Genomic DNA, 41,716 nt, shown 5'->3' with positions numbered 1-41,716 from the left:
TGGGGGTCGCCTTTTCTTGGCCCACCTTCTTTTGGCGACGCAAAAGAAGGTGGGTGCGCCGCCGGGCGCACATCCCGCCCCCCGCCCTCAACACAGGCACACCACCAGCACAACAACCACGAGGCAACAAAGAAAAATGGCCGCAAAACCCCAAAGGCCGCGACCACTCTTCAGCACCTACCAGCAGTGATTACTTGGGCAGCAGCACCTTGTCGACCACGTGAATCACCCCATTGGACTGGTACACATCCGCAATCGTCACATTCGCCGTACCGCCCTTTTCATCGGTCAGCATGATGGTCTTGCCACTGGCCTTGGCCGTGAGCGTGCCCCCCGCCACCGTCTTGATGCTGGCCATGCCCTTGCCATCGGCAATCATCTTCGACAAGGCCGCCGCATCCCACTTGCCCGCCACCACGTGGTAGGTCAGCACCGTGGTCAGCGTGGCCTTGTTCTCGGGCTTGAGCAAGGTGTCCACGGTACCTGCGGGCAGCGCAGCAAACGCGGCATTGGTGGGCGCGAACACGGTGAACGGGCCTGGGCCCTTCAGGGTGTCGACCAGGCCGGCGGCCTTGACCGCAGCCACCAGCGTGGTGTGGTCCTTGGAGTTCACGGCGTTGTCGATGATGTCCTTGCTTGCCAGCATGGGCGCACCGCCCACCATGACGTCGGCAGCCAGGGCCGGGGTGGCTGCGGCAGCAACCAGGGCGGCGGCCAGGCCGATGGAAGCGAGGCGGGCATTGAAGCGGATACGGGTCATGAGAATCTCCTGAATCGATGGATGGACGGAGCAACTGAATGAACAAATGTCTGTCGGTGACCGCGTGAGAAATGCCACGCGGCTGTCAATCAATACGGGAGCGGCAGCGCATCGGATGCAGCGGCAGGACAAAAACCGCAAATAATAAAAAAGCCCCGCAGGCCTGGGCCTCGGGGCGATGGGGCTGCGCAAGTTGGTGCGCAGCGGTCGGTGTTGCCAGGCCCGGCTGCCACACAGCCTGGGCCTGTACACAGGGTTACTAGACCTTGCGGCCGAAAGGCCCGTCGGAGCCCACCTGCACCAGGTTCTTGGCCGTGGCCAGGGGCTTGGGGTTCTTCTTTGCGGGCTTGTCGGCCGGCACTTCCTCGGCCACGCAGTCGGCGTAGTAGCGCACGTGGCCGTTCTCGTCCTCCACCTCGACCAGGCCGTGGATATCGGTCTCGAAGCCCGGGCACAGCTTGGCGAATTCGCGGGCGAACTTGAGGTAATCCACGATCTTCTTGTTGAACACCTCGCCCGGGATCAACAGCGGAATGCCCGGTGGGTATGGCGTGACCAGGCCCACGGTGATGCGGCCTTCCAGCTGGTCGATCTCCACGCGGTCGGTCTTGCGGTGCGCGATGTGGGCATATGCGTCCGAAGGCTTCATGGCGGGCGTCAGGTCCGACAGGTACATCTCGGTCGTCAGTCGCGCAATGTCGTACTTGGCGTACATCTCGTGCACGTGCTGGCACAGGTCCTGCAGGCCCATGCGCTCGTAGCGCTTGTGCTGCTGGCAGAACTCGGGAAGGATGCGCCACATGGGCTGGTTCTTCTCGTAGTCGTCCTTGAACTGCTGCAGCGCGGTGAGCAGCGTGTTCCAGCGGCCCTTGGTGATGCCGATGGTGAACATCACGAAGAAGCTGTACAGGCCGGTCTTCTCGACCACCACGCCGTGCTCGGCCAGGTACTTGGTGACGATGGATGCGGGGATGCCCTTCTTGTCGAACTTGCCATCCAGGTTCAGGCCCGGCGTGACGATGGTGGACTTGATCGGGTCCAGCATGTTGAAGCCATCGGCCAGCTGGCCGAAGCCATGCCACTTGGTGCCGGCCTTCTTGCCCTTGGCGTCGCTGCGGATGATCCAGTCCTCGGCGCGGCCGATGCCTTCGTCCACCAGCTTGTCCGGGCCCCAGACCTTGAACCACCAGTCGTTCTTGCCGAAATCGTCTTCGATCTGGCGCATGGCGCGGCGGAAGTCCAGCGCCTCCAGGATGCTCTCTTCCACCAGCGCGGTGCCGCCGGGCGGCTCCATCATCGCGGCGGCCACGTCGCAGCTGGCGATGATGCTGTACTGCGGGCTGGTGCTGGTGTGCATCAGGTAGGCCTCGTTGAAGAGGTGGCGGTCCAGCTTGGCGGTCTGCGAGTCCTGCACCAGCACGTGGCTGGCCTGGCTGATGCCGGCCAGCAGCTTGTGGATGGACTGCGTGGCGTAGGTCACCGAGTGCTTGGGGCGCGTGCGCTTCTTGCCCATGGCGTGGTAGGTGCCATAGAAGGGGTGGAAGGCGGCGTGCGGCAGCCAGGCCTCGTCGAAGTGCAGATTGTCCACGTAGCCATCGAGCATGCCCTTGATGGTCTCGGTGTTGTAGAGCACGCCGTCGTAGGTCGATTGCGTGAGCGTCAGCACGCGCGGCTTGACCTTCTTGGCGTCCACGCCCTTGAGCAGCGGGTTGGCGCGGATCTTGGCCTGGATGGCCTCGGGCTCGAACTCGCTTTGCGGGATCGGGCCGATGATGCCGAAGTGGTTGCGCGTGGGCTTCATGAACACCGGGATGGCCCCGGTCATGATGATGCTGTGCAGGATGGACTTGTGGCAGTTGCGGTCCACCACCACCACGTCGCCCGGGGCCACGGTGTGGTGCCAGACCATCTTGTTCGACGTGCTGGTGCCGTTGGTCACGAAGAAGCAGTGGTCGGCATTGAAGATGCGTGCGGCGTTGCGCTCGCTCTCGCCGATGGCGCCGTTGTGGTCCAGCAGCTGGCCGAGTTCCTCGACCGCGTTGCAGACGTCGGCGCGCAGCATGTTCTCGCCGTAGAACTGGTGGTACATCTGGCCCACGGGGCTTTTCAGGAAGGCCACGCCGCCCGAGTGCCCTGGGCAGTGCCAGCTGTAGGAGCCGTCTTCGGCGTAGTCCAGCAGCGCCTTGAAGAACGGCGGCTGCACGCTCTCCAGGTAGCTCTTGGCCTCGCGGATGATGTGGCGCGCCACGAATTCGGGGGTGTCCTCGAACATGTGGATGAAGCCGTGCAGCTCGCGCAGGATGTCGTTGGGCAGGTGACGGCTGGTCTTGGTCTCGCCGTGCACGTAGATCGGCACCTCGGTGTTCTTGCGACGCACCTCGCCGATGAAGTTGCGCAGGCTCAGCACGATGGGGTCAAGCCCCTCGCCCACGGTGAATTCCTCGTCGTCGATGGACAGGATGAACGCGCTGGCGCGGCTTTGCTGCTGCGCGAACTGCGACAGATCACCGTAGCTGGTGACGCCCACCACCTCGAAACCCTCGGCCTCGATGGCCTGCGCCAGGGCGCGGATGCCCAGGCCCGAGGTATTCTCGGAACGATAGTCCTCGTCGATGATGATGATGGGAAAACGAAACTTCATGCGCAGCCTCCGTGAAACCGTGCCCTGCCGGCCAAAAAACGAAATAGGCGCGAAGTGTAAGGAATAACCTTGTCGGGCCTTTGAACTGGGGGTCTTTTGACCCAGAATGTGGTGGATTAAGAACAACCGACACACAGGTTGTCTAGGATCCGAACAACAAACAACATGAGGAGGAGTCGGTATGGAGGAATCCACCATCTGGTGGCTGGCGGCGGGGATCGTGGTGGTGGCAGAAATGCTCACGGGCACGTTCTACCTGCTCATGATGGCGGTGGGCCTGGTGGCCGCAGCCCTGGCGGCCCACATGGGTGCGTCCTCGGCCCTGCAGATCATCGTCGCCGCGCTGGTCGGCGGCGGGGCCGTGGTGGCCTGGCACTTTGTCCGGCGCAAGCGCCCGGGCGACCCCTCGCCACGCGCCGACCGCAGTGTGAACCTGGACGTCGGTGAAACCATCCTCATCGAGGGCTGGAATGCCGACGGCACCACCACCGTGAAGTACCGCGGTGCCACGTGGACGGCCATCCATCGCCCGGGCGTCACGCCCTCCACGGGCATGCACCGGGTCGCCGAGCTGGTGGGCAACCGCCTGCTGGTCGATCCCATGTAACTCCCAACGTACGTGCAAGAACACTGAAAGTCGTCCATGGACAAAACCTACATCGCGCTCGTCATCATCGTCATCGTGGCGGTGTTCATCATCCGCAGCTTCAAGCAGGTGCCCCAGCAGAACGCCTGGGTGGTGGAGCGGCTGGGCAAGTACCACAGCACGCTGGCCCCGGGGCTCAAGCTGATCATTCCCTTCATCGACAAGGTGGCCTACAAGCACAGCCTCAAGGAAATCCCGCTCGACGTGCCCAGCCAGGTCTGCATCACGCGCGACAACACCCAGCTGCAGGTGGACGGCATCCTGTACTTCCAGGTGACCGACCCCATGCGCGCCAGCTATGGCTCGTCCAACTACATCATGGCCGTGACGCAACTGGCCCAGACCTCGCTGCGCTCGGTGATCGGCAAGCTCGAGCTGGACAAGACTTTTGAAGAGCGCGACATCATCAACGCCCAGGTGGTCCAGGCCATCGACGAGGCGGCCCTGAACTGGGGCGTGAAGGTGCTGCGCTATGAGATCAAGGACCTGACGCCCCCGGCCGAAATCCTGCGCTCCATGCAGGCCCAGATCACCGCCGAGCGCGAGAAGCGCGCGCTGATCGCCGCCTCCGAAGGCCGCCGCCAGGAGCAGATCAACATCGCCACCGGTGAGCGCGAGGCCTTCATCGCCCGCTCCGAGGGCGAGAAGCAGGCCCAGATCAACAATGCCCAGGGCGAGGCCGCTGCCATCATGGCCGTGGCCGAAGCCACCGCCCAGGCCATCGAGCGCGTGGCCGCCGCCATCCGCCAGCCCGGCGGCGAGCAGGCCGTGCAGCTCAAGGTGGCCGAAAAGGCCGTGGAGGCCTACGGCAAGGTGGCCGCCGATGCCACCACCACCCTCATCGTGCCCAGCAACATGACCGAGGTCTCGGCCCTGATCGGCTCGGCCATGAAGATGGTACAGACGACACAACGCACTGTATAACGGCATCCATCCGATGAGGGAGCGGGCAGCCAATGCAGCGTTTTTTTGGCCCGCCCTGCCCCAACTTCCAAAAACAGCCCAAACCTGTGGCTATAATCGAGGGCTTCGGAGAGGTGGATGAGCGGTTTAAGTCGCACGCCTGGAAAGCGTGTGTGGGCTAATCCCCACCGCGGGTTCGAATCCCGCCCTCTCCGCCAAAGATACAACCCCAAGTGGCTCACGCCGCTTGGGGTTTTTTCTTGGTTGCGCGGCCTTGCCCAGGCCGCATGCACCGGCCCCGGCAGCGACCTCCGGGGCCCTGCGTCTTCCCCGAGTCAGCCAAGCAAAGTCAGCCCGGCTGCGCCTTGGACCGCGCGCGCCATTCGGGCACGGTCAGACCGCCGACGCCCCAGTTGTCGAGATCGACCTCGTCGATGACCACGAAGGTGGAATCGTGCGGCTTGCCCATGACCTCGTACAGGAGGTCGGAGACGCCCTGGATGAGGGCGCGCTTCTGTTCTGCGGTGGTGGCGCTGGCGCCGGGCGCCGTGCCCTCGCGCGTGACCTTGATGTTGACGTAGGGCATGGTCGTCGCCTCCTCTCTCACCAGCGGCCGGCGTGCTGGCCGCCGTCGACGTTGAGGGTCTCGCCCGTGACGAAGGCGGCGTTCTCCAGGTACATCACGGCATCGGCCACCTCGGAGACCTCGCCCATGCGCCCCATGGGGTGCATGCCGGCCAGCACGGCGTGCGCCGCCGGGTCGTGCATGGGCGTCTTGATGATGCCGGGGGCGACCGCGTTCACGCGCACGCCGGTCTGCGCGTACTCGATGGCCAGGCCGCGGGTCACCGCGTCCAGCCCGCCCTTGGTCAGCAGGGCCAGGCCCGAGGGCGCGCCGGCAATCGCCTGGTGCACCAGCGTGGTGGTGATCTGCACGATGTGGCCGCGGCCCTGGCGCAGCATGTGCGGCAGCACGAGCTGCGTGGTGTGGAAGAAGCCGGCCAGGTTCACGTCCACCACGCGCTCAAACTCTTCGGCGGTGTACTCGGTGAACGGCTTGCCCAGGAAAATGCCGGCGTTGTTGACCAGCGTGTCGATGCGGCCAAAGCGCTCCAGCGCGGCGGCCACCAGGCGCTCGGCGGCCGATCGATCGCGCACATCGCCTGCCACGGCAAGCACATCCGGGTCCGTGGAGGGTTGAATACTGCGCGAGGTGGCGACCACGGCGTAGCCGTGTTGGCGGTAGGCGGCAGCGATGGCTGCGCCGATGCCTTGCGATGCGCCGGTGACGATGGCGACTCTTTTCTCACTCATGAATGGCTCCTTGGGGGTGGTGTCGATAGCGACTGCGAAGGGAGATCCGACGCTCTCCGTAGAGTAGGGACGCACCCCCTGGAGCGGTAGCCGTTATCCTCGCGCAATGGCTGATAGAAAACGCACAGAGGTCGACTGGCAGGACGTGCGCGTCTTCCTGGCATTGGGGCGCTACCGCAGCCTGTCGGCCGCGGCCCGGGCGCTGCAGGTGAACCACGCGACCATTGCCCGGCGCATCCAGTCGCTGGAACACAGCATGGGCGAAAAGCTCGTGGAGCGCCGCCCCGACGGCTATGTGCTGACCCCGGCCGGCGAGGTGGCATTGCAGGCGGCCACCGGCATGGAAGCGGCGGCGCAGACGCTGACCCGGGCCGCGCATGGCGAAGGCGAGGACCTGCGCGGGCTGGTGCGCATCAACGCACCGCCGGCGCTGGCCCATGCCTTCCTGGCGGCGCAGCTGGCCAAGGTCACCGTGGCCCATCCGGGGCTGGACATCGACCTGGCGACGGACCTGCATTCCATCAGCCTGAGCCGGCGCCAGGCCGACATTGCCGTGCGCCTGGGCCGGCCCGGCGACGGCGATCTGATCGCCAGGCCTGCGGGCAAGATGGCCTTCGGCTTCTATGGCACACGCCAGCACTGCGCGGACGTCGAACAGGGCCTGCTGCCGGTGTTCATCAGCTTCGACGAGCAGCATGCGGGCATGCCGGAGTCGAACTGGCTGGTGCAGCAGTTCCCCCGCGCGCGCTTTGCCTTCCGGGCCGAGAACCAGGTGCTGCAGGCCACCGCTGCGCGGGCCGGGGCCGGCATTGCGCTGCTGCCGCACTACATCGGCCGGCAGGTGCCCGAGCTGCAGCCCTGCCCGCTGGCACCGCTGCCGCCGGCGCGCGAGATCTTCGTGCTGATCCGCGGGCAGGACCGGCATGCGGCCCCGATCCGCGCCGTGGTGCAGCACCTGCTCGATGTGTTCGGTGAGAACCGGGCCCTGTTTGCCGCCTGACCCTGTGCCGGCATGCCCTTGCGACCATCTCTTTCAGAGATACGAAGCTCGCCAATCCATATGAATTTTGCGTAGTAACCCCCGGCGGTGCAGGCCCGCACCGGTGCAACCATCTCGCCACACCAACAACGAAAGCGAGACCGCCATGGGTTCCCCCGCAATGACGCCGCCGTACGAGGGCCGCTTCGACGACACAGCGGATGCAGCCGACGCAACCTACCGCAAGGTCGGCTGGCGCCTGCTGCCGCTGCTCTTCCTGTGCTACATCGTGGCCTACCTGGACCGCGTGAACGTGGGCTTCGCCAAGCTGCAGATGCAGGGCGACCTGCAGTTCAGCGAGGCGGTCTACGGCCTGGGCGCGGGCATCTTCTTCCTGGGCTACTTTCTCTTCGAGGTGCCCAGCAACGTGGTGCTGCACCGCGTGGGCGCGCGCCGCTGGATCGCGCGCATCATGGTCACCTGGGGCCTGCTGTCGGCGGGCACCATGTTCGTCAGCTCGCCCACCTCGTTCTACGTGGTCCGCTTCCTGCTGGGTGCTGCCGAGGCGGGCTTCTTCCCGGGCATCATCCTGTACCTCACCTACTGGTACCCCGCGGCGCGCCGCGGCAAGGCGACCTCGCTGTTCCTGGCCGCCATCCCGTTCGCGGGCATCCTGGGCGGCCCGATCTCGGGCTGGATCCTGCAGGGCATGGGCGGCACCAACGGCTGGGCCGGGTGGCAGTGGCTGTTTTTGCTGCAGGGCCTGCCCACCGTGGCGCTGGGCCTGGTGGTGTGGCGCTACCTCGACGACCGCGTGAAGGACGCGCGCTGGCTCACCCCGGCCGAACGCGCGCTGATCGCCCGCGAGATTGCGGCCGAGGATGCCGGCAAGCCCGAGCCGAAGATCCTGGCCGTGCTGTCCAATCCCCGCGTCTGGCTGCTGGCGCTGGTGTACTTCGCCTTCGTCTCGGGGCTGTACGGCATCTCGTTCTGGCTGCCCAGCATCATCAAGGCCATGGGCGTCCAGGGCGCACTGGATATCGGCCTGGTCAGCGCCATCCCCTGGACCTTCGGCGTGGTGGCCATGTACCTGGCGGCGCGCAGTGCGGACCGGCGGCTCGAATACCGCTGGCACAGCGCCACCGCCGCCGTGGTCGGCGCGCTCGGACTGGTACTGAGCGCGGCCTTCCATGGCAACGCCGTGTGGGCCATGGCCGGCATCACGCTGGCCACCATGGGCATCATGGCTACCCTGCCCGTCTTCTGGGGCATGCCCACGGCCTTTCTGGGCGGTGCGGCGGCTGCGGCGGGCATTGCCTTCATCAATTCCTTCGGCAACCTCTCGGGCTTTTCCGCGCCCTACCTGATCGGCGTGATCAAGGACGCGACCCAGAGCACCGACGCGGGCCTGCACATGCTGGCCGCCCTGCTGGTGGTGGGCGCAGTGCTGGTGCTGTTCGCCAGGCCCGAGAAGCCCACCCCCACGCGCTGACCCTGCGGCGCTGCCTGCAGCGCCCCCCCTTTGTTCAGAAAGAGACTTCCCATGCTTGCGGAACTGAGTCCCCCTGCGCGCACGCAACGCCGCGCGCCCTCCCCCGACTTGATCGCGCGCCTGCGCCAGCGCTTCGGTGAGCGCTGCTGCACCAGCCAGGCCGTCCTGCTGCAGCACGGCACGGACGAGTCGGCCTACCTGCCGCAGCCGCCCGATGCCGTGGTCTACGTGCACAGCAGCGAGGAGGTGGCCTTCGTCGTGCGGGCCTGCGCGCACGAGCGCGTGCCGATCATCGGCTTCGGCGTGGGCTCCTCGGTGGAGGGGCACCTGCTGGCCGTCGAGGGCGGCGTCTGCGTGGACTTTTCGCAGATGAACCAGGTGCTCGCCATCCGCCCCGGCGATCTCACGGCCACGGTGCAGGCGGGCGTGACGCGCGGGCAGCTCAATGCCGCGCTGGCGGGCACCGGCTTCTTCTTTTCGGTGGACCCGGGGGCCGATGCCTCCATCGGTGGCATGGTGGCCACAGCAGCCTCGGGCACCAACACCGTGCGCTACGGCACCATGCGCGACAACCTGGTGAGCCTGACGGTGGTCACCGCCAGCGGCGAGGTGGTGCGCACCGCCTCACGCGCACGCAAGAGCGCGGCGGGCTACAACCTCACGCAGCTGTACTGCGGGTCGGAGGGCACGCTGGGCCTGATCACCGAGGCCACGGTGCGCCTGCACCCGCACCCCGAGGCCTGCGCCGCAGCGGTGGTGCACTTCCCCAGCGTGCGGGCCGCGGTGGACTGCGTGATCGAGTCGATCCAGATGGGCGTGCCGCTGGCGCGCGCCGAGATGCTCGATGCGCTGACCCTGCGCGCCGTGAACGCCCACAGCCGCACCACGCTGAGCGAGAACCCCACGCTGTTCCTGGAGTTCTGCGGCAGCCAGGCGCAGATCGCCGAGCAGTCGGACACTGTGCGCGAGATCGCCGCCAGCCATGGTGGGGGTGCCTTCGAGTGGGCGCACCTGCCCGAGGAGCGCTCGCGCCTGTGGACACCGCGCCACCATGCCTACTTCGCCTGCCTGCAACTCAAGCCCGGCAGCCGCAGCCTGACCACCGACGCCTGCGTGCCCCTGTCCGCGCTGGCGCAGTGCATGGAAGAGACCCAGGCCGACCTGACAGAGCACGGCCTGCTCGCGCCGGTGTTCGGCCACGTGGGGGACGGCAATTTCCACTGCCTGGTGCTGGTGGACCCGGCCAGCGCCGAGGAGAACGCCGCCGCCGAAGCCTTCAGCCACCGCCTGGTGCAGCGCGCGCTGCGCCATGGCGGCACCTGCACCGGCGAGCACGGCGTGGGCCTGCACAAGCAGCACTACCTGGCCGAGGAACACGGTGCCGAGGGCGTGGCGCTGATGCGCGCCGTGAAGCAGGCGCTGGACCCGCACAACATCTTCAACCCCGGCAAGGTCGTCGCGGCGGCCGGCCCGGACCGCCACCCCCACTGAGGAGAACCACCATGACGAAACTGATGCAATGGTTGCTGCTGCCTGCGGCCGCACTCGCCACCCTGGCCGGCTGCGGCGGAGACGGCGCGCCTGCCATGCCGCTGGCCGAGAAATGCGCCACCCTGCAGGGCAAGACCCTGGCCAACGGCAGCGTGGTGATCGACGACGCCAAGCTGGCCGCCGCGGCGCCGCCCCAGCCCGAGTACTGCGTGGTGACGGCCCGCTTCAAGGACTCGGCCCTGCGCTTCGAGGCCCGGTTGCCCACCACGGGCTGGAACGGCAAGCTCGCCTTCCTGGGCGGCGGCGGTTTCGACGGCGCCATGCCCACGGCCGCCGCGGCGCAGTTCAGCGAATCCATCTTCACCGAGCGCTACGCGACCATCGGCACCAATGGCGGCTACGACTACCCGCCGCCGCGCGACCTGAACTACTTCAAGGGCGAGTTCGCGCTCGATGCCGCCAAGCTGCTCGACTTCGCGCAGCAATCCGAGCACCGCGCCCTGCCGCCCGGCAAGGAGGTGGTGGCCCAGTTCTTCGGCACGCCGCCCGCGCGCAGCTACTTCGAAGGCTGCTCCATGGGCGGGCACGATGCGCTCATGCAGGCCCAGCGCTTTCCCGAGGACTTCGACGGCATCGTCGCGCGGGCGCCGGCCGGCAACGTGATGGGGCTGTTCGTGCAGTTCAACCGCATCGCCCGGCAGGTCAAGGGCCCCGGCGGCGCGCTCAACCCCGCCAAGCAGACCCTGCTGGCCAATGCGGTACTGGCGCAGTGCGACGGGCTCGACGGCCTGGCCGACGGCATCATCGCCCGGCCCGCCGCCTGCCAGTTCGACGCCAAGGCACTGCGCTGCACGGGCGGCGCCGATACCGGCGACAGCTGCCTGTCGGACGCGCAGATCGCCACGGTGCAGGCCGTCACCTCGCCGGTGGCGACCGGCAATGGTGCCTGGTCGCACCCGGGTTATCCGTTCGGCGGCGAGAACTCGGCCAAGGGCTGGGGCGAGTACATCTGGCCACAAGCCAGCCTCGCCGGCGCATCGACGCAGGGCCTGTTCTCGGACGGGTTCATCCGCTCCTTCATCGCGCGCGACGCGTCCTTCAACACCGCCACCTGGAACCCCGACCAGTGGCTGGACCGCATGGCCATCGTCGGCGGCCTGTTCGGCGCGACCGACCCCAACCTGGGCCCGCTGCACGCGCGCGGCGCCAAGCTGATCCTGTGGAACGGCACGACCGACACCTCGGTGAGCGCGCGCGACACCACCCGCTACTACGACCAGGTGGTCTCCAGCCTGGGCCAGCGCAAGGCCGACGAAGCGGTCGAGCTGTTCCTGGCGCCGGGCGTGGGCCACTGCTTTGGCGGCGCAGGCCCCGACAAGGTCGACCTGCTGCAGGCCATGGCCACCTGGGTGGAGCAAGGTGTGCCCGCCTCGCAGCAAAAGCTGCTGCTGCGCAAGACCGACGCCGCCGGTGCCACCACCATGGCGCGGCCGATGTGCAAGCACCCGGCCTACCCGCGCTACAAGGGCACGGGCGACGTGAATGCGGCCGCCAGTTTCGATTGCGCGCTGGATTGACACCGGGGCGTGGCGGCCTGCCACGCCCTCCCTACAATGGCCTGCCGCCCCTGGCCTGCACGGAGGGGCGGCCGGAGATTTGCCGATGGAATTGCGCCAGTTCAAGTATTTCGTGGCCATTGTGGACTGCGGCAGCCTGTCGCGTGCGGCCCAGCAGCTCTATGTGGCGCAGTCGGCGCTGAGCAAGCAGATGACCGAGCTCGAGGGCGAGCTGGGCACCCAGCTGCTGCTGCGCGGGCGCAATGGCGTGGCCATGACCGAGGCCGGCAAGGTGTTCTACGAGTATGCCCAGGGCATCACCAAGCAGGTCCAGGACGCCAAGGCCGCCGTGCACGTGGCGGCCGATTCCGTGGTGGGCACCGTCGTGGCCGCGGTGCCGCAAAGCGTCTCGCCGATGATCGCGCTGCCGCTGATGCGCGCGGCCGCACGCCGCTACCCCGAGGTGGTGCTGCACCTCAACGAGGAGCTCACCGGCAACATGGTCGACCAGCTGCTGCGCGGCCGTGTCGACATGGCGATCTTCTCGCCCACCATGCCCGCGGAGGACACGACTTTCACGCCCCTGGTCGAAGAGGAATTCGTTTTCCTTGAATCGCCCCAGGACCCGCAGGCCCTGCCGCCGGGCGAGGTGAGCTTGGCGCAGGCCCTGGCCCGCCCGCTGGTGTGGCCCGCCAACACGCACGGCCACTGCACGCGCTGGCTGGTGGATGCGGCCCTGGGCAGCGCAGGGCACCCGGCCGCGCGCGTGGCCGCGGAGATCAATTCGGTCTACACCCTGAAGGCCGCGGTGGAGGCCGGCCTGGGGCCCACCATCATGCCGCTGGGCCTGGCCCAGCGCGAGGTCAGCGAGGGCCGCCTGCGCGCGCACCGCATCGCCTCGCCCGCCATGTACCGCACGCTCGGCCTGTGCCTGTCGGTGCACCTGCCCACCACCAATGCCAAGCGGGCGATCTTCCGGCTGATCGGGGACGTGGTGCGCGAACTGTGCACGAGCGGGGAATGGCAGGGAACGCGCCTGCCGGTGGCCCCGAAAGCCTGAACTTCGCCGCCCGGACCGAGAACTAGTTAACACCCCGGCGCGGTAAAAGGCTTGTTGCCCGGTCGCCCGGGGACTAAGCTTGGCGCACCTGGACTCGACCCATCGCCCCAGCCGGCACTCCAGGAAACCAGTGCGTGAGCGGCGGCATGCATCCGTGCCGACCCTCCTCTTCCTGTTCTTCCCATTGGAGTCGTCCCATGAAGCATGTCTGCCTGCTTGCCATCACCACCGTGGTCACCGCCTACAGCCCGCTCGCGAGCGCCCAGGCCACCCTGAGCCTGAACGATGGCGCGTTGCGCATCCCCAGCCTGACGGTGGGGTCCGACGTCTACACCAACGTGGTGCTGCGCTATGGCCCTGACGGGCGCTTCGGGCTGGAGGCGGCCACGCCACCCGCGGGCAACCCGGGCGCTGGTGGCAACGCCCAGACGCTCCAGCTGGCCTATGCGCCCCAGCCGAACACCCAGTACTGGTACACCGCGCAGGGCCGGGTCGTGGCCACCTGCTCGAACCTGCCCCAAGCGGCCATTACCCTCAAAATTCCGGCCGGTGCCACGGCCCAGGCCAAGGTGCCCCTGGTGATCAGCCTGGCGGGCTGGGCCCCGAGCGGCAATCCGCCCGCGCCCGTGGCGCAGGACGCGGCCGGGCTGGACCAGTTCAGCGCCGCCGGCATGGCAGCCGCCACCTTCGAGTACCGCGGGTGCGACAACTGGAGCAGCCCGCTGATTGTCCGCACCAACGTGAACGAGACCTTCGACATCGCCAGTTCGGACTTCGGGCTGGGCCTGGCGGCGATCAAGGCCGCCGTCGCCGAGCGCAACCTGCCCATCGACACCAGCCGCATCGTCGTGGCCGGCACCTCGTTCTCGAGCAACCTCATCTTCACGGTCGCCACCAAGCACCGGCTGCAAGGCGCCATCGCGCTCGCCGGCGGCTGCGACTACGACTGCAACGCCACCGGCACGACCTACGAACAGCCCAACGATTTCCGGGTCAACGGCGCCGCCATCCGCGTCGCAGCGGTCTCGGGCAGCGCCGACCAGCTGTTCCCGCCTGTCGGGCTGGGCAGCTCGGGCTACGGCGCGTCCGGCGCCCGGGCCCGCATCCTGACGGCCATTCCCGACGGCACCAAGAGGCCCGCAGCGTTCTATACCTACGTCGCGCCAGGCGCCGGCCACGAGGTCAATGCGGCGATGTGGGCCAAGGCGCGCACCTTCGCGCAGTGCATGACCAATGTGCGCCCGGTGGGCGACTGCGCGGCGGACGACCGCTGAGCCGAAAGGCCCTGCCGGGTCTCTTGCGGATTCACCCTCGATCGTTTCACCAGGCGGGAGCCGCAGACGATGCTGTAGCACGGCAAGGCGAACCAACCGCGTTGGACGGTTGAAGGCAGATCCGTATCAGTGCTGCAGCGCGCTGCGGCGCTCGTGCTTGGCCTGGTACATGGCCTCGTCCGCATGGCGGATGGCCGCATCGGCCGTGTTCAGCCCGGGGTCGGAGCAGACCACGCCGACACTGGCCCCCGGGTACTCCAGGGTCCGCTTGCCGGCCAACGGAATGCGGCACACCGTGGCCTGCTGCAGGCGCTGGCGCAGGCTGCGAATGGCCTCGGCAGGGTCCTGGTCGCGCTGCGGTCCCGGGCCGACGAACACGAACTCATCGCCGCCGAAACGGCTGAGGAAGTCGCTTTCGCGCATGGCAGCGCGCAGCTGGTTGGCAATGGTGCACAGCAGGGCATCGCCGGCCTCGTGGCCGTGGCTGTCGTTGACCTGTTTGAAGCTGTCGAGGTCGAGAAAAGCCACCATCACCATGCTGCCCGAGCGCCGCGAGCGCGCCTGCAGCCGCTCCAGCTCCTCGAACAGGGCGCGGCGGTTGGGCACACCCGTGAGCGGGTCCAGCAAGGCCATGCCGGTGAGCTGCTCGTTCTTGCGCTGCAGCTCCTCCAGCAATTGCTCGCGCTCGACCTGCTGGGCAATCAGGCCGGCGAACAGCTGCAGCATCTTCTCGGTCTCGGGCGGAAGCTCGGCGCGCTCGGCGCTGGCCGCGCACAGCGTGCCATAGACCGCGCCATCGGACAGCCGCACCGGCATGCTCACATAGGTCTGGATGCCCAGGGCGGCGGCGGCCTCCGAGTCGCCCCAGCAGCCCTGCACGTCGGCCGTGAACATGCGGCCCTCCTTGAGGGCGCGGTAGCACAGGGTGTCGCCCCAGGGCACGGTCAAGCCCTCGGGGATCTCCATCTTGCGCGTGTTGCGCGAGTACAGAACGTGCTGCAGCGCGCGCTGGAAGTCGATGGTGGTGAGGTAAGTGGACTCGAGCCGCGTGACCTTCTCCAGCATCTCCAGCAGCGGGCGGGTCAGTTCTTCCAGCGTCTTGGCCTGGACGACGGAGTCAGAAAGTCGGACGAGAAGCGGGTCCATGGCGGCAGCAACGATGTGGTACACGGTTGGCATGTCAGTCCACCTGCGGACGCAGCCCATGCCGGCAATGTACGCCAATTCTGGCAATTAATTTATTGCCACGTGAAGAAATGTAGGATAAAGCCGCGTTGTTCTGTCGGACTGCAGCCCTGGTCACCCCATTGCGGCCCGACAACCTGTCATGACATGCCAAGCTTTCGCGCGATCAGGTCCTTCATGATCTCGCTGGTGCCGCCATAGATGCGCTGGATGCGCGCATCGGCGTACATGCGCGCAATCGGGTACTCGACCATGTAGCCGTAACCGCCGAAGAGCTGCAGGCATTCGTCGGTCACCCTGCCCTGCTGCTCGGTGCACCACAGCTTGGCCATGTAGGCAGCCTCGTTGTCCAGGGTGCCGTCCAGCATGCGCTGGGTGCAGTCATTGACGAAAGTGCGCGCCACGTGGGCCAGCGTGGCACATTCGGCCAGCTTGAAGCGCGTGTTCTGAAAGTCGAACACGCTCTGCCCGAAGGCCTTTCGCTGCTTGGTGTACTCCACGGTGAGCTCCACCGCGCGCTCGATCACGGCGGCAGCCGGTACGCACAGCAGCATGCGCTCGTAGGGCAGCTGGCTCATGAGCTGGATGAAGCCCTCGCCTTCCCTGGCGCCGAGCAACTGGTCGGCAGGGATGCGCACGCCGTCGAAGAACAGCTCGGCCGTATCGGATGCATGCTGGCCGAGCTTTTCCAGGCGGCGGCCAACGCGAAAGCCTGGCAGGTCCTCGGTCTCCAGCACCACCAGCGACACACCGCGGCTGCCGGCCTCGCCGGTGCGCACGGCCACCACCAGCAGGTTGGCCGTGAAGCCGTTGGTGATGAAGGTCTTGGCGCCGTCGATGACGTAGTCATCCCCGTCGCGGCGGGCGCGGGTGCGCAGCGCCTTCAGGTCCGAGCCGCAGCCGGGCTCGGTCAGCGCGATGCCGGCCAGCAGCTCGCCGCTGGCCAGGCCCGGCAGCCAGCGCTGCTTTTGCGCCTCGGTGCCGTAGTCCATGAGGTAGTGGGCGGCGATGGAATGCACGGCCGTGTTCGCCGGCATCTCGGCCCGGGCCAGTTCGTCCTGCACCACCAGCTGGTAGGCCAGCGAGGCCCCCGCGCCCTGGTAGGCCTCGGCCAGCTCGGGCAGCAGAAAGCCCATACCGCCAAAGGGCTGCCAGACCTCGCGCGGAATGTAGCCCTGGCGGCGCCAGCCGTCCAGGTGCGGCACCATCTCGCCGGCGATGTAGCGGCGCACCTGGTCGCGAAAGGCCTCGATCTCGTCGTCCATCCAGCGGTGGCGGTAGAGTTGCGGCAGCATGGCTCAGATCCCCGTGAGGCCGCCGCTGCACATGAGCGTCTGGCCGCTGACGTAGTCCGACTCGGGGATGCACAGCAGGTACACGGCGCCCGCCGCCTCTTCGGGCGTTCCGCCGCGGCCCAGCGGGATGCTGCGCTCCATCATGGCCATCAGCTCGGGGTTGATGCCGACCTTGATGTCACGCCCGTCGATGTGTGCCGTGGCCTGGTCGGCCGCGCTGCTGGTCAGCCGGGTCTTGATGAAGCCGTAGGCCACGCAGTTCACGGTGACGTTCATGCGCCCCCACTCCTTGGCCAGGGTCTGGGTCATGCCCAGGATGCCGGCCTTGGCCGTGGCGTAGTTGGTCTGGCCGGCATTGCCGAACAGCCCGGCCACCGACGAGATGTTGACCACCTTGCGCACCACGCGCCGGCCAGCGTCGGTCTCGGCCTTGCCGAGCGCGCGGATCACGGGCTGCGCGGCACGCAGGATGCGAAACGGCGCCGTGAGGTGGCAGTCGATCATGGCGTACCACTGCTCGTCGGTCATCTTCTGCACCACGCTGTCCCAGGTGTAGCCGGCGTTGTTGATGAGGATGTCCAGGCCCTGGTACTCCTGCACGGCCGTGCCGACGAAGCGCTCGGCAAAGTCGGGTGCCGTCACGTTGCCCACGCAGGCCGTGGCCGTGCCGCCCGCCTGGCGGATGGCGTCGACCGTCTCCTGCGCGGGTTCGATGTCCAGGTCGTTGACGACGATGCGTGCGCCTTCGGATGCGAGCTTGAGGGCGATGGAGCGGCCGATGCCGCGGCCCGAGCCAGTGATGAGGGCGACCTTGCCTTCGAGTTTGGGTGTCATTCTGGGTTGTCCTGTCAGGTGCTTATGGCAGCGCGATGAGCGCTTCGCCAACGATCTTGGTTTGTCCGAACTGGTTGCTGCTCTGGATCTCCAGGCGCACGCAGTGCTCCCCGTTGCGTTCGAGCTTTTCCACCACGCGCGCCGTGCAGCGCATGGCGTTGCCCAGGTGCGTGATGCCCTGAAAGCGCACATCGAAGCGGCGCAACTGGCTTTGCGGTACCCAGCGCGTGAGCAGCCGGCCCAGCCAGGCCATGCCCAGCATGCCCTGGGCGAAGACGTCCGGCATGCCGGCGCGGCGCGCCACGTCGGTGTCGATGTGGATGGCGTTGTGGTCGCCCGAGGCGCCGGCGAACAGGCACAGCGTGGTGCGGTCCACGGGGGCGATCTCCAGCGCGGGCAGCTCGCTGCCCACCTCGATGGCGTCGAAGGTGATGGTGGGGGTGGTCATGGGGGCAGTCAGTGGCGGCACACCAGCACGGTGCGCATTTCGGCGACGAGCTCGCCTTGCTGGTTGGTGGCGCGCGAAGTCTTGACGACGAACTCCAGCGCGCCGTTTTTCTTGTCGTAGATGTCGGTGATCTTGGAGCGCACCGTAACGGTGTCGCCTGCGCAGGCCGGGCGGTGGTACGCGAAACCCTGCTCGCCATGGAGCAGCTTGGAAAACGGAATCCCGAGGTCTGTCAGCAGGCGGTCGGTCATGCCCGAATCGAGCTCGGCCGCGAACAGAAAGGTCGGCGGGGCGGGAATGTCCGCATAGCCCGCATCGCGCGCCGCCTGGGCGTCGGTATAGACCAGGTCCGTCTCGCCGATGGCCTTGGCGAAGAAGCGCAGACGGGTACGCTCGATGGGCAGGACCGAGGCCTGCAGCTCGTGGCCGATCCACTTCTTGTCGATCATCGTGGCTCCTTGGTCACACACGTTCATAGAGGGTCACGACGCAGGCGCCACCCAGGCCCAGGTTGTGCTGCAGCGCCAGCCGCGCGCCGTCGACCTGGCGCTTCTCGGCCGTGCCGCGCAGCTGCTGGACCAGTTCGGTGCACTGCGCCAGGCCGGTGGCGCCCAGCGGGTGCCCCTTGCTCAAGAGGCCGCCAGACGGGTTGGTGACGACCTTGCCGCCATAGGTGTTGTTGCCATCGCGCACGAACTTCTCGGCGCCGCCCTCGGGACACAGGCCCAGCGACTCGTAGCTCAGCAGTTCGTTGTGGGCAAAGCAATCGTGCAGCTCGACCACCTGCACATCCGCAGGGCCGATGCCGGCCGCCTCGTACACCTGCCGCGCGGCCTCGCGCGCCATGCTGAAGCCCACCACCTCGCGCATGTCGCGCGCCCCGAAGGTCTCGGGCCGGTCGGTGGTCATGGCCTGGGCACGGATGCGCACCGTGCGGCTGAGGCCATGGCGCTGGGCGAAGGCATCCGAGCAGACGATGGCGGCCGCCGCGCCGCAGGTGGGCGGGCAGGCCATGAGCCGGGTCATGACGCCGGGCCACATCACCGGGGTGGCCAGCACCTCATCGGCCGTGACCAGGTTGCGGAACAGCGCCAGCGGGTTGTTGGCCGCATGGCGGCTGGCCTTGGCGCGGATCTCGGCGAAGGTGGACAACTCGGTACCGTACTGCTGCATGTGGGCCAGGCCCGCGCCACCGAAGTAGCGCAGCGCCAGCGGGACGCCCGGCTGGTCGACCAACTCGTCCGTGGCCTTGTCGAAGTTCTCGAAGGGGCTGGGGCGGTCGTTGAACATGGCGCCCAAAGCGCCCGGGCTCATGTGCTCGAAGCCCAGCGCCAGCACGCAGTCCGCCGCGCCGCTGGCCACGGCCTGGCGCGCCAGGAACAGCGCGGTGGAGCCCGTGGAGCAGTTGTTGTTGACGTTGACGATGGGGATGCCCGTCATGCCCACCTCGTACAAGGCGCGCTGCCCGGCGGTCGAATCGCCATAGACATAGCCCACATAGGCCTGCTGCACCTGTTCGTACCCCAGGCCGGCATCGGCCAGGGCCCGGCGCGTGGCCTCGGCGGCCATCGCCGGGTACGGCGCGTTCGCCCCCGGCTTGGTGAAGGGGATCATGCCGACCCCGGTGACATAGACATCACGGCTCATGGTTTCTTTCCTGGTGGTGTGTTGTTTGTGGAGCTGCCGCTATGCAACCGCACGCTGGCGGTTTTTCCAGAACGGCTCGCGCAGCTGGGTCTTGAGCACCTTGCCGGCACCGGACAGGGGCAGCGCCTCGGCAAAATCGATGCTGCGCGGGCACTTGTAGCCCGCGATCAGCGCCTTGCAGTGCGCGACAAGATCGGCCACCGCCACGCTCTGGCCCGGCCGGAGCACCACCACGGCATGCACCGACTCGCCCCACTCGTCGCTGGGCACGCCGATCACGGCGCAAGTCAGCACGGCCGGGTGCTGGGCCAGCGCGTTCTCGACCTCGATGGAGTAGACGTTCTCGCCACCGGTGATGACCATGTCCTTGAGCCGGTCGGCGATGAAGATGAAGCCCTCTTCGTCCATGGTGGCGCCGTCGCCCGTGTGCATCCAGCCATTGCGGATGGCCTGGGCCGTCAGCTCGGGCTGGCGCCAGTAGCCCTGCATGACGTTGGGGCCGCGCACCACGACCTCGCCGACGGTGCCGCGCGGCACTTCCTGGTCATTGGCATCGACGATGCGCACCTCCACGCAATGGGTGGCCCGGCCGGCGGAGCGCAGCTTGCCGCGCTCCCGCCCCTCGGCCTGGTGGCACCACGCGGGGTTGATGGTGGCGATCGGCGACAGCTCGGTCATGCCATAGGCCTGCACGAACTCCACGCCCGGCAGGGCGGCCATGGCACGCTCGAGCACTGCCTCGGATATCGGCGATGCACCGTAGACGATGGTGCGCAGCGCACCCAGGTCGCGCGGCAGCTGCATCGCCGGGTGGTCCACCAGCATCTGGATCATGGTGGGCACGAGCAGCACGTGCGTGACGCGGTCGCGCTCCAGCGTGGCCAGCACCTGCTCGGGCTGGAACGAGGGCAGCACGGTGTGGGTGTTGCCCTCGATCCAGTGCGGCATGCCCATGCCGATGTCGGCCAGGTGGAACATGGGCGCCACGTGCAGGTAGGTGCCGCCCGGCGAGGCCAGGCCTTCGGACCGCGCAGCCTGCCCCACGCTGCGCAGGTTGGCATGGCTGAGCATCACGCCCTTGGGGAAGCCGGTGGTGCCGCCGGTGTAGAAGATGCCCGCCAGATCATCGCCGCGGCGCAGCGCATCAGGGGCTGGCTCTGCGGCGCCCAGGATCGCTTCGTACCCGTGCATGCCCGCGGGCACCTCCCCATCACTGCAATAGACCACTTCGCGCACCGTGGCGGCCTGGCTGCGAAAGCCCTCGGCCATGGCGCGGAACGTGTCGTCCACGAGCAGGATGGTGGACTCCGAATCGTTGAGCGCGTAGACGATCTCGGCGGCCGACCAGCGCGTGTTGCAGGGGTTGAGCACGCCGCCGCCCCAGGGCACGGCCATCTGGTACTCCAGGTAGCGGTCCGAGTTCAGCGACAGCATGGCGACCCGGTCACCTGGCTGCATGCCCAGCTTCTGCAGGGCATGCGCCAGGCGCGCCACGCGCTCGCCCAGCTCGAGGAAGGTGCGCTGGCGGCTGCCGCAGCGCAGCGCAATGCGCTCGGGGTGCTGCTGCATGGCCCGGTGCAGCGATTGTGTGAGGTACATGGGGTTTGTCTCCGTGGTGCCGGCTCTTTTTGCCGGCTTGTCTGTGGAATGGTTCATGGTACGAATCGGGGCCCTCGTGCGCGAGGGCACATCGCACCGTTCTCATGGCAAAACGCCTCAGTCGCGTCCTTGCGCCGCGCAGTCGAAGCTGGCGGCCGCATGCACGTCGCCCGTGCCCCGGTATTTGGGCCAGGTGGGGAACAGGCACAGCGGGCGCGTGCGCCCCGGCGGATTGGCGTCGGCCACGGTCTGGGGTCCGGGCGGCGTGCCGGACTCGGCCCAGCGGTCCAGCGCATCCAGGGTGGTCATGCCCATGGCGTTGAACGGCCCGGCGGCATGGCCGTAGCCCGGGATGGTGTAGAAGCGCATGAAGCCGTCCACCTGGGCCTGCCCGAAGCGGGCGACCAGGGCCTGGTAGTAGTCGACCGAGCCGCCCAGGGGAATCATGCTGTCCGACTGCCCGTGGACCAGGATCCACCTGGCCTTCTTCATGAAGGGCTGGATGTCGGTGCTGGTGGCATCGAGCAGGCTGGACATCTCCTGCACACGCGCCGCGTAGGGGCCGGGATCCAGGGGGTCGAAAGCCAGGCTGCTGGCGCGCGGGTCGCGCAGGATGAGGTGCCGCACCAGGGCATCGGCAAAGCCCGACAGGGACCCCAGGCTGGCACCCGCGGGCGGGCTGGAAATGCCGGGCGACCGGCCGAAGCCACCGGTGGACAGGTAGGCCGTGGAGACATCGAACCCCGCCTGGCTGGTAATGCCGTTCTTGAGCGCATAGGGGTAGCGGGCGCGGCTGCGCAGCATCTGCGCGGTGGCCACCTGTGCGTCCGACAGGCAGGCATCGCCCAGGTCCGCGCCACCCGCGCAGCGCAGGCTGGACGGCACGAACTGGCAGGCAGCGGTGTGGCCCACAATGCCGTCCGCCACGCCATCCAGCGCATCGCACGCGGCCAGTTCCGCCTGCTGCAGGGTCTGCAACTTGGCCGGTGCCAGAAAGCCGGCACCGCCACCCAGGTGCAGTGCGCGATTGAGCAATTGCCAGGACAGCAAGGTCGGCACCACGCTGTAGGCCGGGAACAGGGTGACCATGCCGTCATAGTCCTCGGGCCACTTCTGCATGGCCGTCATGCCCTCGTGCCCGCCCTTCGATCCGCCGATGAAATAGGTACTGGCGGGCACGCTGCCATAGCGTTCGCGCAGCAGTTGCACGGCCACGTCGCGCGTCTTCTTCACGGCATCGCCCCCGTAGTTGCGCAGCATCTCGTCGTTGAGCGTGAACTGCGCATCGAAGGGGTCGCCGCCGGCCATCTGGTGGCCGCTGTCGCTGGCGAACACGGCGTAGCCGCGGCCCAGCGGCGGCGAGGAATCGACGAAGGCGCTGGTGGTATCGGGCACCACCCCGTTCAGGCCGCCACCGCCGAAGTGCACGGCCTTGCCGTTCCACTCCGAGGGCATGGCAATGGAAAAGCCGATGGACTGCGCCTTGCCGTCGACCGGGCGGATCTCGCCCGAGACCTTGCAATACTCGCCCAGGGGCGCCGCCGCGGGGACGAGCGCCGCCCCCGTGACCAAGGCCCCCGTGGTCGCCAGGCCGATGGCGGCGCGGTCCACGGCCCGGCCCTGCAGGGCGCTGCAGGCCTGGGCCGGGGTCATCGCAGGGCCTGCGGCCGCGGTGGTGTCATCGCCGCCGTTGCCGCATGCGGACAACAGCAGCAGCAAGGGGCTGATGAGTGCGGCGGATGCGCGCCGCGATCGGGTCTTTCGGTGGTTCATGGCTTGTCTCCAGGGTGTGGCTTGTCGTTGGTTCATGCACGGTGCGGGGGGTCTTGCATGCCCCCGTTGCACCGTGGTCGGATGCTAGAAGCGCGCTCTTGCCGTGGCGATGGCACGATCACGCCAATCGAATGGCACAAGACCCCACTCTCCAGCGCCGCAAGGTCCGGCGCAGGCCCGGGCCGTGGCGCCCAAGCGCCTGCATGCGTGTTGTCCCGGGGGCCGGCGGCGCACCGCATCGCTAAGATCAAGAAGGGGCGCCCGGCGCCCTTCCCCGCCGTCCTCCTGCCCATGCTTCGACCTCCCGTCACGATTCCCATCACCTTCGTCCAGGGCATGCTGTCCGGAATGCACGCGCGTGGCGAGCCCTGCGAACCCCTGCTGCTGGAGGCAGGCATTGCGCCACCGCTGCTCGGGCAACCCGGTGCGCGCGTGACGGCGGCGCAGTACACCAGCCTGTTCAAGCGGCTCATCGACCAACTGGACGATGAGTGCCTGGGGCTGCTCACCCGCCCGATGAAGCGGGGCTGCCTGTCCCTGGTGGCGAGGGCGGCCATCAGCGCGCCCACGCTGGAGCTTGCGGTGCGCCGCGCGGCGCACACCATCCGCCTGCTGCAGGACGACGTGGTGGTGGACGTGGTGCGCGAGGGGGCACAGGTGGGCCTGGCCCTGTGCTTCACCAACCCGCAGGCCGCACGGCCCACGTTCCTGCACGAGCTGTTGCTGCGCGTGCTCTGGCGCCTGTTTGCCTGGCTGGTGGGGGGCCAGTTGCCCATCACGCGCATCGACTTCGCGTTCGAGCAGCCGGCGTATTCCGCCAGCTACGCCAAGATCTTTCCGGCACCGCTGCGCTTCGCCTGTCGGGCATCCACCCTGTGGTTCGACGACTCGCTGATGCAGGCGCCGGTGCGCCGCGACGGCGCGGCCCTGCGCAGCTTTCTGACGGATGCGCACTCGCAGATCATCGTTCCGAGGAGCGCCGAGGATTCGGTGGGTGCACGGGTGCGTGCCCAGCTGCTGCGTACCCAGCCGGCCTGGCCCGACCTCGGCGGCATGGCCCAGGCCCTGCACATGGCGCCGACCACGCTGCAGCGGCGCCTGGCTAACGAAGGCATAGCCTACCAGGCGCTCAAGGACGAGTTGCGGCGCGACACCGCGATCTGGCGGCTCAACACCAGCAGCGTCTCGCTCGCGGAACTGGCGGCCGAACTGGGCTTCAACGATGGCTCGGCGTTCCAGCGGGCCTTCAAGAACTGGACGGGCAGCCCGCCCGGGGCCTACCGGCGCTGAGGGCGGCAGCACGCCGCCCAGGGGCATTGCAGCGCACCTATCATCGCTGCGATATCCGCCGCGCCGGCGCACCCGCAACCCCTTCAAGGAATCCCATGAACAGCCATCTGGCCCCGGTCGAACTGGCCAAGGCCTACCGCCTTCTGAACCACGGCCCCACGGTGCTGGTGTCGGCCCGCCATGGCGGGGTGGACAACGTGATGTCCGCCGCCTGGGCCTGCGCGCTGGACTTTGCGCCGCCCAAGCTCACGGTGGTGCTCGACAAGGCCACGCGCACGCGCGACCTGGTCGAGCGCAGCGGCCATTTCGTGATCCAGGTGCCCACGGCCGCGCAGATGCAGCTCACGCACGACGTGGGCAACAGCAGCCTGCACCAGGACCCGGCCAAGCTGCAGCACCACGGCGTGGAGCTGTTCGGCATCGACGGCCATGACCTGCCCTTTGTGGCCGGTTGCTCGGCCTGGCTGGCCTGCCGGCTCCTCCCCGAACCGCACAACCAGCAGGCCTACGACCTGTTCATCGGCGAGGTGGTGGGCGCCTGGGCCGATACCCGCGTGTTCTCGGGCGGGCACTGGCACTTCGAGACCGCCGGCCCCGAGTGGCGCAGCCTGCACTATGTGGCGGGTGGGCAGTTCTATGCGATCGGCGAGTCGCTGGTGGCGCGCACGGACCTGAAGGGCTGAGCCTCGCCGGCCCCAGTGCGGCATGCCTGCCGCGCATCTTGGCGCGCGACCTATCCGACGGCGGCCTTGCGCTGCCCTGGTGTTCCCTGCATGCCGCTCGCGGCCAGCGCCAGCTCCGTCGTCTGCTGGAAATGCTGCTGCAGCAAGGCCGTGGCGCGCGCCACGTCGCGTGCCAGCGCAGCCTCGACGATGGCCGAGTGCTCGGCCGGGATATCGCGGGGCGCGGGCGCGGCGGCCGCGGGCGGCCCACCTGAGCGACCAGCGGCCAAGGCCGAGATGTAGCGGTAGCGCGTGAAGCGCTCGCGCAGGTTGGCGGCCAGCTCCAGCAGCACGCGCGAGCCGCAGGCCGACAGCAATGCATCGTGGAAGGCCATGTGCGCCTCGTCCCACTGGGCGGACAGGGCTGCCGGCGCCGTGGCCTCGCGCACAGCCAGGCGGCTGAGCTGGTGGTGGGCGGCCACCACGCGCGACTCCCAGGCCACGTCGCCCTGCAGCACCGACAGGCGCAGCGCTTCGGTTTCCACCAGCATCCGCGCCCCCGAGATCTCCGCCAGGTCCTGTGCGGAGGCACTCGCGACCTTGAAACCACGCTGATCCTCGGCCTGCACGAAGCCGCTGCTGGTCAGGCGCGAGAGCGCCTCGCGCATGGGAATCGGGCTGGCGCCGTAGCGCGTGCACAAATCCTTGATGAGCAGCTTGGAGCCCGGCGCGAACACGCCGCCAATGATGTCCATGCGCAGTTGCGCCACCAGCGAGGAGGTGCGGGTCGTGGGCGCGGTTGAAAGCGTGTCGGTAACTGTGGTCATGGGGGTGCCGCCGGGGTAGGCGGGTGCGTTTGGGAAATTATAGGGTTTGCACTAACATATACTTTTAATAGAAATATATATATTTCTTCCATTCACGTAACCAGGACCATCCCCATGAAGCTCTGCACATTCACCCACCAAGGTTCCCGCCGTCTCGGCCTGCTCGATGGCGAGCAGGTGCGCCCCCTGCCCGAAGGCGTGGCGCGCGACGTCGGCGATTTCGTGCGCCAGCTGGCGGCAGGCGCCAGCCGCGAGGAACTCGTTGCCGGTGCCGGCGCGCCCGTGCCGCTGGCCGAGGTGCAGTTCCTGCCCCCCGTGGTGGCACCCGACAAGATCATCTGCGTGGGCCTGAACTACCACGACCACACCAAGGAAAGCGCCTACGCCCAGCCCGACTACCCCACGCTGTTCCTGCGCCTGACCACCAGCCTGTGCGCGCACGACGCACCCATCGTGCGCCCGGCCTGCAGCGACAGCCTGGACTACGAGGGCGAGCTGGCCGTGGTGATCGGCACCGGCGGGCGCCACATTCCGCTCGACAAAGCGCTCGACCATGTGTTCGGCTACTCGGTGTTCAACGACGGCTCGGTGCGCGAATACCAGTTCAAGACCCCGCAGTGGACCGTGGGCAAGACCTTCGACACCACGGGCGGCTTCGGCCCCGCCGTGGTCACGGCCGACGAGCTGCCGCCTGGCGCGCGCGGCCTGAAGCTGGAAACGCGCCTGAACGGCCAGACCGTGCAGTTGGCCAACACCAGCGACATGGTGTTCGACGTGGCCACGCTGGTGCACGTGATCAGCGAGGCCATCACCCTTTCCCCGGGCGACGTGATCGTGGCCGGCACGCCAGCCGGCATCGGCTGGGCGCGCAACCCGCGCCTGCTGATGCGCGACGGCGACGTGTGCGAGGTGTCCATCGAGGGCATCGGCACGCTGCGCAACCCCATTGCCGACGAAGTGCTGGCCGGCGCCGTGGCCGCCTGAGCACACACCCAACCACCAGAACGACAGGAGACAACCCCCATGAACCGCTTGCTTGCCCCCCTGGCCATTGCTGCCGCAACGCTGCTGGCCTGCGCCCCCGCCCAGGCCCAGCTGGCCGGCCGCACGGTCAGCATCATCGTGCCGCAGCCCGCTGGCAACCCCACCGACGGCGTGGCCCGCAAGCTGCAGCCGCTCTTGCAAAAGGAGCTGGAGCAGACCGTGATCGTGGAAAACGCGCCCGGCGCAGGTGGCTCCATCGGTGTGCAGAAGGTGCTCAGCAGCCAGGCCAGCACCGTGCCGGTGCTGATCGCCTCGCAGACCGAGCCCATCCTCGCGCCCATCACCATCAAGGCGGCACGCTACAAGCCCGAGGACTTCCGCACCATCGCGCTGGTGGCGCGCCTGCCCTACATCCTGGTGGCGCGGCCGGGGCTGGCGGCGTCCAGCCCCAAGGAGCTGGCCGCGCTGGCCAAGAAGTCGCCCACCCCCCTGAGCCTGGGCGACATCGGCCCGGGCACCATGATCCACCTGCTGGGCGAGCAATGGGCGCGCAAGAACGGCGTCAAGCTCACCCAGATCTCCTACCGCGGCGTGCCGCCCATCAGCCAGGACCTGATGGGCGAGCAGATCGACCTGAGCTTTCTGCCGCTGGGCGGTGCCACGCTGTCGATGATCCAGTCGGGCAAGCTCAAGGCCATCGGCAACTCGGCCGCGGCCGTGCACCCGCAGCTGCCGCGCGTGGCGACGATCTCGGGTTCGGACAAGGCGCTGTCGGACTTCGTCTACGGCACCTGGATCGCGCTGCTCGTGCCCACCAAGACGCCTGCCGACGTGGTGGAGCGCCTGAACAAGGCGCTCACGGTGGCGATGAAGGACAGCGACTTCCAGAGCTACGTGACGACCAGCGGCATGGAGCTGGCCAGCGGCAACAGCCTGCGCGAGCTCGAGCGCTTCTATGCGGCGGAGATCCAGCTGTACCAGGGTCTGGCCAAGGAGATCGGCGTGACCGCCGAATGAGCGGGATGCCGCCATGACAGGAGACACACCGTGACGAATCCACAGTCCCCGAACCGCCCCGCCATCCACTCGGTCGACGAGTTCGTGTTCAGCGTGCCCGAGCTGGCCGTGGCGCACCACTTCTACACCAGCTTCGGCCTGGATGTGCGCGACGAAGGCGGCGCGCTGGCGCTCTACACCCATGGACACCCGCACCGCTGGGCACGCGTGCTGCAGGGCCAGGGCGGCCCCAAGCGGCTCGAATGGCTCAGCCTGGGCATCCATGCACAGGACCTGGCGCGCTTTGCCGCACTGCTGCGTGAGCGCTGCATCCCCACCGTGGTCGCGCCCGAGGGCGCCGACCCGTCGGGCCTGTGGTTGCAGGGCCCCGATGACCTGCCCATCCAGCTGCGCGTGTCGGCCAAGGTCTCGCCCGATGCGCCGGGCCCGCGCGATGTGCCGCCCGCGCCCGCCAACTTCGGCCGTGCACCGAGCCGCAGCACCGCCCAGGCCACACGGCCGCTGTACCTGTCGCACATCCTGCTGTTCACGGCCGATGTGCGCGAGGCCCTGGATTTCTACACCGGCGTGCTCGGGCTGCAGGTCTCGGACGAATCGGCCGGCATCATCGCCTTCCTGCACACGCCCCACGGCAGCGACCACCACCTGATCGCCTTTGCCAAGTCCCACGCCGGGGGCCTGCACCACAGCAGCTGGTGCGTGCCCTCGCTGGACGCCGTGGGCATGGGCGCGCAGCAGATGGTCGTCGCCGGCTACCCCGACGGCTGGGGCTTGGGGCGCCACGTGCTGGGCTCCAACTACTTTCGCTACGTGCGCGACCCCTGGGGCAGCTTTACCGAGTATTCGTTCGACATCGACTACGTCGCACCCCACGCCCAGTGGCCCGCAGCCGACCACCCGCCCGAGGACTCGCTCTATGTCTGGGGGCCCGCTGTGCCCGAGGACTTCATCGTGAACCACGAGGCACCGCGCGGCTGAGCCGCGCAGCCGCCGGGCCCGCGACTCAGGCCGCGGCCACCACCGAGACCCCGTGGCCCGCCAGGTCCAGGCTCACCGGTGCGCCAGGGCTCAGGGGCCGCGCCACCTCGGGCGAGACCACGAAGATCTCGCCCAGCGCGGTGCTCAGCGTGTACTCCATGACATTGCCCAGGTAGGTGCGCTTGGTCACGCGCGCGGCCAGCCCCTCGTTGCTGGCGGGGTTGATGCGCCAGGCCTCGGGCCGCACGGCGATCTTCACCGGCCCGGCCGCCATGTCGGGCGCCGTGCGTATGCGCAGCGGGGGCAGGTCGGCATAGCCCTGGCCGTTGCTCATGCCGTCGAACAGCATGGCTTCGCCCATGAAGCCGGCCACGAACTCCGAGCAGGGCGACTCGTAGAGCTCGCTGGGCGTGCCGCGCTGGGCGATGACGCCCTGGTTCATGACGATGATCTGGTCGCTCACCGCCAGCGCTTCGCTCTGGTCGTGGGTGACGTAGGCCACGGTGAGCTTCAGGCGCTGCTGCAGCGCGCGGATCTCTTCGCGCATGGAGCGGCGCAGCCGCGCATCGAGGTTGGACAGCGGCTCGTCGAACAGCAGCACCGCAGGCTCCAGCGCCAGCGCGCGGGCCAGCGCCACGCGCTGCTGCTGGCCCCCCGAGAGCTCGCTGGGCATGCGCTCGTTCAGGCCCTTGAGGCCCACCGTGTCGATCATCGCGGCCGCCCTGGCGCTGGCCTCGCGCGCGGCCAGGCCCGACATGCGCAGCCCGTAGGACACGTTGTCGATCACGTTCATGTGCGGGAACAGCGCGTAGCTCTGGAACACCAGGCTCACGTTGCGCTGGGCCGGGCCGAGCGTGGTCACGTCCTTGCCGTCGATGAAGATCTGGCCCGAGGACGGTGTCTCCAGCCCCGCGATCATGCGCAAGGTGGTGGTCTTGCCGCAGCCCGAGGGGCCCAGGATGGTGGTGAGCGTGCCCTTTTCCACCGTGAAGCTGATGCCGTTGACCACCGTGGGCGCATGGGCCGCGCTGCCGTAGCGCTTGGAGATGTTGCGAAATTCGATGCCGATCATGGGGGCTCCTTGGGTTTGCGGGGATGTGTCGGGTCGTCGCTCGGTCACTGGGCACCGCCTGCGGTGTTGCGCCGGCCGAGCTTCCTGCGGCCAACGGTCCAGTGGATGGCTGCGGTCACCACGCCCATGGCGATGATCAGCACCGTGCTGTAGGCCAGCGCCACGCCGTAGTCGCCCTGCCCCACCCGCCCGATGATGAAGGTGGTGGCCAGTTCGGTCTCGGCGGTGACGAGAAAGATCACGGCCGACACGGTGGTGACCGAGCGCACGAAGCTGTAGGTGAGCGCCGCCGCCACTGCCGGCTTGAGCAGCGGCAGCACCACCGTGCGCAGCGTGCGGGCGGTGCCTGCGCGCAGCATCACCGAGGCCTCCTCCAGCGACTGGTCCAGCTGCTTGAACGAGGCCACCCCGGCGCGCACCCCCACCGGCAGGTTGCGGAACACGAAGCACAGCACGATGACGATGCTGGTGCCGGTGAGCTCGAAGGGCGGCACGTTGAAGGCCAGGATGTAGCTCACCCCCAGCACCGTGCCCGGGATGGCAAAGGCCATGAGGGCCGAGAACTCGAACAGATTGCGCCCGCGGAACTGCACCCGGGTGAGCAGCCAGGCCACCATCAGCCCGAGCGCGGCCGTGAGCGGTGCCGAGATGGCGGCCAGCTTGAGCGTGGTGATCAGCGAGGGCCAGCCGATGCCGGCCAGCTGCAGCCCCCCGTCCCAGGCGATGTCGAAGGCCGAGCGGAAGTGCGCCAGCGTGGGCGTGTAGTCGCGCCCCCAGATCTTCACGAAGCCGCCGCAGAAGGCAAACACGTAGACGACGGCCGTGAACAGCAGCCAGGGCACCGACACCGCCAGCGCCACGCGGCGCACGGCGTCGGGCAGGCGCATGGGGATGCCGGCATCGCCCTTGCCCGAGAGGGTCGTGTAGTTCTTCTTGCCCAGCAGGCCGCGCTGCAGGGCAAAGGCCCCCAGGGCGAACAGGGTGAGCAGCCAGGCCAGCGTGGCCGCGCGGCCCTGGTCGAACTGGGCCCCCACGATGGCGAAGAACACCTCGGTGGAGAGCACCGAGAACTGCCCGCCCACGACGATGGGGTTACCGAAGTCGGCGATGCTCTCGATGAAGCCCACCAGGAAGGCATTGGCCAGGCCGGGTTTCATGAGCGGAAAGGTCACCTTCCAGAAGGTGTTCCAGCGCGAGGCGCCGAGGGTCTGCGAGGCCTCTTCCAGTGACGGGCCGATGCCCTGCACCACGCCGCGCATGATCATGAAGGCAATGGGCGTGAAGGCGAACATCTGCGCCAACGCCACGCCGAAGGCCCCGTAGAACCAGCGCGAAGGCGCGATGCCGAAGGCCCACTCCAGGAACTGGTTGACGATGCCGGCACGCCCGAACAGCAGGATCAGGCCGAGCCCGACCACGAACGGCGGGGTGACGATGGGCAGTGGCGCGAGCACGCGCAGCGCGCCGCGGATGCGCGAGTCGCTGCGGTCCTCGATCAAGGCCAGCATGGTGCCCAGCACAGTGGTCCCGGCACCGATCACGGCGCCCAGGAACAGGGTGTTCCAGGCCACGCCGCACTGCAGGTTGGAGTGCAGGCAGCCGACGCCCCAGATGCGCTCGGACCCCAGGCGCGCCAGCGCCGCGGTGACCCCCAGGCCACCGCCCTCATCGATGAAGGCCCCCGAGAGTGCACGCAGCACCGGGTAGGCGACGAAGAGCAGCAGCAGGCTGCCGGCGATCAGCACCGAAGCGGCCACGAACAGGTCGCCCTTGACGGCCCCCAGACGCGCCAGGCCGAAGGCCAGCAGCGTGAGCAAGGCCACCAGCACGATGGCGGCGCCCAGCCCGAAGCCCGGCTGCGTGGCACCCGGCCCCGCCAGCAGCGCAACGAGCCCCTGTGGACCTGACAGGCCCGCGGCGGCGGCATCCGCCGGCACCGGCGTGCCGATGGCAAAGCCCTGCACCAGCACGGCCGCCAGGCCCAGGCCTGCCGCCCAGGCCAGCAGCCGCCCCTGGCACCGCGCGGGCGCCAGGGCCGCAGCGGCCAGGCCCAGTGCCAGGGCCACCGCTGCGGCCACCAGCCAGGGGCGGCGGTGCAGCAGCACCTGCGCCAGGCCGGTGGAGGTATCGTGGCCGCCCACCAGGTCGCCCCAGCCCTGCAGGGACGACAGGCCATCGGGAATCATGTGCCAGGGCAGCAGGACGAAGGCCGCCAGGCCGAACGCCGCCCACAGGGCAATGGCGCTGTTGTGATGAGATTTCATGGGAAGGATGTTCCTCGCTTCAGCGCGACAGGGAGTTCACGTCGCGCTCCCAGCGCTCGATCAGGCGCTTGCGCTCGGCCGTCTTGCCGTATTTGGCGTAGTCGTAGTTGATGAACTTGATCTTCTTGAAATCCGGGACGTTGCTGTCCAGTGGTGTGGCCTTGTTGGACTGCAGGTGGAACTGCTTGACGGCCACCGCCAGTGCCTGGGCCGAAGGCGTCAGCGCCCATTCGTAGAACCTCTTGGCATTGTCCAGGCTGCGCGTGCCCTTGATGATGGACATGGAGCCCACCTCGGCCCCCGTGCCCTCGCAGGGCGTGCTGGTGGCCACCGGAAAGCCCTGCATCTGCTCGCCCGGCGCATCCTGCACGAAGCTGATGGACAGCATCGCCTCCCCGCGCGCCACGGCCTTGATGGGGCCGGTGCCCGAGCGGGTGTACTGGCTCACGTTGCGGTGCAGCTCCTTGAGGTAGTCAAACGCCTTGTCCTCGCCCATCAGCTGCACCAGCGTGGCGATCATGGTGTAGGCCGTGCCCGAGCTCGAGGGGTTGGCCACCTGCAGCTCGCCCTTGAAGGCCGGGTTGACCAGGTCCTTCCAGCACAGGGGGGCGGCCAGCTTCTTCTTGGCCAGCAGCTCGGTGTTGAAGCCAAAGCCCAGCGGGCCCGAGTACACCCCCACCGTGCGGTAGGTCGATTGCCGGGCCTGCTCCTGCGCCCAGCCATGCAGCTGGCCCAGGCTGGGGGACTTGTACTCCAGCGTCAGGTCCAGCTCGGCTGCCTGGATGTGCGGGTCGCCGGTGCCGCCGAACCAGACGTCGGTCTTGGGGTTACTGCGCTCGGCGATGAGCTGGGCCAGCGCCTCGCCCGACCCGCGCTTGACCATGTTGACCTTGATGCCCGTCGAGCGCGTGAAGGTGGTGGCGATCATCGAGCACCAGGCGTCCTGCACCGAGCAGATGACGTTGAGCTGGCCGCTGCCCTGCGCCTGTGCCGTGGTGGCCAGGGTGGACAGGGCCGCGAGGGCGATGGCGGCCCAGGGGTACCGGGTGGTGTGCATGGGGGGTCTCCTTGTGGATGAACGAAATGGCAGGCTGCAGTCGCCCCGCACGGGCCTGGCTGCAGGCCCGCACAAGGGACAGGAAGAACGGGAAATGGCTGCCGGGCAGCGCCGGGGTCAGGGCCCCTGACCCCAGGACACCACGGCATCGACACCGATGACCTTGCCCTGGTCGATGCGGTTGTAGATCTGGATGGTGGCGCCCATGGCCTCGGCAATCTGGCGGCAGATCGACAGCCCCAGCCCCACGCCGCCCTTGGTGGCCGTGAAGGGCTGGAACAGGCGCGGGAACACGCCGTCGTCCACGCCCGGGCCTTCGTCCCACACCAGCAGCTCGCGCGCCCCGGCGCAGTCGCGCAGCAGCATGCCCAGGGCGCCGTTGTGCGGGGTGTGGTGGATGGCATTGGCCAGCAGGTTGCGCAGCAGTTCGCCGAGCATCACGGCGTCCGCGGGCACGTCGAGCGCCGGGCCGTCGAGCGCGAAATCCAGCCGCTTGGCGGCGATCAGGGGCGACAGCTCCATCACGGCATCGCGCGCACAGGCGCGGATGTCCGTGGCCTGCAACCCGCCCGAGCGCTTGAGCTGCTCCAGCTTGGTCAGGCTCAGCAGCTGGTTGGCCAGGCCGGTGGCGCGGTCCACGGTGTGCAGCATCTGCGGCAGCACCTCGGAAGGCGCCACGGTGCCGTCGATGGCCGACTGCAACTGGGTGCGCAGCACCGCCATGGGCGTGCGCAGCTGGTGCGATGCCTCGGCCAGGAAGCGCCGCTGCTGGTCCACCCAGTCGTGCTCGCTGCGCACCAGGGCGCGCACCTGGCGCGAGAGTTCGTGCAGCTCGGCCGGATCGGTGTGTTCGGCCGGCCCGTCGGCACCCGCCAGCGGCTGGGCCAGGGTGGCGACCGAGCGCTGCAGCCAGCGCATGGCCCAGGCCACGCTCGCCCAGATCGCCAGCGACAGCACCAGCGCACCGGCGCCCAGGGCGCCCACGCCGGAAGACAGCAGGGCCCCGGCCGCGGGCCAGCGCCCGGCCAGGGGCAGCCCGACCTGCACCAGCCCATCGGCGACCGCAGGCGCGCCCGCCGCGGCTTCGGCAGGCGCCGCTGGCAGGCGGCGCACGGCGGCTGCCGAGCGCAGCAGATGGCCCTGCCACTGGCTGGTGTACAGGTCCGGCGCGCCGCCGGCGGCCAGTTGGCCGCGCCAGGGATGGACGGCCCAGTCACGGTCACCGGCCAGCCACTCGCCCTCGAGCGTGCTGATGCGCAGGCGCAGCCCGCCGTCCAGGGCGGCCGGCATGCGGCCCGTGCCGTCCATGTCGCGCACCAGTGCGGCCAGCGCGGCGTGCAGGCGGGCATCCTGCGCGCCGGCCAGCTCCCGGTGCGCGGCAAGGGTTTGCCACAGCACGGCGGCCAGCACCAGCCCCCACAGGGGCGCCAGCAGCGACAGCAGCAGCAGGCTGCGCAGCGAGCCTGGGCGCCAGCGCCGGCGCGGCGGGGCGAGATCGGGCATGCTCACCGGGCGCCCCGCTGCGCCGCCAGGCTGGCGTCGTCGCACAGCAGGTAGCCCACGCCACGCAAGGTCATGATCTCGGCATTGGTGCCGGCGATCTTCTTGCGCAGCCGGTGCACCAGCACCTCGATGGCATCGGCCTGCACGGCGTCGTCGCTACCGAAGACGGCCGCGCGCAGGTCCTCCCGGGGCACCACGCGGTCGATGCGCAGCATCAGCGTGCGCAGCAGCTCGCCTTCGCGCGGCGACAGGTCCAGCGGCACATCGGAGTGGTAGAACACGCCGGACGCCGATTCGTGCCGCAGCAGCCCGCAGCGCAACTGCCCGTTGCGGCCGATGCGCCGCGTCAGCGCATGCAGCCGCGCGGCCAGCTCTTCCAGGTCGAAGGGCTTGACCAGGTAGTCGTCGGCGCCCAGGTTCAGCCCGGCAATGCGCTCGCCCAGTGCTCCGCGCGCCGTGAGCACCAGCACCGGCGTGGTGTCGCCGCCGGCACGCAGGCGTTCGAGCAGTTCGAGGCCATCGAGGTGTGGCAGCGTGAGGTCGAGCGCGATCACATCGAAGGGTTTCTTGCGCGCAATGGCCAGGGCCTCGAGCCCATCGGAGCACACCAGCACCTCGAACCCGCGCACCCCGAGGCTGCGGCTCAGCGCGCCCGACAGATCAAAATCATCCTCGACCAGCAAAAGTTTCATGCTGCCGATGATGCGCTGCCCGGCGCCCCCGGACCAACCGGAGTTACACCACGGGCGGCTGACAGGCAATCGAAAGGTAGCAGGCACGGCCGCCCAGCCTGCAGGCAACCAGACCCATGGCGCGGGCCAGATAATCCGGCGTCGATAATCCGCACAGGGCATTTACTCGCAGGATTATTGAAAGCCAAACGAAAGAAATCCGAGACATCAGGGTTCGCACCAATTTGCGCTCCCTGCGCAAGCGCGCCTATATTCAGCGCACTGCAAATCCTGCAGTTCAAAATACCTTGCAGGGATTATCACCCCATCCATTCGGTGCATGGGGCGTTTCTCATTCCAAGGCATACAGGAGTTTCCAATGGCTGATATTCATGCGGGTCTGTGCCGCAGGCAGTGGCTTGCCGCCGTGGGCCTGGCCCTCGCGCAGCAGCAGGGGCTGGCCCTGGCATTGCCCACTGCGGGCACCGAGCGCAAGGCGCCCCTGGTTTTCGCGGTCATCACCCCGCGCGGCTCCGAAACCGCACTGGCGGCCTGGGGGCCCTTCGTCCACCGCCTGGCGCAGGAACTGGGCCACCCCATGGCCGTGAGGACATGGACCCTGTCGGACCCGCGCGCCCTGGCCCAGGCCTTCCAGAGCGGCGAGATCGACCTGGCCTGGGTGGGCAATTCTGCCGCGCTGGCCCTGGTAGAGGAAGGGGTTGGCGAGGTGTTTGCCCAGATGGTGACCGAGAGCGGGAGCACGGGCTACCAGTCCATCATCGTGGCCCACAAGGACAGCGGCCTGAATGCGCTGGACGATGCCCTGCGGCCAGGGAAAAAACTGGTCTTTGCCGATGGCGAGACCAAGAGCTTTTCGGGCCACCTGGTGCCCATGTACTACGCCTTCGTCAAGCGCGGCATCAACGACCCCGCGGCCCTGTACGCCCAGGTGCGGCGCGGCAGCCACCGCGAGAACCTGATCATGGCGGCCGAGCGCCGGGTGGATATTGCTACCGCGAACGACGAGGAACTGGCCATGTTCAGGGCCCGCAACCCGGAACTGGCCAGCCAGCTGAAAATCCTCTGGACTTCGCCCGTGATTCCCCAATCGCCGCTGGTCTGGTCCACCGCCCTGCCCCTGGATTTGCGCAAGCGGATCCAGCAGGCGATTATCTCCTTTGGCAAAAAGAACGCCGCCGATCTGGAAATACTGCGGCGGGTGAACAACCTGTCGGCGTTTCGCAAATCCCGAAACTCCCAGCTGATTACCGCGGGGGATATCGACATGTTCGTCGCCTGGCAGCAGGTGAACAACAGCGCCGGCCTGTCCGACGCGGACAAGGCCGCGCGCATACGCAGCATCAGCGAACGCGCCTCCCGGCTGGAGTTGCGCCTGAAGCTGCCGCCCAGCGTGCAATAGGCAGAAAGGGCCTCACCCTCCACTCGGCACGGTCTGCAGCGCAGCCGGGTTGCCAGGGCCCTGCGGTACCCGCACCTGCGGCAGGCAATCGGGGTACTCGCGCTGGATGAAGGTGACCAGGGCCTCGCGCACGCGGCAGCGCAGGTCGAAGGCCAGGCCCGAGGAGCGGGCCGAGACCAGCACGCGGATCTGGATGGTGCGGTCCGTCGCCTCGGTGAGCTGCAGCACGCTCACGCGCTTGTCCCACTCGGGCGCGGTATCGAGCACGCGCTTCAATTCCTCGCGCAGCGGGTCGAGCGGCAGCGCATAGTCGGCATGGAGGAACACCGTACCCAGGATCTCGGAGCTGGTGCGCGTCCAGTTCTGGAACGGGTGCTCGATGAACCATTGCAGCGGAATGATGAGCCGCCGCTCGTCCCAGATCTTGAGCACCACGTAGGTGCCGGTGATCTCTTCCACCCGGCCCCACTCGCCCTCGATGATGAGCACGTCGTCGATGCGAAAGGGCTGGGCCAGCGCGATCTGCAGGCCCGCGATCATGTTGCTGAACACCGGCCGCGCAGCGATGCCGGCAACGATGCCCACCACGCCGGCCGAGGCCAGGAGGCTCGCGCCCACCTGGCGCGCGCCCGGAAAGGTCATGAGCATCATCGCCAGGCCGGCCATCACCACCGCCGTCATGGCGGTGCGCGAGAGCACGCGCGCCTGCGTGGCGATGCGCCGCGCCGTGAGGTTGTCCTCCACGTCGGCCGGGTGCTTGGCGATCACCCCGTCGGCCAGCCCGCCGATGGCCGCGATCAGCAGCCAGCAAGTACCGGCGATGACCGCCAGGCCGTTGAAGTGCCGCACGGTGGCGATGTGGCCCAGGTCGTCGCTGGCCGCCTGCCACACCACCTGCAGTGCGATCAATGGCAGCAGGAGGCGCACCACGGGAACGCAGGCCTCGAACACCGCGCGCAGCACCGGCGCTGGCGCCGTGGCACGCCGCAGCACCACGGCTGCGATGCGGTGCACGATGGCCGCGGCCACCACGGCGGCCACGGCCACTGCGCCGGTGTGGGTCCATGAGGTCGGGTCGAACCAGGTCATCACATCCATGCGGGCACGGCAGGGTGCGCACCCTGCGTCGGCAAGGCATGGCGCCTGGGCTCTCGGGTATCCGGCATGGGCTCTCCGCTAACGATGGAGCCGCCATTGTCGAAAATTGCTGCACAGCAGCATGTCAGCCAATGCCGACAATGCACAGCTCAGCCCGTTTGCACGGCCTGGGCGGCTGCCAGCTCCTGCGCATAGCGCACGAAGAAGGCCAGGCTCTCCGGGTTGGCCATGGCATCCGTGCGTGCCACGGACTCCACCGGCGCGCCCAGCAGCAGCTTGCGCATGGGCACCTCCATCTTCTTGCCGGTGAGCGTGCGCGGCACGGCACCGACCCGCAGCACGGCGTCGGGTACATGGCGCGGCGAGGCCAGGGTGCGCACCTGCTGCAGGATGGCGGCGCGCCGCGCGTCGTCCAGCACCTGGCCCTCGTCCAGCACCACGAACAGCGGCAAAAAGGACGGGCGGCCCAGGTACTCCAGGTCCACCACCAGGCTGTCGCGCACCCAGGGCAGCAGCTCCACCGCGCGGTAGATCTCGGCCGTGCCCATGCGGATGCCATGGCGGTTGATGGTGGCGTCCGAGCGGCCATAGATCACCGAGCTGCCGCGCTCGGTGAAGCGGATCCAGTCGCCGTGGCGCCACACGCCAGGGTATGTCTCGAAGTAGCTCTCGCGGTAGCGGCTGCCATCGGGGTCGTTCCAGAAATACACGGGCATCGACGGCATGGGCCGCGTGACGACGAGTTCGCCCACCTCGCCGACCACCGCCCTGCCCTGTTCATCGAAGGCCTGCGCCGCCACGCCCAATTCGCGGCACTGGATCTCGCCGGCATGCACCGGCAGCAGCGGGCAGCAGGCGACGAAGCCCGAGGCGATGTCGGTACCGCCGCTGACCGAGGCCAGCCAGACATCGGGCTTCACGGCCGCGTAGACCCAGTGGTAGGCGGTATCGCGCAGCGGTGAGCCGGTGGACACGATGGCGCGCAGCCGTTCCAGCCGCACGAAGTCGCGCGGCCGGGTGCCGGCGTTCATCACCGCCGTGAGGTAGGCCGCGCCGCAGCCCAGGTGCGTGACCGCGAGGCCATCGAGCAGGCGCCACAGGCCCTCGGGCCCCTGGTGCTGCGGGTTGCCGTCGAACAGCACGATGGTGCCACCCGCCAGCAGGCCGCCGACCAGCAGGTTCCAGACGATCCAGCCCGGGCTGCCCAGGAACAGCATGCGGTCGTGCGGCCGCAGGTCGTGCTGCAACGCCATGGTCTTGAGGTGCGTGAGGGTGATGCCGCCATGGCTGTGCACCATGGCCTTGGGCAGGCCCGTGGTGCCCGAGGAGTAGACGACCCACAGCGGGTGGCCGAAGGGCACCGGCTCGAACACAAGCCCCGGCGCGCTGGCGGACACGGCGGCCAGCGCATCAGCCCACAGTACCGTGTTGCCCCAAGGCGCGAGCGCGCCCGCCTCGCAGTGCGGGCCCGGCACATGCAGCACGCGCTGCACCGACGGCAGTTGCTGCAGCAAGGCCTGCACTTCGCGCCGGCGGTCGAACAGGCGCCCGCCGTAGCGGTAGCTGTCGGTGGCCACCAGCACCTTGGGCTCGATCTGGCGAAAGCGGTCGGCCACCACGCCCGCACCCATGTCCGGCGCGCAACTGGACCACACGGCGCCCAGCGACGCGGTGGCCAAAAAGGCCACCACCGTCTCGCTCCAGTTGGGCAGGTAGGCGGCCACGCGGTCGCCCGGGCCCACACCCTGCTCGCGCAGCACCTGGGCCAGCAGGGCCACGCGGCGGCGCAGGCCGGCCCATTCGAGCACCTCCTGGCGGCCATCCTCGCGGCAGGCGATGATGGCGGGCGAATCCGCCGTTTCGGCCGCGAACACCTGCTCGCAGTAGTTCAACTGCGCATGCGGGAACCACTGCGCGCCGGGCATGGCCTGAGCGCCCAGCACCACCGAGCGGTCGCCCTGCAGGCGCACGCCGAAGTAGTCCACGATGGATTGCCAGAAGCCCGTGAGGTCGTCCACCGACCACCGCCACAGCGCTTCGTAGGGGCCGGGCGGGTGGATCGTGCGCTCGGCAAGCCATTCCATGTAGTGGGCGATGCGGGTGGTGGCCGCATATGCGGCATCGGGCTGCCACAGGGGCGTGGGCTGTTCGGTCATGGTGAAACGGATGGAACTCAGTCGAGCCGGATGTTATTGCTCTTGATCAATTGCACGGTGGCCCGGGCCTCGCGGTCCACCACGGCGGCAATCTGCGCCTGCGGCGTGGCGATGGGCTCGGTGCTGGTGTCGTAGAGCATCTGGGCCAGCGCCGGCTCGGCCGTCACCGAACGGAACAGGCCGTGCAGTCGCGCCACCAGGGCATCGTGCAGGCCGGCGGGCCCCCACACGCCCACCCAGGTGCTGAATTCGAGGCCCGGCAGGGTCTCGGCCAGCGTGGGCACCTCGGGTGCGATCTTGCTGCGCACCGGCCCGGTGTAGGCCAGCACCCGCACCTTGCCGGCGCGCATGTGCGCGATGGCCGAGCTCGGTGGCTCGAAGCCGATGTCCACCACGCCCGCCAGCAGGTCGGTGATGAAGCTGCCCTTGTAGGGCACGTGCTGCAACTCGATGCCGGCGACGTTCTGCATCTGCTCGGTGAACATGTGCGAGGTGCTGCCGGGGCCGTGCGAGGCGTAGTTGAGCGTGCGCGGCCTGGCCTTGGCCATCGCGATCAGTTCCTTGACCGAGCCGGCCGCAAAGCCCGGGCGCGCCAGCAGGAACGAGCCGCCGCCATACAACTGCGCAATGGGCACCAGGTCTTTCTGCGGGTTGTAGGGCAGCTTGGGGAACAGGAAAGGCGTGGTGGTGAAGGTGGCGCCCACCGTCATCAGCAGGGTCTGCCCGTTGGCGGGGGCCTTGGCCACCACGTCGGTGCCCAGCATGCCGCCCGCGCCGGGCCGGTTCTCCACCACGACCGGCACCTTGATGAGCCTGCCAAAGTGCTCGGCGTACAGGCGCGCCATGGGGTCGATGCCCACGCCGGGCGGCGTGGGCGTGACCAGGCGGACCGGGCCGTCGGGCCATTTGGCCTGCGCCCGGGCGGGCAGCATGGTGGCCAGTGCGGCGGCACCCAAGGCCGCCAAGGCGGCCCTGCGGCCGTCGATGGCGGCGGGTTGGTCGAATGCATCATCCATGTCTTGTCTCCGAATATTGATTATTGATGGGGTGTCAGCGCAGTCGGCGACCTCAGGGGATGTGCATGTCCCAGGGGGTCTTGCCCGCCGGCAACTGCGGGCGTGCCGTGAGCACGGCCAGCGGCTCCCCGGCCTCGTAGCGCGCGATCAGCGCCTCGGGATCGAACAGGATGCCCATGAAGTTCTCCTCATAAGCGCCCGAGGCGAAAAACGCGTCGAGGTCCGCATTGGCCGTGAACACGTCGTACTGCAGCTCCACCCGGTTGCCGTCGGGGTCCTTGTAGTACATCGACACCGTGGGGCCGTGGTTGATGGTCCAGTACGGCAGGATGCCCGCGGCCTTGAGCCGGCGAAACGTGGCCAGCAGCGCATCCAGCGTCGGGTAGGTGAAGGCCAGGTGCTCCAGCCCGCCCGCGCCGTCGTTGGCCGGCGTGAGTTCGGGCCGGCCGATCAGGCCGATGCGGTGGTGCTCGTCGTCGTAGGTCAGAAAGCACAGCATCTCGTTCTCGAACGCGGGCCAGCCCTGCAGCACCGTGAGGTACCAGGCGCGCGCGCGCGGCAGGTCGGTGACGCGCAGCACCACGTGGGCGAGCTTGGCGGGACGGATGGGATGCGCGGCGGCATCCGGCAGGGTGCGGGCTTGCATGGGAATAGTCTCCTTTTGTTATGTCGGGGCGACGCGAAATCAAGTGTTCGCGATGCCGCGTGCCCTGATTTGGGATGGGCTGCTAGTGTGCTGTCCCGCAGATAACTGGCATTAGTCGTGCATGCCTTTTGGGTATCCTTGCAACGGAGATACCGCAA

Annotated in this window: 36 protein-coding genes and 1 tRNA gene; 15 read left to right on the top strand and 22 right to left on the bottom strand. The window is 68.5% G+C overall.

Features of this window, described 5'->3' with window-relative positions; all coding sequences use genetic code 11:
- Positions 1 to 190: 190 nt before the first annotated feature.
- Together AC07PA_RS32005 and AC07PA_RS32000 are read right to left on the bottom strand one after the other, a co-directional pair.
- Positions 191 to 760 carry a fasciclin domain-containing protein gene (locus tag AC07PA_RS32005; RefSeq protein ID WP_494607268.1) on the bottom strand — a complete coding sequence of 190 codons (570 nt, stop codon included), beginning with the start codon at positions 758 to 760 and terminating at the stop codon, positions 191 to 193.
- Positions 761 to 1,019: 259 nt separating this feature from the next.
- On the bottom strand, positions 1,020 to 3,401 hold the full coding sequence (locus AC07PA_RS32000; protein WP_007860580.1) for an arginine/lysine/ornithine decarboxylase: 2,382 nt from the start codon (positions 3,399 to 3,401) through the stop codon (positions 1,020 to 1,022).
- A 181-nt stretch (positions 3,402 to 3,582) separates the two neighbouring features.
- On the opposite strand from AC07PA_RS32000, the gene AC07PA_RS31995 reads away from it, so the two are divergent.
- The 3 genes from AC07PA_RS31995 (at position 3,583) to AC07PA_RS31985 (ending at position 5,168) form a co-directional block, all read left to right on the top strand.
- Positions 3,583 to 4,008, top strand: a complete 426-nt coding sequence (locus tag AC07PA_RS31995) for an NfeD family protein (protein WP_494607271.1) — start codon at positions 3,583 to 3,585, stop codon at positions 4,006 to 4,008.
- A gap of 36 nt (positions 4,009 to 4,044) precedes the next feature.
- Positions 4,045 to 4,971 carry an SPFH domain-containing protein gene (locus AC07PA_RS31990; RefSeq protein ID WP_057202880.1) on the top strand — a complete coding sequence of 309 codons (927 nt, stop codon included), beginning with the start codon at positions 4,045 to 4,047 and terminating at the stop codon, positions 4,969 to 4,971.
- A gap of 107 nt (positions 4,972 to 5,078) precedes the next feature.
- Positions 5,079 to 5,168: transfer RNA gene (locus AC07PA_RS31985), tRNA-Ser, on the top strand.
- 131 nt (positions 5,169 to 5,299) lie between these two features.
- Here AC07PA_RS31985 and AC07PA_RS31980 read toward each other — a convergent pair.
- Both AC07PA_RS31980 and AC07PA_RS31975 read right to left on the bottom strand, forming a co-directional pair.
- Positions 5,300 to 5,536 (bottom strand): tautomerase family protein, encoded by a 237-nt coding sequence (locus AC07PA_RS31980; protein ID WP_494607274.1) that lies wholly within the window; start codon positions 5,534 to 5,536, stop codon positions 5,300 to 5,302.
- Between the two features lie 17 nt (positions 5,537 to 5,553).
- Positions 5,554 to 6,264: an SDR family NAD(P)-dependent oxidoreductase gene (locus AC07PA_RS31975; RefSeq protein ID WP_494607276.1), complete on the bottom strand. Its 711-nt coding sequence runs from the start codon at positions 6,262 to 6,264 to the stop codon at positions 5,554 to 5,556.
- Between the two features lie 106 nt (positions 6,265 to 6,370).
- On the opposite strand from AC07PA_RS31975, the gene AC07PA_RS31970 reads away from it, so the two are divergent.
- The 6 genes from AC07PA_RS31970 to AC07PA_RS31945 all read left to right on the top strand — a co-directional run bounded on the left by AC07PA_RS31970 (position 6,371) and on the right by AC07PA_RS31945 (position 14,116).
- Positions 6,371 to 7,264 carry a LysR family transcriptional regulator gene (locus tag AC07PA_RS31970; protein ID WP_494607278.1) on the top strand — a complete coding sequence of 298 codons (894 nt, stop codon included), beginning with the start codon at positions 6,371 to 6,373 and terminating at the stop codon, positions 7,262 to 7,264.
- A gap of 160 nt (positions 7,265 to 7,424) precedes the next feature.
- Entirely contained in the window at positions 7,425 to 8,735 is a 1,311-nt protein-coding gene (locus tag AC07PA_RS31965; RefSeq protein ID WP_494607337.1) for an MFS transporter, read from the top strand.
- Positions 8,736 to 8,786: 51 nt separating this feature from the next.
- The gene (locus AC07PA_RS31960; protein WP_494607280.1) at positions 8,787 to 10,226 is read left to right on the top strand and encodes an FAD-binding oxidoreductase; all 1,440 of its coding nucleotides are present in this window, start codon (positions 8,787 to 8,789) and stop codon (positions 10,224 to 10,226) included.
- 11 nt (positions 10,227 to 10,237) lie between these two features.
- On the top strand, positions 10,238 to 11,803 hold the full coding sequence (locus AC07PA_RS31955; protein ID WP_494607282.1) for a tannase/feruloyl esterase family alpha/beta hydrolase: 1,566 nt from the start codon (positions 10,238 to 10,240) through the stop codon (positions 11,801 to 11,803).
- A gap of 85 nt (positions 11,804 to 11,888) precedes the next feature.
- Positions 11,889 to 12,842, top strand: a complete 954-nt coding sequence (locus AC07PA_RS31950) for a LysR substrate-binding domain-containing protein (protein ID WP_494607284.1) — start codon at positions 11,889 to 11,891, stop codon at positions 12,840 to 12,842.
- A 197-nt stretch (positions 12,843 to 13,039) separates the two neighbouring features.
- Positions 13,040 to 14,116 (top strand): hypothetical protein, encoded by a 1,077-nt coding sequence (locus AC07PA_RS31945; protein ID WP_494607286.1) that lies wholly within the window; start codon positions 13,040 to 13,042, stop codon positions 14,114 to 14,116.
- Positions 14,117 to 14,242: 126 nt separating this feature from the next.
- On the opposite strand, the gene AC07PA_RS31940 is transcribed toward AC07PA_RS31945, so the two are convergent.
- The 8 genes from AC07PA_RS31940 to AC07PA_RS31905 form a co-directional block, all read right to left on the bottom strand.
- A complete protein-coding gene (locus AC07PA_RS31940) occupies positions 14,243 to 15,262 on the bottom strand; it encodes a sensor domain-containing diguanylate cyclase (protein ID WP_494607339.1) in 1,020 nt (339 codons plus the stop codon).
- 179 nt (positions 15,263 to 15,441) lie between these two features.
- Positions 15,442 to 16,596 carry an acyl-CoA dehydrogenase family protein gene (locus AC07PA_RS31935; RefSeq protein WP_494607288.1) on the bottom strand — a complete coding sequence of 385 codons (1,155 nt, stop codon included), beginning with the start codon at positions 16,594 to 16,596 and terminating at the stop codon, positions 15,442 to 15,444.
- Positions 16,597 to 16,599: 3 nt separating this feature from the next.
- A complete protein-coding gene (locus AC07PA_RS31930; RefSeq protein ID WP_007860560.1) occupies positions 16,600 to 17,430 on the bottom strand; it encodes an SDR family NAD(P)-dependent oxidoreductase in 831 nt (276 codons plus the stop codon).
- Positions 17,431 to 17,452: 22 nt separating this feature from the next.
- The gene (locus tag AC07PA_RS31925) at positions 17,453 to 17,878 is read right to left on the bottom strand and encodes a MaoC/PaaZ C-terminal domain-containing protein (protein WP_494607291.1); all 426 of its coding nucleotides are present in this window, start codon (positions 17,876 to 17,878) and stop codon (positions 17,453 to 17,455) included.
- An 8-nt stretch (positions 17,879 to 17,886) separates the two neighbouring features.
- Entirely contained in the window at positions 17,887 to 18,327 is a 441-nt protein-coding gene (locus AC07PA_RS31920) for a MaoC family dehydratase N-terminal domain-containing protein (RefSeq protein ID WP_494607293.1), read from the bottom strand.
- 13 nt (positions 18,328 to 18,340) lie between these two features.
- Positions 18,341 to 19,525, bottom strand: coding sequence for a lipid-transfer protein (locus AC07PA_RS31915; RefSeq protein WP_494607295.1), 1,185 nt, complete (start codon positions 19,523 to 19,525; stop codon positions 18,341 to 18,343).
- A gap of 39 nt (positions 19,526 to 19,564) precedes the next feature.
- Positions 19,565 to 21,124 (bottom strand): long-chain-fatty-acid--CoA ligase, encoded by a 1,560-nt coding sequence (locus tag AC07PA_RS31910; protein WP_494607297.1) that lies wholly within the window; start codon positions 21,122 to 21,124, stop codon positions 19,565 to 19,567.
- 117 nt (positions 21,125 to 21,241) lie between these two features.
- Positions 21,242 to 22,897, bottom strand: a complete 1,656-nt coding sequence (locus tag AC07PA_RS31905) for a tannase/feruloyl esterase family alpha/beta hydrolase (RefSeq protein WP_494607299.1) — start codon at positions 22,895 to 22,897, stop codon at positions 21,242 to 21,244.
- A 291-nt stretch (positions 22,898 to 23,188) separates the two neighbouring features.
- Between AC07PA_RS31905 and AC07PA_RS31900 the strand changes: the two genes are divergently transcribed.
- Positions 23,189 to 24,187 (top strand): AraC family transcriptional regulator, encoded by a 999-nt coding sequence (locus AC07PA_RS31900; RefSeq protein WP_494607301.1) that lies wholly within the window; start codon positions 23,189 to 23,191, stop codon positions 24,185 to 24,187.
- A gap of 95 nt (positions 24,188 to 24,282) precedes the next feature.
- Positions 24,283 to 24,870, top strand: coding sequence for a flavin reductase family protein (locus AC07PA_RS31895; protein ID WP_494607303.1), 588 nt, complete (start codon positions 24,283 to 24,285; stop codon positions 24,868 to 24,870).
- Between the two features lie 50 nt (positions 24,871 to 24,920).
- Here AC07PA_RS31895 and AC07PA_RS31890 read toward each other — a convergent pair whose 3' ends face one another.
- Entirely contained in the window at positions 24,921 to 25,676 is a 756-nt protein-coding gene (locus AC07PA_RS31890) for a GntR family transcriptional regulator (RefSeq protein ID WP_007860533.1), read from the bottom strand.
- Positions 25,677 to 25,790: 114 nt separating this feature from the next.
- Between AC07PA_RS31890 and AC07PA_RS31885 the strand changes: the two genes are divergently transcribed.
- From AC07PA_RS31885 to AC07PA_RS31875, 3 genes are read left to right on the top strand one after another with little or no spacing between them, the layout of a single operon-like run.
- A complete protein-coding gene (locus tag AC07PA_RS31885) occupies positions 25,791 to 26,660 on the top strand; it encodes a fumarylacetoacetate hydrolase family protein (protein WP_494607305.1) in 870 nt (289 codons plus the stop codon).
- Between the two features lie 39 nt (positions 26,661 to 26,699).
- A complete protein-coding gene (locus AC07PA_RS31880; RefSeq protein ID WP_494607307.1) occupies positions 26,700 to 27,677 on the top strand; it encodes a tripartite tricarboxylate transporter substrate binding protein in 978 nt (325 codons plus the stop codon).
- A gap of 30 nt (positions 27,678 to 27,707) precedes the next feature.
- The gene (locus AC07PA_RS31875) at positions 27,708 to 28,655 is read left to right on the top strand and encodes a VOC family protein (protein ID WP_494607309.1); all 948 of its coding nucleotides are present in this window, start codon (positions 27,708 to 27,710) and stop codon (positions 28,653 to 28,655) included.
- Between the two features lie 25 nt (positions 28,656 to 28,680).
- Here AC07PA_RS31875 and AC07PA_RS31870 read toward each other — a convergent pair whose 3' ends face one another.
- The 5 genes from AC07PA_RS31870 to AC07PA_RS31850 form a co-directional block, all read right to left on the bottom strand.
- On the bottom strand, positions 28,681 to 29,727 hold the full coding sequence (locus AC07PA_RS31870; RefSeq protein ID WP_007860528.1) for an ABC transporter ATP-binding protein: 1,047 nt from the start codon (positions 29,725 to 29,727) through the stop codon (positions 28,681 to 28,683).
- Between the two features lie 44 nt (positions 29,728 to 29,771).
- Positions 29,772 to 31,991 (bottom strand): ABC transporter permease, encoded by a 2,220-nt coding sequence (locus AC07PA_RS31865; protein ID WP_494607312.1) that lies wholly within the window; start codon positions 31,989 to 31,991, stop codon positions 29,772 to 29,774.
- 19 nt (positions 31,992 to 32,010) lie between these two features.
- On the bottom strand, positions 32,011 to 33,048 hold the full coding sequence (locus tag AC07PA_RS31860; protein WP_494607314.1) for an ABC transporter substrate-binding protein: 1,038 nt from the start codon (positions 33,046 to 33,048) through the stop codon (positions 32,011 to 32,013).
- Positions 33,049 to 33,165: 117 nt separating this feature from the next.
- Positions 33,166 to 34,551: a sensor histidine kinase gene (locus tag AC07PA_RS31855; protein ID WP_494607316.1), complete on the bottom strand. Its 1,386-nt coding sequence runs from the start codon at positions 34,549 to 34,551 to the stop codon at positions 33,166 to 33,168.
- A gap of 2 nt (positions 34,552 to 34,553) precedes the next feature.
- Complete coding sequence (locus AC07PA_RS31850) at positions 34,554 to 35,243, bottom strand: response regulator transcription factor (protein ID WP_494607318.1); 690 nt, start codon at positions 35,241 to 35,243, stop codon at positions 34,554 to 34,556.
- A 358-nt stretch (positions 35,244 to 35,601) separates the two neighbouring features.
- Between AC07PA_RS31850 and phnD the strand changes: the two genes are divergently transcribed.
- Complete coding sequence (gene phnD / locus AC07PA_RS31845; protein WP_007857130.1) at positions 35,602 to 36,642, top strand: phosphate/phosphite/phosphonate ABC transporter substrate-binding protein; 1,041 nt, start codon at positions 35,602 to 35,604, stop codon at positions 36,640 to 36,642.
- A gap of 12 nt (positions 36,643 to 36,654) precedes the next feature.
- On the opposite strand, the gene AC07PA_RS31840 is transcribed toward phnD, so the two are convergent.
- The 4 genes from AC07PA_RS31840 to AC07PA_RS31825 all read right to left on the bottom strand — a co-directional run bounded on the left by AC07PA_RS31840 (position 36,655) and on the right by AC07PA_RS31825 (position 41,558).
- Complete coding sequence (locus AC07PA_RS31840) at positions 36,655 to 37,740, bottom strand: mechanosensitive ion channel family protein (RefSeq protein ID WP_494607321.1); 1,086 nt, start codon at positions 37,738 to 37,740, stop codon at positions 36,655 to 36,657.
- Positions 37,741 to 37,889: 149 nt separating this feature from the next.
- Positions 37,890 to 39,896, bottom strand: coding sequence for an acetoacetate--CoA ligase (locus AC07PA_RS31835; RefSeq protein ID WP_494607323.1), 2,007 nt, complete (start codon positions 39,894 to 39,896; stop codon positions 37,890 to 37,892).
- Positions 39,897 to 39,913: 17 nt separating this feature from the next.
- Complete coding sequence (locus AC07PA_RS31830; RefSeq protein ID WP_494607325.1) at positions 39,914 to 40,912, bottom strand: Bug family tripartite tricarboxylate transporter substrate binding protein; 999 nt, start codon at positions 40,910 to 40,912, stop codon at positions 39,914 to 39,916.
- A 52-nt stretch (positions 40,913 to 40,964) separates the two neighbouring features.
- Entirely contained in the window at positions 40,965 to 41,558 is a 594-nt protein-coding gene (locus AC07PA_RS31825; protein ID WP_007857136.1) for a VOC family protein, read from the bottom strand.
- Positions 41,559 to 41,716: the final 158 nt, after the last annotated feature.

Source organism: Acidovorax sp. GW821-FHT09B03 (genome assembly GCF_059418305.1).
The sequence above is the reverse complement of the archived record's forward strand: the minus strand, read 5'-3'. Positions and strand labels throughout refer to the sequence as shown.

Bases quoted from the DNA above. Each gene is read 5' to 3' on its own strand.
- AC07PA_RS31900 (WP_494607301.1), top strand. From the start codon at position 23,189: ATGCTTCGACCTCCCGTCACGATTCCCATCACCTTCGTCCAGGGCATG.
- AC07PA_RS32000 (WP_007860580.1), bottom strand. From the start codon at position 3,401: ATGAAGTTTCGTTTTCCCATCATCATCATCGACGAGGACTATCGTTCC.
- AC07PA_RS31945 (WP_494607286.1), top strand. From the start codon at position 13,040: ATGAAGCATGTCTGCCTGCTTGCCATCACCACCGTGGTCACCGCCTAC.
- AC07PA_RS31870 (WP_007860528.1), bottom strand. From the start codon at position 29,727: ATGATCGGCATCGAATTTCGCAACATCTCCAAGCGCTACGGCAGCGCG.
- AC07PA_RS31965 (WP_494607337.1), top strand. From the start codon at position 7,425: ATGACGCCGCCGTACGAGGGCCGCTTCGACGACACAGCGGATGCAGCC.
- AC07PA_RS31880 (WP_494607307.1), top strand. From the start codon at position 26,700: ATGAACCGCTTGCTTGCCCCCCTGGCCATTGCTGCCGCAACGCTGCTG.
- AC07PA_RS31895 (WP_494607303.1), top strand. From the start codon at position 24,283: ATGAACAGCCATCTGGCCCCGGTCGAACTGGCCAAGGCCTACCGCCTT.
- AC07PA_RS31930 (WP_007860560.1), bottom strand. From the start codon at position 17,430: ATGACACCCAAACTCGAAGGCAAGGTCGCCCTCATCACTGGCTCGGGC.
- AC07PA_RS31995 (WP_494607271.1), top strand. From the start codon at position 3,583: ATGGAGGAATCCACCATCTGGTGGCTGGCGGCGGGGATCGTGGTGGTG.
- AC07PA_RS31855 (WP_494607316.1), bottom strand. From the start codon at position 34,551: ATGCCCGATCTCGCCCCGCCGCGCCGGCGCTGGCGCCCAGGCTCGCTG.
- AC07PA_RS31840 (WP_494607321.1), bottom strand. From the start codon at position 37,740: ATGGATGTGATGACCTGGTTCGACCCGACCTCATGGACCCACACCGGC.
- AC07PA_RS31860 (WP_494607314.1), bottom strand. From the start codon at position 33,048: ATGCACACCACCCGGTACCCCTGGGCCGCCATCGCCCTCGCGGCCCTG.
- AC07PA_RS31950 (WP_494607284.1), top strand. From the start codon at position 11,889: ATGGAATTGCGCCAGTTCAAGTATTTCGTGGCCATTGTGGACTGCGGC.
- AC07PA_RS31910 (WP_494607297.1), bottom strand. From the start codon at position 21,124: ATGTACCTCACACAATCGCTGCACCGGGCCATGCAGCAGCACCCCGAG.
- AC07PA_RS31970 (WP_494607278.1), top strand. From the start codon at position 6,371: ATGGCTGATAGAAAACGCACAGAGGTCGACTGGCAGGACGTGCGCGTC.
- phnD (WP_007857130.1), top strand. From the start codon at position 35,602: ATGGCTGATATTCATGCGGGTCTGTGCCGCAGGCAGTGGCTTGCCGCC.
- AC07PA_RS31975 (WP_494607276.1), bottom strand. From the start codon at position 6,264: ATGAGTGAGAAAAGAGTCGCCATCGTCACCGGCGCATCGCAAGGCATC.
- AC07PA_RS31990 (WP_057202880.1), top strand. From the start codon at position 4,045: ATGGACAAAACCTACATCGCGCTCGTCATCATCGTCATCGTGGCGGTG.
- AC07PA_RS31865 (WP_494607312.1), bottom strand. From the start codon at position 31,991: ATGAAATCTCATCACAACAGCGCCATTGCCCTGTGGGCGGCGTTCGGC.
- AC07PA_RS31920 (WP_494607293.1), bottom strand. From the start codon at position 18,327: ATGATCGACAAGAAGTGGATCGGCCACGAGCTGCAGGCCTCGGTCCTG.
- AC07PA_RS31830 (WP_494607325.1), bottom strand. From the start codon at position 40,912: ATGGATGATGCATTCGACCAACCCGCCGCCATCGACGGCCGCAGGGCC.
- AC07PA_RS31825 (WP_007857136.1), bottom strand. From the start codon at position 41,558: ATGCAAGCCCGCACCCTGCCGGATGCCGCCGCGCATCCCATCCGTCCC.
- AC07PA_RS31885 (WP_494607305.1), top strand. From the start codon at position 25,791: ATGAAGCTCTGCACATTCACCCACCAAGGTTCCCGCCGTCTCGGCCTG.
- AC07PA_RS31890 (WP_007860533.1), bottom strand. From the start codon at position 25,676: ATGACCACAGTTACCGACACGCTTTCAACCGCGCCCACGACCCGCACC.
- AC07PA_RS31925 (WP_494607291.1), bottom strand. From the start codon at position 17,878: ATGACCACCCCCACCATCACCTTCGACGCCATCGAGGTGGGCAGCGAG.
- AC07PA_RS31940 (WP_494607339.1), bottom strand. From the start codon at position 15,262: ATGGACCCGCTTCTCGTCCGACTTTCTGACTCCGTCGTCCAGGCCAAG.
- AC07PA_RS31955 (WP_494607282.1), top strand. From the start codon at position 10,238: ATGACGAAACTGATGCAATGGTTGCTGCTGCCTGCGGCCGCACTCGCC.
- AC07PA_RS31960 (WP_494607280.1), top strand. From the start codon at position 8,787: ATGCTTGCGGAACTGAGTCCCCCTGCGCGCACGCAACGCCGCGCGCCC.
- AC07PA_RS31835 (WP_494607323.1), bottom strand. From the start codon at position 39,896: ATGACCGAACAGCCCACGCCCCTGTGGCAGCCCGATGCCGCATATGCG.
- AC07PA_RS31905 (WP_494607299.1), bottom strand. From the start codon at position 22,897: ATGAACCACCGAAAGACCCGATCGCGGCGCGCATCCGCCGCACTCATC.
- AC07PA_RS31850 (WP_494607318.1), bottom strand. From the start codon at position 35,243: ATGAAACTTTTGCTGGTCGAGGATGATTTTGATCTGTCGGGCGCGCTG.
- AC07PA_RS31980 (WP_494607274.1), bottom strand. From the start codon at position 5,536: ATGCCCTACGTCAACATCAAGGTCACGCGCGAGGGCACGGCGCCCGGC.
- AC07PA_RS32005 (WP_494607268.1), bottom strand. From the start codon at position 760: ATGACCCGTATCCGCTTCAATGCCCGCCTCGCTTCCATCGGCCTGGCC.
- AC07PA_RS31915 (WP_494607295.1), bottom strand. From the start codon at position 19,525: ATGAGCCGTGATGTCTATGTCACCGGGGTCGGCATGATCCCCTTCACC.
- AC07PA_RS31935 (WP_494607288.1), bottom strand. From the start codon at position 16,596: ATGCTGCCGCAACTCTACCGCCACCGCTGGATGGACGACGAGATCGAG.